Below are 56,029 nucleotides of genomic sequence, written 5' to 3'. Positions count from 1 at the left end.
GCGTGCGCGCGCAGACCTCCGCCGACTGGCGCCTGGTGATCGTCGACGATGTCTATCCCGACACGTCGGCGGGCGAGTGGGCGATAGGACTCGACGATCCCCGCATCACCTACCTGCGCAACGAGCACAATCTCGGTGTCAGCGGCAACTTCAACCGCTGCATCTCGCTCATCGAGAACGACTTCGCCGTGATCATGGGGTGCGACGACCTGATGCGGCCCGGCTATGCGGCACGTATCGCGCAGCTGCGCTCCCGCTATCCGGAGGCCGATCTCCTGCAGCCGGGTGTCGCGGTGATCGACCAGAACGGCGAACCCGCTCTCCCGCTCGCCGACCGGGTGAAGACGGCACTGCGCCCCCGCGGCCCCCGCCCGCGCGTTCTCGGAGGCGAGGAACTCGCCGCCAGCCTGCTGCGCGGAAACTGGTGCTACTTCCCCTCGCTCTGCTGGCGCAGCGACCGTCTGCGCGAGTTCGGCTTCAGGGAGGATCGCCGTGTGGTGCAGGACCTCACCCTGATCATGCAGATCGTCCTCTCGGGCGGCACCCTCGTGCTCGACGACGAGGTCGTCTTCGACTATCGCAGGCACGCGGCGAGCGTGTCGTCGCAGGGCGGCGTCGACGGATCGAAGTTCGCCGAGGAGCGGGACGTCTTCTACGAGACCGCCGACCGCTGCGATGACCTCGGCTGGCACCGCGCCGCCCGGGTCGCCCGACGACACGTGCCGTCGCGACTCAACGCACTGTCGGAGCTGCCCGCCGCCCTGCGATCGGGCGATTCGGATGGCCGTCGCGCGCTGCTGCGGCACGTTCTGGGCGGCCGCTAGCCGATCGGTTGCGGCGGCCTCAGGCGCACCCGCCGGCGGGCGATCAGCATGCCCCGGGCGAGCATCCGTCTCGCCGTGAGGATGGTGCCGAGCGGCCGCCATTTCAGCGGCGTGACGTTGTAGTCGTGCAGGCGACGCTCGACGACGACCTCGTCGAGATGCGAGATGGACCGGGTCGCATTTCCGAGGATCGCCAGCCAGAGGTCGTGCGACTCGATGAAGATCTCGGGGAAGGGCACCAGATCAGGCACGAGCTCCCGGCGGAAACCCATCGCGCAGCCGAAGTACGGCCGGTAGCCCACGAGGATCGCGAGCGTGTTCCAGCCGATCTGCCGGTCGTAACCCGGCCTCAGGGGCCGGCGGGCGGGCATCCGGCCGTGTTCGCCGAGCACCGAGTAGTTGCCGGCGACGACCAGGCTGCTGCCGAGGTGTCGGATCATCAGGTCGAGTCGGCCGGGCGTCCATACGTCGTCCTGGTCGGAGAGGAAGATGTAGGTTCCGCGAGCGCGACGGATCGCGTTCTCGAACGTTCGCACGTAGCCGCGGTTGACCGCCTCGGCGTGCAGGCGGATGCGGGGATCGTCGATCTGCTCGATGACCTGGACCGTGTCGTCGGGCGACGCGTCGTCGACGATCACGAGTTCGTCGTCGTCGTGCAGCTGCTCGAGGATCGAGAGGATCTGCTCCCTCACGAACGGTGCGCCTCGGTAGGTGGCCATGCACACGCTCGCCCGGATCATGCCACCATAGTATTCGCCCGCCGCAGCTGTTCCCTGATCCTGTCGCTCCCTGAGCCTGTCGAAGGGCGGCCGCCCGACGAGAAGGAGGCTTCGCGTGCATCGCACAGACAGACCGGCCCCGTCGACGCGGGTCGTCGCCGTGATCTCGGCCTTCAATCCCGGCCCGGCGCTTCTCGACGCGTGCACCTCTCTTCTCTCGCAGACCATGTCGGTCACGATCGTCGACGACGGCAGCACCGCCGACGTGACAGAGATTCTGGATGCCTGTGCGGCGGCCGGCTGCCAGGTCGTTCTGCTCGGTCAGAACTCGGGCATTGCCGCCGCGCTCAACGCGGGCGTGGACACGGCGTTCGATAGCGAGCCCGGTGCGGAGTTCGTGCTGACACTCGACCAGGACTCCACGCTGCAGGGCGACTACGTCGAGCGCGCCGTCGCCGCATACGACGCCGCCACGACGGCGGGCGTGCGCGTCGGCCTCGTCGCCCCGCACTCGGTCGAGGGACTGCCCTCGCGCGTGGCCGAGGTGCGCAACGGCGTCGTGTTGGGGCTCGAGCCCATCCAGTCGGGCCTGGTCATTCCCCGCTCGGTGTGGCGCGACGCGGGCCCGTTCCGCGCTGGCCTCTTCATCGACTCCGTCGACACCGAGTACTTCATGCGTCTCACCGACGCCGGCTTCGAGACGGTGCTCGCGGCGGGCACCCACCTGGGCCACAGCCTCGGAGGCCGCTTCCATCCCACGATCTTCGGGCGGCGTCTCCGCCTCGGCGGCCGCGACGTCTCGCTCGTGCGCAGTGCTCCCTTCCGCTACTACTACCTGGCCCGCAACCGCGTTCTGATGAACCGGGCGTTCGGCGCCCGTCACCGGGCCTGGTCGGTGAGAGAGACCGCACTCGACGCTCGACACTTCGCCATCGTGCTCGCCCTCTCGCCGAACAGGCTCACGCTGGCCCGTCTCCTCGTCGCCGGCTGGCGCGACGGGGTGCGGGGGCGCCAGGGTCGCATGCCGGCGTCCGTCGAACAGATCACCCGGGCCTGATCGCGCCTCCACTCCCCCGTCTTCGCGGGCGCTTATGATGGTCGGATGCCCCGCCCCTTTGACGGCACACTCATTGTGATGCCCGCACTCAACGAAGAAGAGGCCGTCGGCAACGTCGTTCGCGAGGTCCTCTCCGCGTATCCCGGCATCGCCTGCCTCGTCGTCGACGACGGCTCGATGGATGCGACGGGTGCGGAGGCGGCTGCGGCCGGCGCGATCGTGGCAACGCTTCCGTTCAACCTCGGAGTCGGCGGCGCCATGCGCGTCGGCTTCAAGTACGCGCTCGAGCACGGCTACCGCAACGTCGTTCAGGTCGACTCCGACGGCCAGCACGATCCCGTCGGGTTGCCCGCCCTCATCGAGCAGCTGAACTCCAGCGACCTCGTGCTGGGCGCGCGCTTCGCCGGAACCGGGGACTACGAGGTGCGCGGCCCCCGCAAGTGGGCGATGCTGATGCTCTCGGGCATCCTGAGCCGTCTCGCCCGAACGCGACTCACCGACACGACCTCGGGCTTCCGCGCCAGCGGCCCCCGCGCCGTGCGCCTGTTCGCCGCGCACTACCCCGCCGAGTACCTCGGCGACACGGTGGAATCCCTCGTGATCGCCAGCCGGGCCAGCCTGCGGGTGAGCCAGGTGGCCGTCGCCATGCGGCCCCGTGCAGGCGGACGCCCCTCCCACAACCCGTTCAAAGCGGCGATCTATCTCGGCCGCGCGGTCATGGCGCTGTTCATCGCCCTGCTTCGCCCGCCCGTCATCCTGCCCTCGGAGGCTTCGACCCGATGACCATCGCCACATACCTGCTCGGCGTCTTCTCGGCCCTGCTCACGCTCGGTGTCGTCATCGAGATGCTGCGCCGCAGGCGCCTGCGCGAGCGCCATGCCGTCTGGTGGCTGCTCGCCGGATCGCTGGCGCTGCTCGTCGGACTGTTCCCCGACATCCTCGGCTGGGCAGCGGGCCTCGTGGGGGTCGCCGTTCCGACCAACCTCATCTTCTTCGTGAGCATGGCGGTGCTGTTCCTGGTGTCGATCCAGCACAGCGCAGAACTCACCGACCTCGAGACCAAGACCCGCGTTCTCGCCGAGACGGCCGCCCTGCAGCAGCTGCGCATCGACGAGCTCGAGAAGTCGATCAAGGAACAGTCGTGACCTCGGCAGCCCCCCGCCCGTCTCGAGCACGATGGGGCGTCTTCGCGGGTGCCTGGATCGCGCTGGCCCTCCTCGCGTCCGCCTGGGCGATCGCGTCGCCGATCAGCTCGGGTCCCGACGAGCCCGCCCACCTGATCAAGGCCGCCTCGGTCGCGCGGGGCGAACTGGTCGGGCCCCAGGGCAGCTACGGCAACGAGGTGTCGGTGCCGAACTACGTCTCGTGGAGCAATGCCCAGACGTGCTTCGTGTTCAACCCGGAGGTGCCCGCGAACTGTGCGCCGCCACTCGTCGGCGACCCGGGCGAACTGGTCACGGGAACGACCACGGCGGGCTACTACAACCCGATCTACTACGCGATGGTCGGATGGCCGACCCTCATCTTCTCGAACGAGGTCGGCATCTACGCGATGCGCATCGTCAGCGCGGTCCTGTCGTCCGGCATCCTCGCCCTGGCGTTCATGCTCGTGTCGACCTGGCGCAGGCCGACCATTCCCCTCATCGGGCTCACCGTCGCGCTGACTCCCATGGTGATCTACGTCAATGGGCTGGTGAATCCGAGCTCGTTCGAGATCTCCGGAACCATCGCGGCGTTCGTGGCGATGCTCACGATCGTCACCCAGGCCGACGAACGGCTGCTTCGTGAACGGGCGATCATTCTCGTGATCGTCTCGGTGCTCGCCGCGAACACGCGCACGATCTCGCCGCTCTGGATCGCGCTGGCGATTCTGCTCCCCCTGCTGCTGCTGAGCTGGCGTGAGCTCGGCCGACTCCTGCGCCGCCGGGTGGTGCTGGTATCCGCGGCGATCATCGCGGTGGGCGCGGCGTTCGCGCTGGCGTGGACGCCGATCAGCTCGAGGCTCGCCACCGAGGCGACCGGCGGGGCGCCCGCCACCCCGGTCATCACGACGGTCTTCCCCGACGTGGGCCAGAGCCCGTTCTTCGGATTCGTGAAGATGATCACCCTCACCTTCACGAACGGCGCCGACATGATCGGCAACTTCGGGTGGATGGACACACCAGTGCCCGCAACCACGATCGTGATCTGGACGATCCTCGTCGGGGCCATCCTGCTCGCGGGCTTCACCCTCCTGCGGGGGCGTCGGGCCCTGGTCGGCTCGATGCTGCTCATGCTGGCCCTTTTTCTGCCCGCAATCATCCAGGCGGCGTTCATCACCTCGGGCGGCTTCATCTGGCAGGGACGATACGGCCTGCCGATCTTCGTGATGCTGATCATCGGCGTCGCCGCACTCGTCGGCCTGAGCATCGAGGAGCAGCCCCTGCGGGCCGCAGGCCTGACCCGTCTCGTGCTCGCCGTGCTGCTCGGCTTCGTCGCCGGGCAGGGCTACGCATTCCTCAAGGCGCTCCGCCGCAATGTGATCGGCAGCGACACATCGTGGAAGCAGCTGATCACCGATCCCGCCTGGATTCCGCCCGGCGGCATCGCGGTTCCGCTGGCGCTGTTCGCCGCCGGGCTCGTCGTTCTCGCCGTCGTCGCCCTGCGCATCCATTCGGCCGATCGCCGCGCGTTGGTCGTCAGGCAGGAGGAGCACCATGGCTCAGCCGCGCGTACTGTTTGACGCCACGTCGATTCCGCCCAGTCACGGCGGCGTCGCCCGCTTCATCTCCGGACTGCTCTCGGGACTCGAGCAGAACGGCGAGCTCGTCGAGGTCGTCGCGAAGCGCCACGACATCCCTGCGCTGCACGCGGTCGCGCCCGGCCACACCTATCTCGTCGCTCCGGCTCTCGTGTCTCTCCGGGGCGGCCGCTTCCTGTGGGAGCAGACCGGTCTCCCGGCCCTCGCCCGCCGCCGCCATGCCGACGTGATCTACTCGCCGCACTACACGTTCCCCCTCATCGCGCGGGCTCGGCGGGTGGTCACCCTGCACGACGCCACCTTCTTCAGCTCGCCCGAGGCGCACTCCCGCCTCAAGGGCCTCTTCTTCCGCACCTGGATTCGCTGGGCGAACGCGCGGGCCGACCGGCTCGTGGCGGCGAGCCGCGCCACGGCCGACGAGGTGCAGCGCTACGTCGCGCACGCCCAGGACTCGATCGATGTGGGCTACCTCGGTGTCGACCCGACCGTCTTCGCGCCGCCCACCCCCGAGGCCGTCGACAAGGCTCGGCGCGAGATCGGCCTGCGACCCGACCAGCCATGGATCGCCTTCCTCGGCACGATCGAGCCTCGCAAGAACATCCCCGCCCTGATCGAGGCCCACGCGACCCTCCGCGCAGCGGATCCCACGACGCCCGTGCTCGTGCTGTCGGGGGCGCGCGGGTGGGACGAGTCGGCGAACGACGCACTCGACCGCAACGCGCGTCTGCCTCAGGGCGAGCGACCCGTCATTGAGGCCGGCTACCTGCCGCTCGAGCTTCTGTCCGCCTTCCTCGGCGGTTCGGAGCTCGTCGTCTACCCGAGCCTCGGCGAAGGCTTCGGGCTGCCCGTGCTCGAGGCCATGTCGAGCGGCGCGGCCGTGCTCACGACGAAGCGCCTCTCGATCCCCGAGGTCGGCGGCGACGCCGTCGAGTACACCGAGACCGACGCCGCGTCGATCGCCACGCGGCTGCGCGAACTGCTCGACGACCCCGAGCACAGGGCCGCGCTGGCCGATGCAGGGCTCGCCCGCAGCGCGCGGTTCACCTGGAGCGAATGCGCGGCCGTCTACTCCCGCGCCTTCGCCGAGGCCGGAGCCTCCTCGTGAGCGCCGCCGCGGCCGGCGTCGTCACGGTGAGCTACGGTTCGGAGGGCGTGCTCGACGGCTTCCTCGCGTCGCTCGAGCACGCGAGCGTCTCCGAGCTGCAGGTCGTCGTGGCCGACAACCGTCCGGATGCCGGCGGGCCCGTGCGCGAGCTCGCCGAACACTACGGCGTCGCCTACCTTCCCATGAGTGCGAACCTCGGCTACGGCGGCGCCATGAACGCGGCCGTTCGCAGCCTGCCGGCCGACATTGCCTGGGTTCTCGTGAGCAATCCCGACATCGAGATCCGCCCCGGGGCGATCGACGAGCTCGTGCGGATCGGCGAATCGGATGCCCGCATCGGCGCTGTCGGACCCCTGGTCGAGACCGACGGCGAGATCTACCCGTCGGCGCGCGCGATCCCATCGCTGCGCATGGGCCTCGGCCACGCGCTCTTCGCCAACATCTGGCCCTCGAACCCGTGGAGCCGCAAGTACCACAGCGACAACGAGCGTCCTCCCCGCGAGCGCGACGCCGGCTGGCTCTCGGGTTCCTGCCTGCTCATCCGCCGTGAGGCCTTCGACGCCGTCGGCGGTTTCGACGATCGCTTCTTCATGTACTTCGAAGACGTCGACCTCGGCTACCGCCTCTCCAAGGCCGGCTGGCGCAACAGGTATGCCCCGTCGGCCACGGTCATGCACTCGGGCGCGCACTCCACAGACGAGCACTCCACGAAGATGGTTCTCGTGCACCACGAGAGCGCCTACCGCTTCCTGTCGAGCAAGTACCGCGGCTGGTACCTCGCGCCGGTGCGTCTGGCGGTGCGGGTGGGACTGTCGACCCGCGCCTATCTCGTCACGCGGGTCTTCAACCGCCGCTGACGACCGCGTTCAACGCAGTCGCCGGGCCAGCGTCGCCGGGATCACGCCGGTGCGCCCCCGGAAGGAATCGCGATACCCCGCGATCATGGCCACGGCGATCGCACGCCGATTCGGGCTGAAGGCGAGCCGAAGCAGGTGCGCCTTCGTCTCCTCCCCGAGCCTGCGCAGCACCCACGACGGGTCCTTCCGCAGGTAATGCCGGGTGAGCGTCGTGCCGTTGCGCGCGATGTAGTACACCCGCTGCGGAGAGTGGTAGTTGTAGCTCAGCTCACGACCGAGCACCCGCAGGGGCCTGCCGAACAGCCGCGCGGGGTCGCGCCGACCGAGCTGGTGCCGGATGTCGCATCCGGCCCCCACGAGCACGTCGAGGCCCGCCGCACGCGCCCGCGCCGTGTACTCGCTGTCGACGCCGTCGATCACAAGGCCCTCGTCGAACCGGCCGATCGATTCGAGGGTCTCGCGGGGAATCACGAAACCGGACTGCATGGGGTCGAACGCCACGGTGAAGCCCGCGACGTCTCCGCGGGTGTGCACCGCGTGCCCGCTGTATGACGAGGCGACGACGAAACCGACCCGTCGCCCCGCCGCGCGGGCATCGTCGTAGGTGGCCAACGCCCGCTCGGCGTAGTCGTCGACCGGCACCGAATCCTGGTCGAAGGTCACGACGAAGTCGGGCCGCCCGTTCTCGTCGGCCGCCTGGATTCCGGCGTTGAGGCTCGCGGCGATGCCGGCGTTCTGCGGCCGGCGGATCACCGTGACGCCCGTCGCCTCGATCTCGTCGAGACGCCCGGAGAACTCCGCCGGCGATCCGTCGTCGACGACGATCACGTGGTCGAGCTGCTGCGTCAGCTTCGCCGCGGTCGTCACCAGATCGGCGTCGGGGCGGTACGAGGCGACGATCGCGACGACACTGCGCGAGGAGCGGGGCTCAACCGACATGGGGCTCCTCCTTCTGGCGACGCAGCTCGCGGAACGCGGGCACGGCCAGGGCCGCGCAGAGCACCGCCTCGCTGAGCGCCATGCCCAGAGCGATCAGAGCCGCGTGCCCGGAGAGACCGGCGGCGAGCATCGCACCGATTCCGAGCACGGCCGAGACGAGAGTCCACCGCAGGATGAGCCGCTGTCGGCCGGCGGGGATCAGCACGTTGCGCATGAGCGGTGTGCCGACCGAGAGGAAGAAGAAGGCGATGCCGTAGTAGAGGCACACCTCGACGGTGGCCCGCGCCTCGCCCGCGAACAGGATCTCGCTCACCCAGGGGCCGGCCAGCACGAGGATCACCAGACCCGCGCCGCCGAGGCCGATGTGCGACCACAGGGCGAACGCGTGCCGTTGCCTTCTGTTCGCGATGCCCGGCTCGATGGTCCAGCTCTGCAGCGCGTTGCCCAGGGCCACGACGGTGAAGAGACCGAACCGGTAGAGCGTGTCCGCCGTCGACAGACTTCCGGATGCGACGGGGCTGGTCGTCGCCGTCGCGATCGGCGCCGGGGTGGATGCGTAGGCGCTGCCGGCCATGCTGATGCCGGCGGTGTGACCCTGCGACCGCAGGTCGCGGAGCGCTGCGCCGAGCGGAGTCGGCAGCCAGACGCCCCCGCGCGAGAACCTGCGGTGGAAGAGCACGAGACTCACCCCCGTCGCGGCGGCCAGCACGAGCGTGTAGCTCCAGACCTGCTGGGTGGCGAGGAGCAGGGGAACGGAGACGAGGGTCGCGAGGAAGCGCGGGACGGTGTCGTAGAGGGCGAGCAGCCTGGGCTGCCCGAGGCCGATGCAGAACCAGGCCGGCGACATGCCGACGAGGGCCGTGGCGAGCGCCATCGACACGGCCTCGACGCGGAACTCGGGCACGGCGACGAACGCGGCGATAACAGAGGCGATGGGGAGAGCGAAGACCAGCAGCACGATCCGCGTGCGCACGCTGCGCAGGTAGACCGTGGCCCTCTCCTCGGCAGTGGCGGCGCGCGCGATCAGCACGGGACCGTCGACGTTCCAGCCCCACATCAACGCCGTCGCGGCGAACGTGCCGATCGCCTGGCCCGAGATCACACTCGAGACCCCGTCGCCTCCCACGATCGCCGCGACGATGGGAAGGAGGAGGAACGGCGTGATGAGCGACAGCAGAGGCAGCACCGTGAAGCCGGAGAGGCGCAGCAGAACGGTCTTCATGGGTGTTTCTTCGTCCTCGGGCGTCGGCGGAAAGCTCCCCCGATCTTAGCCATGCAATCCCGGGCCCCGGGTGGGGACTCCCCGCGGTGCACGAGGCCTCACCTGTGGAAGGAGGACACCGCTTCGATCACACGGTCGATCTGGCCCTGCCTCATGCCGGCCCACAGAGGCAGGCGCACGAGGCGGTCGGAGAAGCTCTGGCTCTGTGTGAGCTCGCGCAGGCGACGGCCGTGCTTCAGGCCCGCCGGGGCGGAGTCGAGCGGAATGTAGTGGAAGGTCGCGAAGACCCCCAGCGAACGCAGGTACGCGAGCAGCGCCACCTGGTAGTCGTGGTCCGGAGTCTGCAGGAAGAAGAGGTGTGCCGGATGACGACGGTCGGCCGGCACATCCATCAGCCGCACGTTCTCGTCGGCCGCCCACGAGGGCAGCCGGGTCGCGTAGCTGTTCCAGATCGCGTGCCTCTTCTGCTGGATGCGCGTGAACGATTCGAGCTGCGAGTCGAGGACTGCGGCGTTGTACTCGCTCAGCAGGTAGCTCGACCCGATGTCGACCCACGTGTACTTGTCGATCTGCCCGCGCAGGAAACGGGCTCGATTCGTGCCCTTCTCGCGCATGATCTCGGCACGATCGAGGAGTGTCACGTCGTTGATCAGAATCGCGCCGCCCTCGCCGCAGTGCACGTTCTTGGTGTCGTGAAAGCTCTGCACGCCGACCACGCCGAAGGTGCCCAGCGCCTGCCCCCGGTAGGCGCCACCCAGGCCGTGCGCGTTGTCTTCGATGATGGCGAGCCCGTGCTCGTCGGCGATCGCCGTGATGGCCTCGAAGTCGACGGCGACCCCGCCGTAGCTGACGACGGAGATCGCCTTGGTTCTGGGGGTGATGGCCTCGGCCACCTGCTGCGGATCGATGTTTCCGTTCCGCATGTCGACGTCGACGAACACACAGGTGGCGCCGGTGAGGGCGATGGCGTTGGCCGCCGAGGGGAAGGTGAAGCTCGGAAGGATCACCTCGTCGCCGGGGCCCAGGTCGAGGAGCCGGCTGGCGAGTTCGAGCGCGTGCGAACCGGAGGTCGTCAGAAGCGCGGCCGCGGCACCGGTGATCTCGGTGAGCCGCTGGGTGGCGGAGCGGGTGAAGTCGCCGTCGCCGTGAGCGTGGTCGCCTCGCACGACCTGTCGAAGATTGGCCATCTCACGCGGTGCGTGAAACGGCTTCGAGAACAGGATGGCTGCATCGTCGTTCGGTTTTGTGGGCGACGACAACAACTCGCTGTGGTTCTGGTGCATGGTCTGCGAATCATCTCAGAGCAAACACATAGAAAGCCACATTCGACGCGTGTCGAAGCTGAAGATCATCCCCGAGTACTACTGCCGATCAGCGGGCGTCGAGAAGCGTGTTGAGGTAGGCCCCGTATCCGCTCTTCACGAGGGGAGCCGCGAGCGCGCGCAGCTGCTCGTCCGAGATCCATCCGGCGCGCCAGGCGATCTCCTCGATGCAACCGATCTTGAAGCCCTGGCGGTCTTCGACGACGCGCACGAACTCGGTGGCCTGAACCATCGACTCGAATGTGCCGGTGTCGAGCCAGGCCGTTCCACGGTCGAGAACCTGCACCCGCAGGTTGCCCTGCTTGAGGTAGCGCTCGTTGACCGTCGAGATCTCGAGCTCGCCGCGGGCGCTGGGCTCGATCGTCTTGGCGATCGCGACCACGGAGTTGTCGTAGAAGTAGAGGCCGGGAACGGCGTAGTTGCTCTTCGGCTCGAGCGGCTTCTCCTCGATCGACACGGCCACGTTGGCGTCGTCGAACTCGACCACGCCGTAGGCGCGCGGATTGGCCACGTGGTAGGCGAAGATCAGGGCGCCATCGAATGAGGTGTTGTTGCGCAGGCTGGAGCCGAGGCCCGTTCCGTGGAAGATGTTGTCACCGAGCACGAGGGCCACGCTCTCGTCACCGATGAACTCCTCGCCGATGATGAAAGCCTGGGCGAGTCCGTCGGGCGACGGCTGTACCGCGTACTCGAGGCGGATGCCGAGCTCGCTGCCGTCGCCGAGCAGAGACTTGAACTGCTCGTTGTACTCGGGAGTCGTGATGATGAGGATCTCATTGATGCCCGCCATCATCAGCGTCGACAGGGGGTAATAGATCATGGGCTTGTCGTAGATGGGCATCAACTGCTTGCTGATGCCCTTCGTGATGGGCCAGAGCCGGGTGCCGGAGCCGCCGGCGAGAATGATTCCACGCATGGTGGAGAAGTCTACCGGGCGGCCTCTCAGGAAGCCTCATTGGACACTGATAGGGTCGGAGCCACGGACAGTTCGTCGTTTTGTTCGTTCCGCCCCGCGGCTTGTCCACCCGGTTTTTTTGAGACCTGTCGCAGGTCCCGAGCGGAATTCGAACCCGTGCGACGGTGTCCGGTGGGCTGCACTCTGCAGCGCACTCGGGAAGTATTTGGAGACTGATGACAACCCTCAGGGTGATCATTGATCAGATGGTGGCGACCGTACCGGGGGGAATCGGTCGCTATACGGAAGAACTGACACGTGAGTTGATCGCCACGGCACCTCGTGGGTGCGACGTCGAAGGCATCATCTCGAAGGTGCCCGACGAGACGTACGACGAGACCCTGGCCCGGCTGCCCGGTCTCGGCGGTCTCACACGCCTGTCTCTGCCGCGACGCGAGCTCGCACGCGCCTGGCAGCACGGATTCTCGACCGGGGCCAAGGGCCGCGGCATGATCCATGCCACCAGCCTGCTCGCCCCTCTCCGCAAGATCGACCGCGTCAACTCCATCGGCGAGCAGGTGGCCGTCACGATCCATGACGTCGTTCCGTGGACCCACCCCGAGACGCTCACCAAGCACGGCGTCGCCTGGCACAAGGGGCTGGCCAAGCGGGCGCGTCGCTACGCCGACGCCATCGTCGTTCCGACCCACGCGGTCGCCGCTGAGCTGCGCGAGTTCGTCGACTTCGGCGACCGGGTGCGTGTCATCGGCGGCGCCGTCAGCTCCAAGCTCGTCGTGCCCGAGAATGCAGACGAGCGCGCGTCGGAGCTCGATCTGCCTGCCGAGTACATCCTCACCGTCGGCACCCTGGAACCCCGCAAAGGTCTCGCGCCCCTGATCGCGGCGCTCGCACGCCCCGGCGTGCCCGATCTGCCGCTGCTCATCGCGGGCCCCGACGGCTGGGGCGATCTCGATGTCGCCCGCGTCGTCACCGAGGCGGGTCTGCCCGCCGAACGCGTACGCACCCTGGGATTCGTCTCCGACTCCGATCTGGCTCTGCTGCTCGACCGTGCCTCGCTCTTCGTCTACCCCAGCCTCGCCGAGGGGTTCGGGCTCCCCGTGATCGAGGCCATGAACTTCGGCACCCCGGTGATCCACTCCGACGTGCCCGCGCTGCTCGAGGTCACGGCCGGAGCGAGTGTCCCGGTGGAGCGCGACGACCCGGCCGGATATCCGGAGCGCATCGCCGCGGCCATCACCCGCGTGCTCGGAGACACCCAGCTCTTCGAACGTCTCTCCGTGGGCGGATACGACCGCGCCCGAGCATTCAGCTGGCGCGATTCCGCCGAGAAGGTCTGGCAGCTGCACGCCGACCTGTAACAGGTCGCTCCGGTTCGCGCACGACGATCCGTTTCGGCACCTCGAACCGTTCGACCCGCGCATCCAGCCATGACCGGAGCTCGTCCGGCGAGGGAGCATCGGATGGTTCGAGGCCGGCCCGCAGTGTGACGGCGGCGCAGACCACCCGTCCGAACTCGGGGTCGTCCTCACCTTCGGCGCTCGCGCTGCCCACCGACGGATGCTCCGCCAGCGCCTCCTCGACCCGGCTGAGCGACACGTTCTCGCCACCCGAGACGACGATCCGATCGCTCCGTGAGGTGACGTGCAGCCGCCCGGCCGGCGACATCCACCCGACGTCGTGGGTGCGGCGACTCCCGCCCGCACCCGCGATCACGACTCGGATCTCGCCCGTCGCTCCCCGCGACACCGGGCGACCCGCGGCATCCGTCACCGCGATCGAGATGCCGGGAAGCGGACGACCGGCCGTTCCCGGCTCGCGCGACGACTGCCGGGGCGTCGAGCGCGTCAGGGTGCCCGTCTCGGTCGAGCCGTAGGCGTTCACGATCACGCCGCCCCAGGCGTCGATGGCTGCGGCAGCGTGCTGCGGTGCAAGCGGGGCAGATCCGCTCAGGATGCGCCTCACCGATGCGGGCGGCACGACGCCGTCCGCGAGCATCCGCACCAGCTGGGTCGGCACGAGCGTGAGGGCGACCGGTGAGTGGCGGTCGAGAATGCGCTGGAGCGCGGCGCCGCGGAGTCCGTGGCCGAGCACGACGGCACCTCCCACGAGGATGCCGGCGACGGCGGCACTCAACCCGTGGCCGTGGTGCAGGGGGGTGAGCACCAGGAGGGCTCGCCGGCTCCGGACTCCCGACGCGAGCAGCAGGGCGGCCAGTCCGCCGGCGCGCGCGAGCGTCGCATCGGGTGATCCGATCGCGCGCGGCGCACCCGTCGTGCCGGAGGTGAGGAGGCCAAGGCGCCCGCGTCGAGCGGGGCGCGGCGACCGCACCCCCATACAGCGAGGAGGGCGATCCTGATCGATGACGGGGCCAGAGAATCCGGCCTCGCGCACGGCGCGCAGACCGTCTGCGTCAGCGATCACGACGAGCGGCTTCTGGGCACGCAGCGTGCGGGTCAACGACGACGCACCTCCGAAGGAGTCGACCGGAATCACCTCGAATCCGGCGCGCAGGGCTCCGGCGATGGCCGCGAGCGGGCTCACCCGGGATCGCACGAGTACACACGCGCGTGGATGCGCATGCTTCTCATGATCGGAGGCCGCCTCGGCGCCCGGAACGACCGACACGAGTCCCCGCGCGATCAGCATCGCCCGTCTCCACAGCTCGTCGTAGCTTGTCGAGCCCAGGTCGTCGATCACCGCGGTGCTCCCACCGGAGCGACGCGCCGACACCTGAACGACCGTGTCGAGGCCGGCGCCGTGCCGCAGAACCAGCGGCACGAGCACGGTCACCACCTGCCACGGACGCAACAGAAATCCGCTCCGAGCCGCGACCATCAGCAGCGGCCCGACGCCCGAGAGAATCGACGCACGCGAGACCGAGCCGCGCGAGCGCCGGTCAGGCCGCATCGGCCCGACGTGCGAGACGGCGATGGGCACGGCCCGCGAAGGGAGTGAGCAGCAGATCGCTGAGCGCCGGAGAGACCACGGCAATCACCCCTCCTACCCGGGCGAAGACGGGGGCGACGAGGCGCGGCCGACGCACGACGGCCGACGCGACCACGCGGGCGGCCGCGGCCGTCGACAGTCCGGGCAGAAAGCGATAGAGAGGCGTCGCGTGGCTCATGCTCGAGTGCACCAAAGGCAGGTGAATGCTCGTGGTGCTGATTCCCTGCGCCTTCAGCTCGGGCGCCACAGCCCGCAGCCAGGCCTCGAAGGCGGTCTTCGTCGCCGTGTAGACGCTCCATCCCGGAGCGGGCAGGTCGACACCGACCGTCGCGATCGACACGAGATGCCCACCGCCCCGCGCGGCCATCGCCGGGAGCAACCCGAGACACAGCGCGACAGGGCCGAGAAAATTCGTTCCTGTGCTGCGCAGCACGTCGTGAAAACGGTGCGTGTACTCGGGCAGGAACCGTCTGATCGACAGCCCCGCGTTCGACACGATCACCTCGGGCACTCCGATCTCGTCGAGAATGCGGGCCGCCGCGGCCGTTGCCGCATCGGTATCGCGCAGGTCGAGCACCACCTCATGGGCCTCTCCCCCGTGGGAACGGATGCCGTGGGCCACCGCGGCGAGCGCCTCGGCGCCGCGAGCGATAAGCACGACCCGGGCACCGGCATCCGCCATCACCCGAGCTGTCGCCGCCCCGATGCCGCGCGACGCGCCCGTGACCACGACGATGCGCCCCTCGACCCGACCTCGAAGCGCCCGCTGCGCGGTGGCACGCCTCTTGGCAGTGACGCCCATCCCCCGCATGCGGTGCGCCCCGGCTACTGCGTCTTCGACGAACTGAGCACGAGGGCGTCTGTCACGGACTGCCTCACGGTGGCCCAGTCGGGATCTTCGGGATCGATCAGCGGCGGCACGAGTTCGACGTTGTCGATCGGGAGGTCTTTCGTCTTGAGCGCGAGGTCGAGGAAGTACGCCAGGGTCGACTGCGGCACGTCGGTCTTCACCACGTCGGCGCCGGCCTGGGCGATGCCCTGGAACTTCGACAGCACGTTGGCCGGCTGGAACTGCGTGAGGATGGCCGTCTGCAGCTCGCGCTGGCGACTCATGCGGTCGTAGTCGCTCGTGGAGTGGCGGGACCGGGCGTACCAGAGCGCCGTCGTTCCATCCATGTGCTGCAGGCCGGGCTCGATCCAGCCCTCGACCTGCTCGAGGTTCTCGTCGCCGCCGATGGGCAGGCGCTCGGTGACGTTGATGTCGACGCCGCCGAGGGCGTCGATGAGCTGAGCGAAGCCCTGCATGTCGATAAGCACGTAGTACTGGATGGTGATGCCGAGCGCCCCTTCGACCGCGTCTTTCGTGGCCTCGATACCCGGGCTCGACCCCTCTGCCTCCGCGTTCGGATAGAGCGCCCGGTATTCGTCGTAGGCCTCGACGCGGGGGTACAGGAAGCTGATCTGGCAATCGGAGCCGCAGTCGTAGACGCCCGTGCCGTTCTCATCGAAGTCGGAGCCGATGAGCGGCGATCCCTCGGGGAACGGCACCTGCTGCAGGTCGCGCGGAACACCGATCATCGTGGCCCGGCCCGTGTCGGCCTCGATGCTGACGACGGTGATGCTGTCGGGGCGCAGGCCGTCGCGATCGGCACCGGCGTCACCGCCGAGAAGAAGGATGTTGTAGCGGCCGTCGACGGGAGGCTCGGCATTCGCCTGGACCGCGAAGATCGAGGCCACGGTGTCGCGGGTCACGTTCACGAGGTAGGCGCCGTAGCCCGCGCCTCCGGCGAAGAGCACGAGCAGCACGGTGGTGAAGGCCGCGATCCAGCCGCGTGCCTTCGGCCGCGTACGCACAAGACGCACCAGGCGCAGGGTGTCGAGGGCGAGGATCACCCACAGCACGGCATAGGCGACGAGCAGGATCTGCACCGCCCACAAGCTCCACTCGTTCGTGAAGATCGAGAAGATGACCTGGGGCCAGATGAGATAGACCAGGCCCGCCACGATGGCGAGTCCCACCAGGCCGAGCGTGCAGGCCAGGCCGAAGCGGCCGAGGCGCCTGCTGCCGGCCAGCACCTGGGCGGAGCCGGGCAGCACGAAGTTCAACACGACCAGCACCCAGGCTCGGGCGGTCATGACTTTGGGAGAGGCCACATCCGGATAGCGGATGGGTGCGTTGACAGTGGTCATAGGCGCGCTTGCAGGTCCTGGTTCTTCTGTTCGACAACGGCGGTGAGCTCTTCGCGATAGTCGCCGAGCTTGCCCGCGAGCGTGTCGTCGAAGGTCGAGAGGATGCTCACGGCGATGAGGCCGGCATTCTTCGCACCGCCGATCGACACGGTGGCGACGGGGATGCCCGCGGGCATCTGCACGATGGACAGCAACGAATCGAGGCCGTCGAGACGGGAGAGAGGCACGGGCACGCCGACGACGGGGAGGGTCGTGACGGCGGCGAGCATTCCTGGAAGGTGGGCGGCGCCGCCGGCGCCGGCGATGATCACCTTGAGCCCGCGCTCACGGGCTGTGCGTCCGTAGTCGATCATCTTTTCGGGTGTGCGGTGGGCCGAGACGACCTGCACCTCGTGGGCAATACCGAAGTCGTTGAGCACGGCGACGGCGTCGGCCATCACGGAGAAGTCGGAATCCGACCCCATGACGACACCGACGAGAGGCATAAGAGCGGGCATTTGCCCATGGTAAAGGTCACTTCTGCAAGAAAGCCGCTGCGGCACGCACCAGCAGCGATGGAACCTTTTCCAGCCGACCGGACACTATGAGGTATGGGCACAGAACTAGTGAACGAGCCGGCCCTCTGGGAGCTGGCTCGTGGCGGCGATTCCGGGGCGTTCGCGATGCTCTATGACAGACACCGCGACCGCGTGTTCGGTCAGGCGTTGCGACTCATGCGTTCGCCGCATGATGCCGAGGACGTGACGGCGATGGTGTTTCTCGAGCTCTGGCGGCGACGCAAGATCGTGACGCTCGTCAACGAGACGCTGATCGGGTGGCTGCTCGTGACGACGAACAACGTGTCGCACAATTTCGTCCGGAGCATGCGACGGTACAAGGCGGTCATCGATCGCATTCCTCCGGCCGAGCCGGAGGGCGCCCACGATTTCGATCGGGTGGACGAGGAGATCGACTCCGCCGGCCGCGGCCGGAGTGTCGGCAGCGCATTCGCACAGCTGTCTGCGAACGACCAGAACATCATCACTCTGTGCGTGCTCGAAGAGTTCAGCCTGGCCGAGGCAGCGGCCGCGCTCCGGATTCCCGTCGGCACGGTCAAGTCGCGCTTGTCCCGCGCCAAACAGCGACTTTCCGCGCTCACGACCGAAGACATACAACGAACCGCAATCACCTCGGGAGGTGCGAAGTGACTGAGACACCGAAGTTCGATCCCCAGCGCAGTGCTGCGATCCGGCACCTTCTCATCGAGAACGTCGAGGCGGAGCCGAAGCGTCGCACGAGCCACCTCCGGGCCCTGCTCGCCGGCCTCATCATCACGGGCGTCGTCGCCTCCGGCTCGACCGCCCTGGCCCTCAACCGAGACTCGCTCTTCGGTGCGCCAGCACCGAGTACCGGTGTCGAGGTCTCGACACCGCCCACCCCTACCGCGTCTGTCACGACGCCACCTGCGCAGGAGACGGAGAGTCCGGCGCGGATATCAGTGGCGACCGCACCGATCGTCCCCCAGGACATCGCCACCCAGCCGACTGGCCCGACTTGGTCGCTGCAGCCTCCCGGTCTGGGAGAACCGGGAAAGCTCGTCGGATCCATCGACATCTCGGAGGATTATGCCCTGATCTCGGTCGCCCCGGAACACGGAGCCGACTTGACGTCCGAGTCCTTGCCCGCGTCGACCTCGAGCCTCTCTGTGACACTCGTCAATACACGAACCGGTGACCAGGTCTGGAGTCGTGAATGGCACTGGGATCTCGAGGCCGGCGTCTCGTCCGCGGACGCCCGCGCACTCGTCCTCGGGACGTCCGGACGAGTGCTCGTCGTCACGACCGGTAGCGAGAACGGGCCCCGCGAGGTTCTCGACCTGTCGACAGGCACAGCCGTAGCGGCATTTCAACCCGCCGAACCCGGCGAAACCCTGAAGAAGGTCTCCGTCGTTCCCGGCGATTCGGGCGACGTCTACGCCACCCTCGCACAGCGTGACGACCAGGGCGACGTCCTCCCGTACTCCTTAGTCAAGAGGTTCGACCCGGCTAACACGACCGATGCGCAGTGGGTCACCCGGATCGATGCTGCAGGCGTGAACGTCGGTGACTCCGGCAACGACATCGGCTACGCGAAGGTGACCTATTACGCCGGCGATCCACAACAGTCCGGGAACGGGGTGCTCGACCTGGCCACAGGCGCCTTCGTCGCTCGACCGGAACCATTCGAGTACTATCCGTTCACCGGCTACACGATTCGATCGAACCCGGACGAGGCCGGTGGGTCATCGACGCTGACAGGCTTGGACGATGATGGCAACACCCTCTGGACGCGGACGGAAACCGGCCTGGCCCAGGTGGACGAGGTGCTGACCTCGGCAGCAATACCCGGAAGTCCGCGATGGTCCACGGTCGGTACTGGTCAATTCGTCGTCGTCTCCGCCAACGGCGTAGCGCTGGTCGATGGCCTGACGGGCTCCACGATCTGGCAGGCGGCACTAGCCGACTGGAAGCTCGAGTACCCCTCGGTCCCACTTCGGTTCGAGGCGCAGGGAGATGTGCTGACGGTGACGAACTTCGGTGGCAGCCCCTCGTCACTGGTGGACCTGACAACGGGAGCATGGATGGGGTTCTCCCCGTGGGATATCAGCTACGAGACATCCGGCGCCGAATACGCCTATCGGTCGATTGATGGACAGGTCTCGGCGATCGACAAGATCAGCGGAGAAGTCATCTGGACAACAGACTTGGCTGCCGATTCATTGTTCTTCGCAGGAGGACGGCTCGTCGCAACCGAGGGGAATACGCTTCGTTCGGTCGGCTGATCTGAGCTCAGTTCTGGAAGAAAGCCGCTGCGGCACGCGCCTCGAACACGACCTGGTCGAGGTCGTCGCCGCCGGCGGTGACGTGTCCGACCTTGCGGCCGGGTCGAGGCGCCTTGCCGTAGTTGTGGAATTTGACCGTGGGCTGGTCTGCGAAGGCCACCGGATAGCGGTCTGCCAGGGTGCCTTCGGCCGGCCCGCCGAGCACGTTCACCATGACCGACCAGGTGTCGCGGCATCCGGTGGAGCCGAGCGGCAGGTCGAGGACCGCGCGCAGGTGCTGTTCGAACTGGCTCGTGGTCGATCCGTCGATCGACCAGTGGCCCGTGTTGTGCGGGCGCATGGCCAGCTCGTTCACGAGCAGGCGCTCGTCGGTGGTCTCGAAGAGCTCGACCGCGAAGACGCCGGTCACCCCGAGGCCCTCGGCGATGCTGGTGGCGATGTCGGCGGCCACGTCGGCCACCCGGCCCGCGCTGCGCGGCGCCGGTGCGATGACCTCGGCGCACACGCCGTCGCGCTGGATGGACTCGACGACCGGCCAGAGCTGCATGTCCCCCGACGGTCGGCGCGCCACCATCTGCGCCAGTTCGCGGCTGAAGTCGACCCGCTCCTCGGCGAGTAGCGCTCCCCCGTTGCCGTCTTCGGCGAGGGCGACGAACCAGTCGGCCACCTCGTCGGCGTGCGTCACGACACGCACCCCCTTGCCGTCGTAGCCGCCGCGAGGAGTCTTCACCACCGCGTGCCCGCCGTTGTCGGCGATGAACGCGGCCAGCTCGTCTGCGTCGGAGACGGCGGCCCAGATCGGAACCGGCACGCCCAGCTGCTCGAGCTTCTCGCGCATGAGGATCTTGTCCTGCGCGTAGAGCAGGGCGTCTGGTCCGGGGTGCACGGCATGGCCCGCCTCGACGAGCGCGCGCAGTATCGGCTGGGGAACGTGTTCGTGATCGAAGGTGACCACATCGACGGTCTCGGCGAATGCCAGCACGGTGTCGCGATCGAGGTAGTCTCCCACCTCGCTGGCGGCGAGTGCCGCCGACGACCCCTCGTTCTCGGCGAGCACTCTGAGGTCGAGACCGAGGTTCACCGCCGCGGGAATCATCATTCGAGCCAGCTGACCGCCACCGATAACACCTACGCGATAGTCCACCCGTACAGCTTAACGAATTCGCTGTTGATCCCTTCGACAGGCTCAGGGAACGGGCGGGTCGGTCCCTTCGACAGGCTCAGGGAACGGGCGGGTCGGTCCCTTCGACAGGCTCAGGGAACGGCCGGGTCGGGTCGGGCGTCAGGCTCAGTTCGGGCGGCCCAGGATGTCGTCGGAGTGCTGCGCCACCCAGAGCTCGGCGAGGTGCAGGTCTGCCGCCTGATGGATCTCGACCCCGTCGACCGTCTCGATGATGAACGGGCCCTCGCCGTGGCCCGAGGCCTCCCGGATGTTCGCCACGTGCTCGTTGCCGACCCAGACCTGTTCGAGCTTCTCGCCCTTGAATTCCAGCATGTCCCGAGGCTACTCCGATCGGGGCTGTGACTGCTCGTCCCACCAGGGATTGTCCTGATCCGGTCGGTGGAACCGCACGGCGTGGGAGGGAACGTGCTGCGACTCGAGCAGGTCGCCGATCACCTCGGACACCAGATCGGCACGGGGAACATCGCGGAGGACGGCGAACTCGCCCGGCCCGGTGCCGATGCGCACGTCGCCCGAGCGGAACATGGCCTGCAGCAGCGACTTGCGCACGGTGATGTCGCCGGCGCGCACGAGCATCAGCTCGCTCCGGGTGTTCACGAGGAGGCCCCGGCGCAGAATGATGCGCCTCGTGCTGATGACATAGCGGGTGCTCAGCCACCGCACCGTCGGAACGAGGAAGAAGAGCACCGCCAGGAGCGCACCGGCCGCGAGAACGGCCCAGTTCTGCCAGTCGACCGGGAACCAGCTCGAGAAGTACCCCGTCGCTCCCGCCACGGCGATCAGGAGGATCGTGGGAAAGAACAGACGCCGACCGTGCGCTCGGAACTTGGCGACCACCCGCTCCGGTTCGGCCGCCTCGTCGGCCGCACCCGCGGCATCCGGTGCGGCCTGGGGCCGAGGCCCCGCCGCCCGACGCGGGGGCCGGATGCGTTCGGTCGCGACCGTCTCGCCGTATGCCGACGGCGCGGGGGCCGGGGGCAGCGGCCCGGAACCTCCGGCCGCGATGAGCTCAGTGGGCGCGTCGGAGCCGTGGATGAGCGCGCCGAAGCTCGGACGCGGCTGCTTCGAGGCGGGCATGGGCCTATTAAACCTTCAGGTGGGTGATATCCCCTGCGGCCACGACGACTCTCCAGCCATCCGAGTCCCGATCGATACCGATGCGGCCCAGCTCGTCGATCTCGCGCGCGATGCCCGAGACCACCTCGCCGTCGGGCAGCTCGGCCAGCACGGGTGAGCCGAGCGTGCCGCAGAGGGCGGTGACCAGGGCGTGCAGCCCGCTCCGCACCGCGTCTCCCTCGAAGCGCACGAAGTCGCGGTAGAGGCGGGAGAGATTGATCAGGTAGCCCGCAAGCGCCGCGTCGAGGGATGCGTGGCTCACTCCGGCGAGCAGCAGGGAGGTGGCCGTCGGAACCGGGAGTTCGTTCTCGTCCAGAGAGATGTTGAGGCCGGCGCCGACGATGACTCCGGTCTCGGGGATGAGCTCGCTCAGGATTCCGCTGACCTTCGCACCGTCGATGAGAACGTCGTTGGGCCACTTGAGCGACGTGGCGGGATGGTGGTGCACGCGGGTCGCGTGGCCCACCTCTCCCTCGATGAGGGAGCGCACGACCTTCGTCATCGCGGCACCGGCCATGAGCGGCAGCCACCCCAGGCTGTCGGGCGGCAGTGCAGACCCGACGCCGATGGGCTGCCGCAGCAGAACCGACACCGCGAGGCACTTGCCGGCCGGCGCGGTCCACGTCCGCCCGAGGCGCCCGCGGCCCTGCGTCTGGGTGTCGGTCGCGACCACCGACAGATCGGGCCAGGCCGAGGCATCCGGGCCCGTCGCGTGCTCGCGCAACGCATCGTTCGTGGACCCCGTGCGGGGAAGCCACTCGAGGCGCTCGGCGACAGCGGAACTGAGGGGCAGTTTCATAGGCATCACCCTAGGCGCAGCGTCGCGGCGATTCGGCAGGACGCACGGGCGAGAACCAATGGATGCGCGGCAATTTTGTAGCAATCAACCAACGGTTGGCGGCGATGGCTGGCCGGTAGAGTGAACCGGTGAGCGAAGACGTAACTGCACAGGCGCCGGACATGTACACCACGGCGGGCAAGCTGGTCGACCTGAAGAACAGGTACCACGAGGCCGTGACCGCGAGCGGTGAGGCCGCGATCGCGAAGCAGCACGCCCGAGGCAAGAAGACCGCCCGCGAGCGCATCGAGGAGCTGCTCGACGCGGGCTCGTTCGTCGAGATCGACGAGTTCGTGCGCCACCGCACCGTGGCGTTCGGCATGGAGAAGTCCCGCCCCTACGGCGACGCGGTCGTCACCGGCACGGGCACCATCCACGGGCGCCAGGTCGCCGTCTACTCGCAGGACTTCACGATCTTCGGCGGCTCGCTCGGCGAGGTCGCTGGCGAGAAGATCATCAAGGTCATGGACCTCGCCCTGAAGACCGGCGTGCCGATCATCGGCATGCTCGACTCCGGCGGTGCACGCATCCAGGAGGGCGTCGTGGCCCTCGGCAAGTACGGCGAGATCTTCCGCCGCAACACGCAGGCCTCCGGCGTGATTCCGCAGATCTCGATCATCATGGGCCCTGCCGCAGGCGGCGCCGTGTACTCCCCCGCCCTCACCGACTTCGTGATCATGGTCGACAAGACCAGCCAGATGTTCGTGACCGGCCCCGACGTGATCAAGACGGTCACGGGCGAAGACGTGGGAATGGAGGAGCTCGGCGGTGCGCTCACCCACAACACCGTGTCGGGCGTCTCGCACTACCTGGCGAGCGACGAGGAGGATGCGCTCGACTTCGCGCGCGGCCTCATCAGCTACCTGCCCGACAACAACCTCTCGGATCCGCCCGTCTACGACAGCGAGGTCGAGCTCGAGATCACCGATGCCGACCGCCGGCTCAACACGCTCATCCCCGACTCGCCCAACCAGCCCTACGACGTGCACACCGTGATCGAGCACATCGTCGACAACGGCGAGTTCCTCGAGACGCAGCCGCTCTACGCGCCCAACATCGTCGTGGGCTTCGCCCGGGTCGAGGGTCGATCCGTGGGAATCGTCGCCAACCAGCCCAACGCGATGGCGGGAACGCTGAACATCGAGGCCGGCGAGAAGGCCGCGCGCTTCGTGCGCTTCTGCGACGCGTTCTCCATCCCGATCCTCACTCTGGTCGATGTCCCGGGGTACCTTCCCGGAACCGACCAGGAGTGGACGGGCGTCATCCGCCGCGGCGCGAAGCTGCTCTATGCCTACGCCGAGGCCACCGTTCCGCTCATCACCGTTATCACGCGCAAGGCCTACGGCGGCGCCTACATCGTGATGGGTTCCAAGCAGCTCGGAGCCGACATCAACCTCGCCTGGCCGACGGCCGAGATCGCCGTCATGGGCGGACAGGGCGCGGTCAACATCCTGTATCGCGGCGAGATCAAGCGGGCCGAGGAGGCCGGCGAAGACGTGGCCGCCGTGCGCACGAGGCTGGCGAACGAGTACACCTACAACGTGGCCTCGCCGTTCCTGGCGTCCGAGCGCGGCGAACTCGACGGAGTGATCGAGCCGGCCGCCACCCGCGTCGCCGTGGTGAAGGCGCTGCGTGCGCTTCGTACCAAGCGGGCGAGCCTGCCCACGAAGAAGCACGGCAACATCCCGCTGTAACGCGCTGTTCCCTGAGCCTGTCGAAGGGCTGCCCTTCGACGAGCTCAGGGAACGGGCACGTCACTCCGAGGCGGCGCCGCGCCAGTCGTCCGTCATGATGTGCGACCCGCCCTGCGGACCCATCTGCAGCATCCCGCCGTCGACGGCCCACGAGGCCCCGGTGACGTAGCTCGACGAGGGCGACGCGAGAAAGGCGATGACGGCGGCGATCTCGCCCGCGATTCCCGAGCGCCCCAGCGGGATGCCGGGCCGGTGGGTCTGGAACGCGTCCTCGTCGGTCATGTCGTTCATCGGTGTGGCGATCTCGCCCGGGGCGACGGCGTTCACCGTGATGTCGTGCTGGCCGAGCTCGAGCGCTGCGGTCTTGAGCAGACCGCCGAACCCGTGCTTCGCCGCGTCGTAGGCGCTGGACCCGACGCGAGGCTGGTGCTCGTGCACGCTGGTGACGCCGATGATGCGGCCGCCGGTTCCCTGGCCGACCATGGTCTGCGCGGCGGTCTGGATGCAGAGGAACGCGCCGTCGAGGTCGGCGGCGATCGTGTGACGCCAGGTCTCCAGCTCCATCTCGAGGAACGGTGCGACGTCCATGACCCCGGCGTTGTTGACGAAGACGTCGACGCCTCCGAGCTTCTCGATGAGCGAGGAGATCGTTCCGGGCACGGAATCGAGGTCGCCGGTGTCGAGCTGGGCGATGTGCGCGTCGCGACCGAGCGCGCGCACCATGTCGGCCGTCTCCTCGGCACCGTCGGAATCCGAATGGAAGGTGATGCCGACATCCATGCCCGCCTCGGCGAGGGCGAGGGCCGTGGCCCTGCCGATTCCCGAGTTCGATCCGGTGACGATGGCGCGGCGGGGCGAGAAGTTCGAAGTACTCATGCAGTCGACGCTACGGCGACCCCTCCTGTGCACGGGAGGGCTTGACGCGATCCGCCCGCTTCGCGAACCGCGCCGGCGCCCGGCAGCATCGCCCTCCCCCTGCCCGTGCTCCTCCTGTAGCCTCGAGTCCGTGACTGCATCGACACCCCGCCACGCCGCCGATCCCGAGCCGATCGACTTCACCATCACCACGCCGAACCTCGACGCCGAGGAGATCGCGGCCGTGACGGCCGTGCTTCAGGCGGCGCTGGCGAACGCGGGCGACGCGTCGCCCGCGGCGACCGCCGCACCGGCGAGCGGCTGGCAGAAGTCGCGCCGCGACCTGCGCACGCCCATCCACCCCGGGCCCGGCGAATGGCGTCGCGCGGGCTAGCGACGCATGTCCTCATTTATGCCGACTGGTGTGCTGCAGGCCTGACGGGTCATGATGATTCAGCTAGGTGCTCTCTTTCGGGATGAGCATCGCCAGTTCATCGCCATCTAGGGTAAGCGGGCATGAACTGGGGGCGAGTCAGGGCACTATTCGGGTTAGTGCTCTGACTCGGATTCGTAGCTGTGGGGCCGATGGATTACCGTCGGCCCCACTTCTGCGTCTGCGGTGTGCATCTGATCAGGGTCGACGGATCTCGTGCCACAGAGTGACCTCGTCTCCGCCGTCGTCGTCACCGAGCGCGGCCGCCGTTCCGTCGTCGCCCGTATCCTTCAGCCCGACGACAGAGACCGCGGTGTCCGACCCCTCGGTTCCCGTGCGGATGATCAGCCGATCGGCCTCGATGCCGTCGACCACGTCGACGAGTTCGGCGAGCGTCGTGAGCCTGTCCGTCTCCGACAGGGCGTCGAGGCCCCCGTCGTCGAGCATCGTCACATGCACTCCCCGGCGTCGGGCGGCCATCACCTCGGCGCGCACCTCATCGGTCAGCAGCAGCCTGCCGCGGATCTCGTCGCGGATGGCGGCCTCGAGATGCAGGCACTCACGCCGCTCCTGCTCGCCCAGCTCACCGCCCGAGGCGATGATCCGGCGGAGCATCGGGGCGGCGAGCTTGTCCATCTGCTCCAGACGACGCCGGCGCTCGAAGAGGAGCGCCTCCTGGTTGGCCTGCCACTCTGCCGCCTTGATGCCCGCGCGCGCATACTGGGCGGCATCCTGATCGGCCCGCACGAGCGCGACCGAGAGGGCGTGCGCGATGGCGACCCAGAGCGCGCCGCCGATGACACCGGTGGTCGTCAACGCCAGAGGTGTGGTCCAGACCGCGACCGAGATGACGGTGACGCCGACGCCGATCCATGCGAAGACGGGCTGCCCCCGCACCACGGTGATGACCAGCAGCGTGAACACGGCCGCCACGAACCAGGTGGCGTAGCCGTTCGCCGCGTGGGGGTCGAGCTGCGAGAGCACGAGCATGGTGATCACGAAGCCGACGGCCACGTTCAGGGCGGCGTTCCACCCGGGCATCGGCGCGGCCGTCGGCGCCCACAGGCTGATGACGGTGACCGACGCGTAGAGGACCATCGCGACGATGACGGGCCCCGGCTCGCGCGGCACGGAGATGGAGGAGAACGCGAGCACGAGGTGATACGCCGAGAACAGAGCAGCGAGGCCGATGAGGAGGAACCGGGGCGAGGAGATCATGCGCCCTCACCGCCCAGGTCGAACGAGCGCCGCAGATGCTCCGCCGTGGTCTCGCGGTTCGGGTCGGGCCACACGATGACGATCGACGCGCCACCTCCCGGAACCGACTGCACCTGAACCGCGCCGCCGACCGTGGCGACCCGCTCGCGGATGCTCACCCTGAGCCCCAGCCTCTCCTGGGGCACGGCGGCCGGATCGAAACCCACGCCCGTGTCCGAGACCTGAACGGTGAACCCCTCGTTCTGCAGCGGATGCATCGAGACCGTGCGCTCGATCGACCCAGGCACGGGCACGGTCTCATCGCCGTCGGCGTGCTGAAGGCTGTTCACCATCGCCTGCACGGCCGCAGAGAAGACCGCCTCAGCGACGTCGCTCGGCACCGACTGCCCCGGGATGGACTGCTGGGCGTAGTCGAAGCCCGGCGAGAGAACGCGCGCCGCATTCGCGAGGCGCTCGGCCAGCTCGCCCAGGGGCACCTCGAACCCGGGATCGCCCGCGTCGCCCGACGAGTGGAGCGCCCGCAATGCGTCTCGCGCCATCCCGACGACCAGGTCTCTCTCCATGGCGCTCGAACTCTTGGATGCCGACAGCAGGGTCGTGAGCACCCGATCGTGCACCAAGGCGTCGACGTGCAGGCGCTCCGCCTCCATCGCATCCTGCTTGACCGCGACGGAGTACCGCAGCATCGCGGCCTGCTGCGCCCTGTCGACCCGATCGGCGGCGGAGCGCAGGGTCGTGACCAGAACGAGGTTGACCGCTCCGAGGAGGAAGACGTACAGCGCGTCGAGGGCTGCGAGACCCGCGCTCGCCTCGCCTCCGGACGGGAGCGCGCGCAGGACCGCGTAGATGAGCGAGACCGCCACGATGTAGAAGCCGGCGAACCACATGTTGAACGACACCACGGCGCACGCCATGCAGACCACCACGAGGTACCAGAGCCAGGGCTGCGACGGCGCCACCTCGTTCGGCTGCAGCACGGACGCCGGCCAGAGCACGAGCGACAGCACGAACACACCGGCCGTCACACCGGCGGCGACGGTCACTCCCCGACCGATGATGCTGGTCACGACGACCCCGAGGATGCCGGCGAAGACCACCATGGGAAGAGCCACGGCCCAGGCGGGCGCGACGTAGCTCTGAGCGGCGATGACCGCGGGCAGGGACTGCAGCGCGAAGACGAACCCGAAGATTCCCGTGACCCTGCTCGCCACCGTCTCGATGCGCGATCTCGAGATGGAGCCGCGCATGCGGTTCAGAACGCCGGGCGGTCCGAATGCCGTTCTGGGGCGGGTCTGGCCCGACCGGGCCGTTGCGGACACGTCGTCACCTGCCGTCGGGGGTCTCGCCGAGAGCCAGGATGCCGTCTTCGACGGCTCGCTTCAGAAGGTCGACCTTCGTCGGCGCCGGACGGCCGACCTGAACGTACTTGGCCCGCACCCGGTCGAGATATTCGCGGGCCGTCGGGGTGGCGATGCCCAGTTGCACGGCGACGAGCTTGAGCGGCAGTCCTGCCGCGTAGAGATGCAGAACGTCGCGCTCCCTCGCGGTGAGCCGTGCCCGCGAGAACTCGGCGTCTGCATCGATCGCGCTCGCCCATTCGAGGTTGTTCAGCACACCGCCGCCGGCGACCGTCGCGATCGCGGCTATCACGGTGCTCGTCGCCGCGGACTTCGGGATGACCCCCGCCGCACCCGCCGCCAATGCCTCGCGCACGCTCGCGGTGCGGTCGGCGATGCTGTGCACCAGAACTGACGCCCCGGTCTGGAGCGCGGCCTCGACGTTGTGGGTGATGCTGAGCCCGTCGCCGATGCTGAGGTCGAGCACCACGACATCGGACGGCCTGCTGCCCAGCGCCCGGATGAGGTCCGGAACGGTCAGCCCGACCGCGACGACCTCGTATCCGGCCTCGAGGCATGCCGCCTTCAGACCCAGGAGAACCGACTCGTGGTCGTCGACGATCGCGACGCGCACGGGTGCGGCGGTGGACCGATCTGCCGGAGCTGCGGGATCTGGGGGAAACATGGCGACCTTCCCTGCGGGTGGTTCTGATCGTAACGGAAAGGGGTCGACTGGCCTCGGCGCCTCAGTCCTTCGTGAGAACCGCCACCGATTCGACGTGGTGGGTGTGGGGGAAGAGATCGAAGGCGCGCATCGAGCGCACGTGATAGCCGCCGCGCTCGAACTGGCCGGCGTCGCGGGCGAATGCGACGGGGTCGCACGCCACGTAGACGACCTGCGCGACGTCGAGGGCCATCAGGGAGTTGACGACCTGCTTGCCCGCTCCGGCGCGCGGGGGGTCGAGGATGACCGTGGCCCGCGACAGTCGCTCCCTCTCGGCCGCCTGCGCCGTCTTCTCGAGCTGGCGCAGATACCTGTCGACCCGGTTCGTCTCCGCATTCGCCCCGATCCACTCGCTGAGGTTCTCGGCGGCGTAGTCGGTCGCCAGTTCGTTGCCCTCGACGCTCGTGATGCGCAGGCCGGCGCCGACCTTCTCCCCCAGCGCCGCCGCGAGAAGCCCGACGCCTCCGTAGAGATCGAGGTTGAATGCGGCTGGATCGAGACGCTCGTCGAGTACCTCGCTGCGGATCGCGCGGGACAGGGTCGAGGCGGCTCCGCGGTGCACCTGCCAGAACCCCTGCTCGTCGAGGCGGAACTCGCGACCGTCGACGACCTCCGTGATGCTGCGTCCGCGGCGCGCCGGCGTGCGACCTCCGCGAGCCTTCTCCGGCGTCTCGCTCGAGGTGACGAAGCGGGGTGCGCCCTGCGAGGGCGCCACAAGATCGATCCAGCCGTCGGCGGGAAAGTCCGACCCGTCGATTCGATCGCCGAGCGGAGCCTCGCTCTCGAGGGCGGGCGTCGCCAGCGGCAGGTCGTCGACGGCGATGACCCGGTGCGAACGGGCCGCGAACGGGCCGACGCGACCATCGGCATCCACGTGCAGTCGCACGCGCGTTCGCCAGCCGAGCCCGCCCCGCTCATCGTCGCCGTCGACAGCCTCGACCTCGACGTCGCGCTCGAGACCGGCGAAGCGCTTCAGCGAGTCGACGATGACCTGGCGCTTCAGCTCCCGCTGCCAGGCGAGGTCGATGTGCCCGAACTCCGCGCCGCCGGCCCTGTCGTCGGGATCGCGATCGATCGACGCGGCCTGCCAGACGTGCGGCACCCGGTGCGGCGACGCCTCGAGCACGCGCACCGTCTCCGCGCGCCAGAACGAGGCGTGCTCGTCGTCGGTGATGCGGGCAAGCACGCGCTCGCCGGGCAGGGAGTCCGTGACGAACACCACGCGGCCGTCGAGTCGTGCGACCGAGATTCCTCCGTGGGCTACGTTGGTAATCTCCAGCTCGACCTGTGTTCCCTGCGCGTCAGCCATGCTTCGAGCATCCCACACGAAAGGCCGGTGCTCCTCGTGCGCCTCTACCTCGCATCCACCTCGCCTGCACGCCTCGCCCTGCTCAGGCAGGTCGGAATCGAGCCGGTCGTCGTCCCGTCGCACGTCGACGAGGAGGCCGCCGTGCGCCTCGCGACCGACTCCAACGGCGAACTGGATGCATCGGCGATGGTCACGCTGCTGGCCCGGTTGAAGGCCGAGGCGATTCTCGGGCAGCGACCGGATGGCGAGGAGATCGACGGCGTGATCCTCGGGGGCGATTCGGCCTTCGAACTCGACGGCGTCATCTACGGCAAGCCGCACGAGCCGCAGATCGCGCGCGAGCGATGGCTCGAGCAGCGCGGAAAGACAGGCACGCTGCACTCGGGTCACTGGATCATCGAGGTGAAGAACGGCACGCCCGCCCGGGCCCTCGGAGCGACGGCGCACGCCTCCGTCGAGTTCGCCTCGGACATCAGCGACTCCGAGATCGACGCGTACGTCGCCAGCGGAGAGCCCCTCCAGGTCGCCGGCGCGTTCACGGTCGACGGGCTCGCGGCGCCGTTCATCCGCTCGGTCACCGGCGCGCCCTCCACCGTGATCGGCATGTCGCTGCCGACGCTGCGCACCATGCTCGCCGAGCTCGACATCGACATGATGTCGCTGCGGGCGACCGCGCCGTAAGAGGTTCCCACAGGGACTCGGCGGGTTTTTTGTTCGCGTCTGCCAAAGGAGCACGCCGTCAGCCCAATAGGCTGGGTGGATTATGCCGCGCATCACCAAGGTACTCATAGCCAACAGAGGCGAGATCGCAGTCCGGGTCATCCGGGCCGCCAAAGACTCCGGAATCGGATCGGTCGCCGTCTACGCAGATCAAGACCGAGACGCCCTGCACGCGCAGCTCGCCGATGAGGCGTATGCGCTCGAGGGCACGACCAGCGCCGAGACCTACCTCGTCATTCCCAAGATCCTCTCCATCGCTCGCAGGAGCGGCGCCGACGCCGTTCACCCGGGCTACGGATTCCTCGCCGAGAACGCCGAGTTCGCCCAGGCCGTCATCGACGCCGGGCTCACCTGGATCGGGCCGTCGCCGGCCGCCATCGAGAAGCTCGGCGACAAGGTCTCAGCCCGCCACGTGGCGGAGAAGGTCGGCGCCCCGCTCGCTCCCGGCACCATCGACCCGGTCAACGGGGCCGACGAGGTTCTGGCCTTCGTCGCAGAGCACGGCCTCCCCGTGGCCATCAAGGCGGCCTTCGGCGGCGGCGGACGCGGACTCAAGATCGCGTACACCGAAGACGAGATCGTCGAGCAGTTCGAGTCGGCCACCCGCGAGGCGATCACCGCCTTCGGCCGGGGCGAGTGCTTCGTCGAGAAGTACCTCGACAAGCCGCGCCACGTCGAGACGCAGTGCCTCGCAGATGCGCACGGCAACGTCGTCGTGGTCTCCACCCGTGACTGCTCGCTGCAGCGCCGCCACCAGAAGCTCGTCGAAGAGGCCCCGGCCCCGTTCCTGACCGACGCCCAGAACGCCGAACTGTATCGCGCATCCAAGGCCATTCTCAAAGAGGTCGGCTATGTCGGCGCCGGCACCTGCGAGTTCCTCGTCGCCGCCGACGGAACGGTGTCGTTCCTCGAGGTGAACACCCGCCTGCAGGTCGAGCACCCCGTGTCCGAAGAGGTCACCGGCATCGACCTCGTGCGCGAGCAGTTCCGCCTGGCCGAGGGCGGCGTGCTCGACTACGACGACCCGGTGCCCCACGGTCACTCGTTCGAGTTCCGCATCAACGGAGAAGACGCGGGGCGCGGATTCCTCCCGAGCCCCGGACCGATTCACACGTTCACCGCCCCGGGCGGACCGGGCGTGCGCATCGACACGGGTATCCGGGCTGGCGACGTCATCTCGGGCTCGTTCGACTCGCTGCTCGCCAAGCTGATCGTCACGGGCAGCTCGCGCGAAGACGCGCTCGAGCGTTCGCGGCGCGCCCTCGACGAGTTCGAGGTGCTCGGCCTGCCCACGGTTCTGCCGTTCCACCGGTCGATCGTGCGCGACCCCGCGTTCGCTCCGGCCGACGGAGAGCCGTTCAGCATCTTCACGCGCTGGATCGAGACCGAGTACGTCAACGACATCGAGCCCTGGTCGGGCGAGATCGAAGAGACCGCTCCCGCGGCCGAGCGCACCACCGTGGTACTCGAGGTCGACGGCAAGCGCGTCTCCGTGGCCCTGCCCGCGCACTTCGGCGGCGGCTCGTCGCCCACCCGTTCCGCGACCTCCGGCTCCGCCCCGAAACGCCGCGGCGCCGCATCCGGTGTCTCGACGGCCACGGGCGACTCGGTCAAGGCGCCCATGCAGGCCACCATCGTGAAGATCGCGGTCGCCGAGGGCGACACGGTCGTCAAGGGCGACCTGGTGCTGGTGCTCGAGGCCATGAAGATGGAGCAGCCCATCACCGCCCACAAAGACGGAACCATCGGCTCGATCTCCGCGGCCGTCGGCGCCACGGTGTCGTCGGGCACGGTTCTGCTGGCGATCACCGGCTAGGTCTTCCCCGTTCCCTGAGCTCGTCGTTCCCTGAGCTCGTCGTTCCCTGAGATTGTCGAAGGGCCGTCGCAATCGGGTGCCTTTCGACAGGCTCAGGAACGGCGTCAGCGCTACAGAACGATGTGCATCGCGCGGGCCGCATCCGAGATGCTGCCCGACAGCGACGGGTACACGCTGAACGCGCGGGAGACCGCGTCGACCGTGAGCCGGTGCTCCACGGCCAGGGCGATCGGAAAGATGAGTTCCGACGCATTGGGGGCCACGACGACTCCGCCGATGACGGTTCCCGAACCCGTGCGGGCGAAGAGCTTCACGAAGCCCTCCTTGATGCCCATCATCTTGGCGCGAGGGTTCTCCGACAGTGGCAGCTTGTAGATGTCGCCCTGGGCGATGCCCTCTTCGATCTGGCGCTGGGTCCAGCCGACCGTGGCGATCTGCGGCTGGGTGAAGATGTTCGACGACACGTTGCGCAGCTCGGTGGGGTTCACCGCGTCGCCCATGGCGTGGAACACGGCCGTGCGGCCCTGCATCGAGGCGACGGATGCCAGGGGCAGGAAGGTCGTGCAGTCGCCGGCCGCGTAGATCGACGGCATCGACGTGCGGGCGACCCTGTTCACGCGGATGTGCCCGGACTCGGTGAGCTGCACTCCAGCCTCGGCGAGCCCGATGCCCTCGGTGTTGGGAATGGATCCGACGGCCATGAGGCAGTGGCTGCCCTCGACCGTTCGGCCGTCTGCGAGGGTGGCGACGACGCCCTTGTCGGTGCGCACGACAGAGTCGGCGCGCGACTTCGAGAGCACGGTCATGCCGTTGCGCTTGAAGACGTTCTCGATCACGGCCGCGGCGTCGGCGTCTTCTCCCGGCAGAACCTGGTCGCGACTCGAGATGAGCGTGACCTTCGAGCCGAGCGCCGTGTAGGCGGAGGCGAATTCGGCCCCGGTGACACCCGATCCGACCACGATGAGATGCTCGGGCACGGTCTTGAGGGTGTAGAGCTGGGTCCAGGTGAAGATACGCTCGCCGTCGGGTACGGCGGAGGCGAGGATGCGAGGGCTCGCTCCCACCGAGACGACGATGGTGTCGGCCTCGATCTCGTCGAAGTCGGTACCCTCCTCGCCCTTAGAGGTCGAGACGATCACCGAGTTGGCTCCGTCGAGGCGCCCCTCGCCGGTGACGATGCGCACGCCCGAGCGGATGAGGCTGGACTTCATGTCTTCGGACTGCTGGCGGGCGAGGCCGAGCAGACGCTTGTTCACGGCGGCCAGGTTGACCGCGATCTCGGGGCGAACCGGCTTGCCTGTGCCGCCGCGGGTGAAGAACTGCACGCCGAGGTCGGCCGCCTCGCCGATGGCATTGGTGGCCTCGGCCGTGGCGATGAGGGTCTTCGACGGAACGACGTCGGTGAGCACCGCCGAGCCGCCGACTCCGACACGCTCGATGAGGGTGACGTCGGCACCCAGCTGGGCGCCCGCGATGGCGGCGTCGTACCCGCCCGGTCCGCCGCCGAGGACGGCGATTCTCTGCTTGCGCTCGAACTCATAGACCATGACGGCCATTCTCCCGTGTCGCGCACGCGACCGCCAAACCCGGGCCCCGCGCATCCGCCGTCTGCCGGTGAACACCGCGTTAATCTAAGGTGGTTCAATGCTCACCACCACACCCAATCCCCTCGATTCCGCCGACGCCGATCCGTTCGAGATCGCCCGCGAGGCGGCCGCCCAGATCGCCGAGAAGACGGGTGTCGCCGGCCATGACATCGCGCTCACGCTGGGCAGCGGATGGGGCAAGGCCGCAGACCTGATCGGCGAGACGGTCGCCACGGTGGATGCGACGGAGATCGTCGGCTTCTCGGCCTCGGCCGTTCCGGGGCACGGCGGCACTCTCCGCTCGATCCGGCTGCCGAATGGAAAGCACGCGCTCGTGATCGGCGCGCGCACCCACTACTACGAGAACCACGGTGTGCGCAGGGTCGTGCACAGTGTGCGCACCGCCGCGGCCACGGGGGCCGCGACCATGATCCTCACGAACGGGGCCGGCGGCATCCGCGAGACCTGGGCGCCCGGAACCCCTGTTCTGATCAGCGACCACATCAACCTCACGGCCGATTCGCCTCTCGAGGGCGCCACGTTCATCGACCTCACCGATCTGTACTCCTCTCGTCTGCGTGACATCGCGCGCACGGTCGACGCCGACCTCGACGAGGGCGTCTACGTGCAGTTCCGCGGGCCGCACTACGAGACCCCGGCCGAGGTGCAGATGGCGAAGGCGATCGGCGGCCACATCGTGGGAATGTCGACGGCACTCGAGGCCATCGCCGCTCGCCAGGCCGGTATGGAGATCCTCGGCATGTCCTTGATCACCAACCTCGCCGCCGGCATTCAGAAGACTCCGCTGAGCCACGAAGAGGTCATCGAGGCCGGAAAGAACGCCGAGGGCAGGATCGGCTCGCTTCTCGCCCGCATCGTGGGCGAGCTGTGACCGAGGTCGAGCTGCTCGACGCGGCTCGGGCGTGGCTCGGGCAGGATCCCGATGACGAGACGCGCGCCGAGCTGTCGACGTTGATCGACTCCGCCGAAGCACAGGACGCAGCGGCCCTCGCCGAGCTGCACGATCGTTTCGACACGCGCCTCGCGTTCGGCACGGCCGGTCTTCGTGGCGAGATCGCGGCCGGACCGAACCGCATGAACCGGGTGCTGGTGTCGCAGGCCGCGGCGGGACTCGCCGCATTCCTGCTCGAGCGGGCGACCGACGGCGAGCAGCCCAGCATCGTGATCGGATACGACGGGCGCAAGAACTCCGCCGTCTTCGCAACCGACACGGCCGAGATCATGGCGGGCGCGGGCGTCCGGGCCATCCTGCTGCCCCGACTGCTGCCGACACCTCTCGTCGCGTTCGCCGTGCGGCACCTCGACGTGAGCGCCGGGGTCATGGTGACCGCGTCGCACAATCCGCCGAACGACAACGGCTACAAGGTCTACCTGGGCGGAGCAGACGAGGGATCGCAGATCGTCGCTCCGGTCGATGCGGAGATCGCGGCCCAGATCCTGCGCGTGGCCTCCGAGGCGCACGTGCTCGAGCTGCCTCGCTCCGATGGCTACGAGATCGCCGCGGAGTCCGTCGTCGAGGCCTACGTGGCCCAGACCGCCTCTCTCGCCTCCCGCCCGACCGCGCAGCCGAAGGTCGTCTACACGGCGATGCACGGCGTCGGCTGGCAGACGTTCCGGTCGGTGCTCCAGGCCGCCGGCTTCGACGAGCCCACGGTGGTGCGCCAGCAGATCGAGCCCGATTCCGCATTCCCCACGGTGACCTTTCCCAACCCCGAAGAACCGGGTGCGCTCGACCTGGCGTTCCAGACCGCGCGCGAGGTCGATGCAGACCTCGTGATCGCGAATGACCCCGACGCCGATCGGCTCGCCATCGCCATCCGCGATTCGTCGCGGCCGGCCGGGTTCCGCGCCCTCACCGGCAACGAGGTCGGCGCGCTGCTGGGCTGGCGCGCCGCAGACATTCTGGATGCGTCGGCGCGCGACGAGCAGGCCGCCTCGGGCACGCTCGCCTGCTCGATCGTGTCGTCGCCAGCCCTGCGCGCTGTCGCCACCGATTACGGTCTGGAGTTCGCCGAGACCCTCACCGGTTTCAAGTGGGTGTCGCGGGCTCCCGGACTCGTCTTCGGTTTCGAGGAGGCGCTCGGATATCTGGTGAACCCCTCGACCGTTCGTGACAAGGACGGCATCTCCGCAGCCGCGGCCCTGCTCGACCTGGCGGCCGGGCTGGCGGCTCGAGGCTTGACGCTCGACGATCAGCTCGACGCGTTCAGCATGCGGTTCGGCCAGTTCGCGTCGGGCCAGGTGTCGGTGCGCGTGACGGACCTGTCGCAGATCACCCGGGTCATGGCGAGGCTGCGGGCCGAGCCGCCCGCCGAGATCGGCGGCATCCGGGTGTCCTCGATCGACGACCTTCTGGGCGACGGCGGCGCACTTCCGCCGTCGGACGTGCTGCGCATCCATCTCGACGACGGATCGCGTGTGATGGTGCGCCCCAGCGGCACGGAACCGAAGCTGAAGGTCTACCTCGACACGCAGTCGAGCGACGGATCCCTCGAGGAGCGCAGATCGGCTGCCTCCGCCGCCCTCTCCCGGCTGGAGGAGGGCGTGCGGGCGCTGATCGCGGACTGATCGTTACGCCCAGTCGGCTGTAGAGGCGCGCCCTTATGACCCGCATGCGGAACGGGATCACCGAAGAATGCGGTCGACCAACTCGTCGATGGCTGCGTCGACGGATAGTCCGCTGTCGATCGGTGCGGTGAGATTGTCGAGCATCAGTCCGTCGATGGCGTAGTGGAACAGGGCGATCTCCGTTCGTCCCCCGGGCAAGTCTGACTCGTCGTTGAAAGCGACATCGTCCTCGAATGCTCGCTGCCTCCATGCACCGAGCGCCTTGGCGACGGCCGGACGCCGTGCGGCTTCCAGCCGCAGTTCGAAGAGAGCGAGCGGTACATGCGGGTCAGTACTGAGTCGCCGCACGACATCGCGCAGGTAGTCGGCGAAGAGGTCACGATCAGGAGTCCGAGCGGCATGCGACGACAGGCGCGTGGGATCAGGCGTGAGTCGCTCTCCTATGCGGCCGACCAATGCGGAGATGAGATCGTCGCGGGACGGGAAATAGTTCGACGCGGTACCGCGCGGAGTGCCGGCTGCAACGTCGACGGCGCGGTGCGTGAGACCGCGAGCTCCTTGCTCGGCCAGCACGCGGATGCCGGCGTCGGCGAGAGCGGAGCGCCGTTCTGTGTTGCGAGCCATGTCGATCATGCTAGCCAAACCACGACTCCTGTTGTACTTTAACCACGACAGTTGTCGTGATTGGAGACGCCATGCGAAAGCTCATCTACTATGTCGCCGTCAGCATCGATGGATATATTGCCGACGCGGCCGGCGGGTTCGACGCGTTCCTCGTTGAGGGCGACCATGCGTCGGTCGTATTCGGCGAGTATGCGGATGCGCTGCCGGCGCACGTGCACGCTGCTCTGGGAATCGAGCCGCCGAAGACGCGATTCGACACGGTCATCATGGGGTGGAACACACTCATTCCGGCACTCGATGCCGGAATCACCAGCCCCTACCCTCACCTGCGCCAGATCGTCGCGAGCCGCCGCCCGCGTGGCGTCGACCCGGACATTGTCCTGACCGACGATCCCCTCACCACTGTGCGCGAGCTGAAACGGAAAGACGGCCTGGATATCTGGCTGTGCGGTGGCGGACAGCTCGCAGGCGCCCTTCTGTCGGAGATCGACCACATCGTCCTGAAACGCAATCCCATCGTCTTCGGCTCCGGCATCTCCTTGTTCGGCGATGCCGCCGCCGCACCCCGCTCGTATGACTTGACCAGAACCCGTTCATTCGAGTCGGGTGTCGTGGTCGAGGAGTACGACTCCCACGGCGGAGCGTGACTTCTCGCGCCAGTGCCATCAGGATGAGTTCTGCCTCGAGCCTGCCCGGTGCGACGAAGGTGCTTGATCGGGATGTCACCATGGCCGACTCCGAGCTCACCGCGGTCACCAGGGTCTGCCCGTTCGTTGGTGCCCGGCGGGTCTTGGTGTTCGGTGCGGGTCTTGCCAGCTGGGTGGTTTGACATGTGGTCTGCCGTGGATCATGACGAGTTGCCATGCCGAGGTGTGGATGGTGGTGTGGTGGAACGGGCACAGTAAAGCCAAATTGTCGATGTCGGTCCGTCCGGGTGGATGGCTCTCACTCACCCACGGGGTGACGTGGTGCGCCTGACACCGTGAGGGTGGTGCGGTGCAGCCGGGGATGACGCATCCGCCGTCGCGGGCGGCGAGGGCTCTGCGTTGCCTTCGGGTGGCGAGGCGTTTCGTTTTGCCGTGGTGCAGGATCTCGCCGTGCTGGCCGAAGAGGGTGGTGATGGTGCTGCCGTGGCAGCGGAGCTGGTCGACGGTGCTGATGGGGATGGGTTCGGTGCTGCCGTCGATCCACGCGGCTCCTCGACCCGTTTGGAGGTCGTCGAGGGTGACGTGCACGTTCACGGTCGGCGCCGCCCCGTTCAGCAGCGACGCAGACGGCGACGTCGCGGCCATGTCGAGGAGGGTCATGACCGCGTCGAGGAGTTTCTGCTCCGCCGTGCGCGCATCGATCACGGTGTGGTCGTCTGAAGTGTCGCCCCGTTGTGCGGGTTCTTGTGGAGAGCGGTCATCGATCGTCAGGACGTCATTGGTCTGATCCCCGGCGATGCGGGTAGCGCCGCGGTCGGGGCCGGCCGCTGGTGGGTCTGCTGGGTTCGGTGCGTCGGGAGTGCGGGGGCTGAGGATCGAGCCGACCGCGGCCAGGAACACACCGAGTTGCAGGGGAGGAAGTGCGTAGCGGCCGCGGGCCATGCCGTCTGCGCCCACTTTCGGGTAGCTGAACCCGCGCAGCGACTGCTTCACGGCGTCGCGGGGTTCGGCACCGTCGGGATCGAGGCGCTCCCGGATGCGGATCGCGAGCCGGCCGATCTCCTCGACCGTGTACCGCCTCGGTGCCCTGGACCACGCATCCCCATCGCCCGTACCGCCGCCCTCGTCGACGCCCGCATCCGCATCCGCGTCGGCATCAGAATCGGGGTCGGGGTCGGGGTCGGGGCCGGGGCCGGCATCAAAGTCGGGGTCGGCGATGGTGGCCATCGCGGCGGCGACGAGGTGCCGTTCGGCCTGATCCGTGGCATCCGACCAGCCGGTGCGGTTCACGACCTCGGACAGGGTGCGGCAGATCACCGCCGCCGAATCCACGCCCACCCGACCGGCGAAGAACGCCGCCTCCACGACCGGGAAGAAACTCGGATTCGGCGTTCCCGACAAAGACACCGACGACCGCAACCGCTGGCCCAGGCTGATGCGGGTCGCCGCAGTGCGCTCAGAAGTGTTCGTGGTCGCGGCGAGGAGCTTTCTCGCCGACCCGAACCCGTGACGGTACGCGAGCCCCGCGGTGTCGAGTTCACGGCGGGACTCGTGCGCGACCTCCGCCGCCACCCAGGTACGGGCAGCGTCGCCGGTGCGACCGATGGCCTCCCACGCGTGGGCCGCCGCGAGCAGGGCATCACCGGGATCGGCGGCCGACCCGGAACCTGACGCGAGGGCCGCCCGGTTCTCGTCGAGGAGCTGCCGGAGACGCGCGGCGATATCGCCGAGGGATGCGTCGAGGAGGTCCATACGAGAAGTCAAACAGTAGCCACCGACATCGTGTCGATGGAGGCATTCGACGCTTGATCAGGGAATATGGCTGTGGATAACTGCGGCGCAATAGAGGTTGTGGAGGAGGAGAACGGGGCGGACTTGGGGGCCCTTCGACAAGCTCAGGGAACGAACCTTTCACAAGCTCAGCGAGCGCAGGGCCGTTCGACAGGCTCAGGGAACGGGACAGGCAGAATCGCGCACGCGATCAGCCGAGCGCGATCTCCAGCTTTCGGGTGAGCTCGTCGAGGTCGAAGTAGTTCTCGATGACGACCACGTCGGCATACGTCTTGCCGATGAACTTGACGAGCTCGGGAGAAGCCAGGATGACCTGCGCGTCTTCGGCGGCCACGGCGAGCCCGGCGATGTCGGTGGCCTCGATCTGAGCGTCGATTCCGAGTCGGGCGAGGGCCCGTTCGGCGTTCACCTTGAGAATGGCCGACGTGCCGATGCCTGCGCCACAGAAGGCGATGATCTTCATAGGGTCGATCTTAGCGTGGCCACTAGGACTCGGATTGAGTTCGAGTCAGGACGGCCCGCACCGCATCGGGAGTACTCGCCCTCGCGAGGGACCGAGTCGCAGTGGGATCGTTGAACGCGTTGGCCAGCTCCGCCAGAACGGTGACGTGGCCCTCGGTGCTCGTGACCGCGAGCGCCAGCACGACCTCGACGGGGTCGTTGTGCGGATGCCCGAACACGACGGGTTCGTCGAGCGTCACGACCGCGAGCCCGTCGTGCAGAACGTCGGGCCCGGGCCGCGCGTGCGCGAGCGCCAGACCGGGCGCGATCACGATGTACGCGCCGAACTCCTCGACGACCTGCACCATGCGCTCGGTGTAGGCATCCGTCACTACGCCGCCGGCGACGAGGGCATCGCCGGCGAGGCGCACCGCCTGCCGCCAATCCGTCGCACGGGCCCGCAGCTCGATGACGTCATCGGGCAGTTCGTCGAGGCGCATGTCTAGGCGTTCTGGAAGCCCGCGATGATCGTGTCGGCGAGGTCCTGACGCTCGTCGAGCGGCAGGAACGATGCATTCGCGGCGTTGAGCTGGAACACCTCGAAGTCTTCGAGGTCGTAACCGAAGGCGTCGGACAGCAGCGAGAGCTCCCGGCTGAGCGACGTGTTGCTCATCAGACGGTTGTCGGTGTTGACGGTGACCGTGAAACCCAGCTGGTAGAGCAGGTCGAACGGGTGGTCTTCGAGCTCGTCGCCCCATGCGGTGATGGCACCGGTCTGCAGGTTCGACGACGGCGAGAGCTCGAGCGCGATCTCCCTGTCTTTGACCCACTGCGCGAGGCCGCCGATCGTGACGAAGGTGTTCTCGTCGTCGCTCGATTCGATGCGGATGTCTTCGGCCAGGCGCACGCCGTGTCCGAGGCGGAGCGCGCGACCGTCGAAGAGGGCGCCTCGGATGCTGTCGAGGCCGTCGGCCTCGCCCGCGTGCACGGTGACGGGGAAGTAGTTCTGCGCGAGGTAGTCGAACGCCGCGCGGTGGTTGCCCGCGGGGAAACCGAGCTCGGCCCCGGCGATGTCGAATCCGACGACGCCGCGGTCGCGATGACGCACGGCGAGCTCGGCGATCTCGAGACCCCGGTCGGCGTGGCGCATCGCGGTGACCAGCTGGCCGACGCGCAGCGCCTTGCCGTCGTGGCGCGCGTCGTCGATGCCCTGCTCGATTCCTCGCTGCACGGCTTCGACGGTCTGGTCGAGGGTGAGACCCTTCGACACATGCTGCTCCGGGGCCCACCGCACCTCGCCGTAGACGACACCGTCTGCGGCAAGATCCTGAACGAATTCGCGGGCGACGCGACTGAGACCCTCTTCTGTCTGCATGACCCCGACCGTCACCTCGAACGTCGCCAAGTAGTCGACGAGCGATCCCGAGTCGGCCGAATCCTCGAACCATTCGCCGAGAGCAGCGGCATCGGAGGCCGGCACCTCGAAGCCGATCGAGTCGGCGAGCTCCAGGATCGTGGAGGGGCGGAGGCCGCCGTCGAGGTGGTCGTGGAGAGACACCTTGGGGAGAGCATTGATGCTCGTTCGGCCGTTGGCGAGCGTGTACTGCTCTCGTGAATCGTTCATGAGGATCAGCCTAGGGCGTCGATGCCGGGAAGAGGCTGGCGGCGATCTGCGAAGCGGTCTCGCGGGCGAGTCGCACCACCTCGTCGACACCGCTCACACTCACCCTCGTCGCGACGTAGGGAACCGTCAGCGCGGCGACGGCACTGCCATCGGGCCTCAGCACGGGGAAGACGACGTCGATCACGCCGGCGTGGAGCTCGTCGCCGCGCTCGACGTGACCCGCCGCGCGAACGGCACCGAGATCGGGCTCCCGCGCATCCGGAACCGAGTCTCGAAAAGCCCTGAGCACCTCGCCGGTCGCCGTCTCGTCGAGCGGGAAGAGTGCGCCCACCCGCACGCGGAATCCGAAGTCGCCGGGACTCTCGACCTGGGCGACGACCCGGGAGAGACCCGCGTCTTCGACGCTGAGGTTGCACGACTGCTCGGTCGCGTCGGCGAGAGCGCGCATCGGGCCGACGGATGCCTGCAGCAGGCCGCGCAGAGGATCGTGACGGTGGGCGAGATCGAACAGCCGCAACGACAGCACGTAGAGCCCCGACTGCGCGTCCCGGTGCACGTAGCCGCGACGCTCGAGGGTGCTGAGCACCCGGAAGATCTGGCTGACGCTGCGCCCGACGCCCGAGGCGACCTGGGCCTGACTGAGGCCTCCGCTCGTGGCGGCGAGGAGTTCGAGGATGTCGAGCCCCTTGTCGAGGGCGGGCGCCGCGTACTCTGGCTCGACTGGCACAGACGTGGCGGGAACAGCAGGCACGGCGGGCACGGCGGGCACGCCTAGAGGCTCGCGCCCATGGCGGCGACCATACGACGCGCGATCTCGCGCTCGAGGTCGTCGGGCACGGGCTGGGCGCCCGCGACCAGGGTGCTCGCGCCGGTCGCGACCCGCTCGAGTGACAGCACCTGCAGCAGGAAGCCGAGATCCATCGAGTCGAGCGAGTTGCCCTTCGGAGCGGTGCCCGCGAGGTTGAACATGCGCCCTCCGGCGATCAGAATGACGTGCCGGCCGTTCGGCAGGTCGATGCGCTCGATGGTGTCGTCGATCGCCCGGGCACCTGCCGCAGCGGTGCGCAGCGACGCCGTGTCGATCTCCCAGGGGAAGTGGCCGCAGTTCGCGAGGATCGCGCCGTCTGACATGCGTTCGATCGCCGACATCGTGAGCACGTTCGCGCGACCGGTCGCCGTGATGAACACCTCTCCCCACTCGGCCAGGCCGTCTGCCGTGTCGACCCGGAATCCGTCGAGGGCCGCCTCGAAGGCCTTCAGCTCGTCGACCTCGGCCACGGCGACTTTTCCGCCGAGTGCGCGCAGGTACTGGGCGACTCCCCGGCCGCACCAGCCGTAGCCGACGACCACGAAACGGCGTCCGGGAATCATGAGGTTCGTGATGCGCATGAAGCTCTCGACGACGGACTGGCCGACCGCGTGCTTGTTCTCGCCCAGTTGCTTCAGCAGGCTGTCGTTGATCACGATGACGGGGAACGGAACCCGCCCGAGAAGCTCGTCGCGCAGTCTGTCGCCACCCGAGGTCGTCTCCTCCGTGCCGCCGATCAGCGACGCTCCCGCGCCGCGGGCCACGATTCCCGCCGCCAGGTCGGCGCCGTTGTCGAGCAGGATGTCGGGGGTCGCGTCGAGCACGGCGGCCACGTTCGCGTGGTGCTGCTCGAGCGTGTCGTCGCGGCGGCCGAAGAGGGTCATGCCCTGATTGCGCAGGTAGGCGACCACGTCGTCCTGCGTTGATCCGTGGTTTCCGGTGCCGACGATCTCGGCGCCGCCGGCCGCGAGGGTCTCGAGAAGGACGGCCGTCTTCGGCTCGATGTGCAGGGACATGCCGATGCGGTGGCCCTCGAAGGGCCTCGACTCGGCGAACTGGCGACGCACTGCCGCGAGCAGGCGCATGCGCGAGCTGATCCACTCGACTCGGGAGGCCGCGGATTCGATGAGGTCTGTCATGACACCCAGTGTTGCATATATGAATGTGACTTTCATATATGCTTGGTAGATCGATTCAGAGGAGTTGTCCATGCCGCGCAAGATCATTCTCGACTGCGACCCCGGTCACGACGACGCGATCGCCATTCTGCTCGCGCACGGCAACCCCGAGATCGACCTTCTTGCCGTGACGACGGTCGTCGGCAACCAGACCCTCGAGAAGGTCACCCGCAACGCCTTGGCCGTCGCGGAGATCGCCGGCATCGTCGGCGTGCCGTTCGCCGCCGGATGCCCGCGGCCGCTCGTGCGCACGATCGAGGTGGCCGCCGACATCCACGGCGAATCCGGCATGGACGGGCCCGTGCTGCCCACCTCGAGTCGCGAACTCGACGGCCGCCACGCGGTCGACCTGATCATCGACACGATCATGGCGAGTGAGCCCGGCGAGATCACGCTGGTGCCGACCGGCGGCCTCACGAACATCGCCCTCGCCGCGCGCAAGGAGCCGCGCATCGTGCCCCGGGTTCGCGAGGTCGTTCTCATGGGCGGCGGCTTCCACGTCGGAAACTGGTCGGCGACGGCCGAGTTCAACATCATCATCGACCCCGAGGCGGCGCACATCGTGTTCAACGAGTCGTGGCCGCTCACCATGGTCGGCCTCGACCTCACCCACCAGGCACTGGCCACTCCCGAGGTCCGGGCGCGCATCGAGGCCATCGACACGACTCCGTCCCGCTTCGTGGGCGAGCTGCTCGACTTCTTCGCGACCACCTACCTCGAGGCGCAGGGCTTCGTCCATCCGCCGGTGCACGACCCGTGCGCGGTGGCGTATGTGATCGACCCGAGCGTCATGACCGTGCGCAAGACGCCCCTCGACGTGGAGCTCACTGGCACGCTGACGCTGGGCATGACCGTCGCCGACTTCCGCTCCCCCGCACCCGACGACTGCACCACCCAGGTGGCGGTCGACCTCGACACCGAGAAGTTCTGGGCTCTGATCGAAGACGCCCTGCGCCGAATCGGAGAACCCGCGCGCTGAGCTCAGGGCAGGCGCGCGATGAGAGCGAGCAAGCGGTCGTAGAACGCGTCCGCATCGACGTCACGCAGATAGGTGATGTTGCGCGGCAGCTCGGTGATCTGCCACCAGTCGGCCGCGAGCATGCCCATGGTGAGCTCGCTCGAGATCTCCACCCGGGCGTTGATGAGGCGGCCCGAGAAGAGCTCCGGATACAGGCAGTACAGGGGAACGACCGGCCCATGCAACGGCGCCCCCTCCCAGCCGTACTTGTCGAGGTCGAATCTCTCCGAGAACGTGAGCAGGCGCTCGATCGCCTGGCCGCAGCGGTTTCCGAGGACGGCGAATCGGTCGAGCCTCTCGCGGGTGTTGCGCAGCTGGTGCGTGACGTCGAGCGGCAGCATGGCGATGGGGATGCCCGACGAGAGCACGACGTCGGCCGCGTGCGGGTCGACGTAGATGTTGAACTCGGCAGTGGGGGTGATGTTGCCGACCTCGAAGTAGGCTCCCGCCATCATGACGATCTGCTTGATCGACGCGGCGATATCCGGGGCCTCGATCAACGCCACGGCCAGCGTCGTCATATTGCACATCTGCAGGACCGTCACCGATCCGAGCGGCGCGGCCCGCAGCATCCGGATGATCGCCGCGACACCCGCTTCGGCCTCGGCCTCGAGACGCGGCTCGGGCAGGTCGTAGCCGTCCATGCCTGTGGCCCCGTGCACGTGCGCCGCCGTGACGAGCTCGCGCACGAGGGGGCGCGGCGCCCCGCGATGGACCCGGATGTCCGTGCGCCCAGTGAGCTCGACCACCTGCAGGATGTTGCGCACAGTGTGGTCGAGCGTCGTGTTGCCCGCCCCCGCCACGATGCCGAGCACGTCGAACTCCTCGGGCGCCGCGAGGATCGCCATGAGGGCCGCGGCCTGTTCCTGGCCGGGATCGGTGATAATGATGGTCGGCCTCATGGGGCGGTCCTTTCGGTGAGGAGAAGCGGGGGTGGGTGAGGTTCCCTGAGCCTGCCCCTTCGGCAGGCTCAGGGAACGAGGGACAGGACTGCCCTTCGACAGGCTCAGGGAACGGACGCGCTACGGAACCGACGGGCTGTCGACGGTGATGTCTCCGTCGACGATCTGCACGCGGAGTGCCTCGATCTCGTCCGCGAGCGCCGGGTCGACCTTCGACTCGTAGTCGTGGAACGGGGAGATGGCCACTCCCCCGTTGGCGAGGGTTCCGATGTACGTCTCCTTCGAGAAGTCGCCGGCCTCGGCGTCCTCGATCACGGTCGCGATCGACAGCGGCATGTCACGGGCGATCGAGGTGAGGAACAGGTCGGAGTACTCGGGCGCGCTGGTGTACATGTCGGTGTCGACGCCCAGCAGAGCGACCGGCGCCGAAGAGTCGCGAATGGCCTCGGCCGTTCCCTGGTAGATGGGTCCGCCCACGGGCAGGATCACGTCGGCGCCCTGCTGGATGAGACCCTCCGAGAGCACCTTGGCCGCGTTGATGTCGGTGAAGTTGCCCGTGAACGAGCCCTCCTGCGTGTCGAAGTCCCAGCCGAGCACCTTAACGTCGGTGCCCTTGTCCTCGTTGTATCGGGCTACTCCCAGGGCGAAGCCGTCCATGTACAGCGTCACGGGCGGGATCTGGGCTCCCCCGAACGTGCCGACCATGCCCGACTTCGAGTAGCTCGCGGCCGCGTAGCCCACGAGGTAGCCCGACTGCGAGGTGTCGAAGAGGATTCCCTTGACGTTCGGCAGGTCGATCGAGTTGTCGTCGATGATGATGAACTCGACGTCGGGGTTGGCCTTCGCCGACTCCTCGGTGGCAGCGGCCAGCAGGTAGCCGGCCGCGACGACGACAGTGCAGCCCTGGTCGACCAGGTTCTGGATGTTCGGAGCGTAGTCGCCCTCGGACGCGGACTCGACCTTGATGTGGTCGGTGCCGAGCGCGTCGGCAGCGTCGGTCACGCCCTGCAGGCCGAGCGCGTTGAACGACTTGTCGTCGAACCCGCCCTCGTCGGAGACGATGCAGGGCAGGAAGTCGCCGGCCGCGGCATCCGTCGAATCGGACTCTGCGGGGGCGGACGAGCAGCTGACGAGAAGCAGCGAGCCGAGCGCGATGGCGGCTGCGCCGGCGGCGGCGCGGCCGCGACGGGTGGTGAATGAAGCCATGGGTGGATCCTCCAGGAGTGCGGTGTGTCGGGTGGTGCGGAAAGGGAGCCGGGTGCGGCAGGTGGGGCGGGTGGGGTTCGTGGATGCGACGGGTCGCGTCGCCGGGGTCAGGGGCGACGGAGGCCCGCGACCGTGGCCCCCATCGGACTGCCCGGTCATCGCGGAGTCTCCACCCAGGCATAGATCTCCCAGATGTACCCGTCGGCGTCGAGGAAATACGTCGATCGCGCACCCCACTCGAACACCGCCGGCGGGCCGCTCGCCTCGAGGCCGCGGTCGAGCAGCGTGCGGTAGAGCTCGTCGACCTGCTCTCCCGTGGGGAGTTCGATCGCGAGCATCAGGTGCCCGGTCGACGGCGCGAGGTCGAGCTCCGACGCCTGGGCGAGCGGCGACTGCAGGTGGGTCGCGCCCTCGTAGAGCGTGAGCGTGACCTCGCCCGCGGAGAGGACGCGGGCGCCCTCGACGGACTCGGTCACCTCGAAGCCGAGCAGCAGCAGGAACTCCGTGGTGGCGTCGAGGTCCGTCACGGTGAGGTCGATCTCGCTCAGGCGCCGGATGCCGTCGGCCGAGTCGCGCAGGCGCAGAACGAAGCCGTCGGGGTCGACGAGCACGCGTCGCCCGCCGGCCCGCTCCAGCGCCTCGGACTCGAGGTCGAGGGTGAGGGAGAACGGCTGACCGGCACCTGCGGGATAGCTCGGGCCGACGGTCTCGGCGATGCTCGGCCTCGTCCACATGGCGAGGCGCGGGCCGGTGCCGAGCACGAAGTCGGCGAAGCGCACGTTGCGCATGCGCCGCTCGAGACCGAGCGCGGAGTAGTAGGCGTCGCTCGCGTCGACATCGCTGATCACGAGGCAGGCGTCGTCGATTCTCATGGTGTGCTCCAGTCGCTGTGCTGAGTCGGAATGGGAGTGCGAAGGTCGGGCTGCTTCAGCGGCCACGGCGTCTGCGACGCCCGACGATGCACCTCTGAGACGAGCGGAACCAGCCGGGCGTTCGCCTCACGCATCCGCTCGCCCTCACTGCAGTAGTGCGCGGCCAGCGTGCGGAACTCTGCGAGGATCGCCGCCTCGTCGACCCGGGTCATCCGGCCGCCCTGCACCACGAGCTCGCCGTCGACCCAGACCTCGGCGATCGACGATCCGTTCTCCGAGAAGACGAGCTGCCGCGCGGTGTCGCCCGCGGGCGTGAAACTCGTGGTCGCCTCGAGGTCGAACACCACGAGGTCTGCGACGCGGCCGGGCTCGAGCGCGCCGACCGTGTCGGGAAGTCCCGTGGCCCGGGCACCTCCGCGCGTCGCTGCCCAGAGAACCTCGTCGCTCGACGGCCAGGTGGCGGGGTCGGGATCCGTGAGGGTGTGCAGCAGCGCGGCCTGCTTCACGACCTCGAGCATGCGCAGCGAGTCGTTGCTCGCGGTGCCGTCCGTTCCGAGGGCGACGGTCGCGTCCTCCTCGTGCAGGCGACGCCAGGGCAGCACGCCCGAGCCGAGTTTGAGGTTCGAGAGGGGATTGTGCACGATCGACGCCGACGACGATCCGAGCAGCTCGATGTCGTTGTCCGTGAGCCAGATGCCGTGCGCCAGGGTCAGGTTCGGGGTATCGAGGATGCCCAGCCCGGCCAGGTGCTCCACGATGGTGGCGTCGTAGCGCTGCTGCCCCACGATCGCCTGCAGCTTCGTCTCGAGGAGGTGCATGTGCAGGACGGCCCCGTACTCCTGTGCGAGCCGAGCGGCCCCGGTCATGAGTTCATCGGTGGAGCGCTGGGGTGCGCTGGGGGCGACCGCGAAGCGCAGGCGACCGTACTCCCGTCCGTGGTGCCGGTCGAAGGCGGCACGGCAGAATCGCAGGAACCTCTCGACCACGTACGGCCCCGTCGATGCGGCCTCGCGGGCCTCGGTCAGCTGGTCGGGCGTGAGCAGCCGATCCACGAAGGGAAGCCGGTCGACCGGCGCGACGTCGGCGATGCCGCCCGTGCAGGTCGCCCTGATGCCGAGCTCGGCGTATGCGTCGAAGACGGCGGCCAGGGACTCCGCTGACTGCGTGGGCAGTTCGCCGACGTCGTCGAGCAGGCTCGTCGTGCCGCCGCGCAGCGCATCCATGCCCGCCACCAGGGTGCGCAGGTAGACCAGCCTGTCGGGAACCGGCACCGCGTCGACCACCGGGTAGGTCTCGAGACTCCACAGCTCGAGCGGCAGGCGCTCGCTCGTGCCCCTGAAGAGCGACTCCCACGAGTGCATGTGGGCGTTCACGAATCCGGGCGTGATGAGAAGGGTCTGCGCGTCGACGACCCGGGCATCCGGCGGCACCTCGAGATCGGGGCCGACGGCAGCGATGATGGCGCCGTCGATCAGCAGGTCTCCGCGGAACGGTCGGGAACGGTTCGCGTCGTCCATCGCGATGAGGGTCGCATTGCGCCAGAGGGTCTTGGTCGCCGGGGGTTTCATGGGTCTCCTTCGGATTCCGGGCGCGCCGAAGGCCCCCATCACGGAGGTGCGTTCAGACGGCCCGGAGAGATCGGGTCGATGGTGTCGCCGGTGCGGCTGTCGCGCGGGCGACCGGATGCGAGGGGTGCGGCTGCGCAGGCCTCACACGGCGACAGACGGCCGGTGCGAGACGGAGCTCTCCCTCGAGACGGAGGCGGCTATGAGCCCAGGCAGTAGACGGAGACGTTGTGCGCACCGCTTCGGCGACGCAGGCAGAACCACGGCATGAAGCTGCGGCTCGCGGCGATCTCGGTCATGTTCTCGACGATAGTGCGCGCGTGTAACAGCGACGTTTCGCCGAGGCAACAAGTGCGTTGCCGCGCAGCTACTCGATCAGCGCGACTACTCGATGCGCTCGGCTACGAGCGGGCCGCGCGGCGTCCACTCGGCGGCTTCGCCGATGCTCCAGGCCCCCTCGACCGCCTCGAGCGCACGCTCGAAACGCTCCGGCTCGTCGGCCGAGAGCGTGAAGAGCGGCTGGCCCGCCTTCACCGTGTCGCCCGGCTTGGCGTGCAGATCGATTCCGGCGGCGTGCTGCACCGGATCCTGCGCACGGGCACGACCGGCTCCGAGCCTCCATGCGGCGATTCCGAAGGGAAGCGCCTCCTGCGTGAGGAGCACACCGTCGCGGTCGGCGGTCACGACGTGGGTCTCCCGCGCGACCGGCAGCGCCGCATCCGGGTCGCCGCCCTGGGCCTCGATCACGCGGCGCCAGGTGTCCATGGCGCGGCCGTCGGCCAGGGCCTTCTCGACGTCGGCGTCGGGCTGGCCGGCGAGGCGCAGCATCTCGCGGGCGAGCGCGATGGTGAGCTCGACCACGTCGGCCGGGCCGCCTCCGGCGAGCACCTCGACCGACTCGCGCACCTCGTTGGCGTTGCCGATGGCGAGCCCGAGGGGAACGTTCATATCGGTGAGCAGCGCCGTGGTCGCCACGCCGGCGTCGTTGCCGAGGTCGACCATGGTGCGGGCCAGCTCGCGCGACTTCTCGATGTCGACCATGAATGCGCCCGACCCGAACTTCACGTCGAGCACGAGCGAATCGGTTCCCTCGGCGATCTTCTTCGACATGATGCTCGAGGCGATCAGCGGAATCGCCTCGACCGTACCCGTGATGTCGCGCAGGGCGTAGAGCTTCTTGTCGGCGGGAGCCAGGCCGGAGCCCGCAGCGCAGATGACCCCTCCGACGTCGCGCAGCTGCGCGAACATCTCGTCGTTCGTGAGGTCGGCGCGCCAGCCAGGAATGCTCTCGAGCTTGTCGAGGGTTCCGCCCGTGTGGCCGAGGCCTCGGCCCGAGAGCTGGGGAACCGCCACGCCGAACGACGCGACCAGCGGCATGAGCGGAAGCGTGATCTTGTCGCCGACGCCACCCGTGGAGTGCTTGTCGACCGTGACCTTGCCGAGGCCTTCGAAGCTCATGCGCTCGCCCGAGGCGATCATGGCGAGGGTGAGGTCGCGGATCTCCTGGCGCTCCATGCCGTTGAGCACGATGGCCATGGCCATGGCGGCCATCTGCTCGTTGCCCACGAATCCGCGGGTGTAGGCGTCGACGAGCCAGTCGATCTCTGCGGTGCTGAGCGTTCCGTGATCGCGCTTGGTGCGGATCAGGTCGACGACGTCGAAGGATTCTGACACGGGGTGGAGCCTTTCGTTGGAGCTAGTGGGTCTCGACGTAGGCCTGCAGCGTGCGCGGGCCGAAGGCATCCGGCAGCACCTCGTCGATCGTGCGGATGCCCGAGACGGTCTGCAGAAGCATGCCGGGAGCCGAGTGCTCGTAGAGCAGCTGGCGGCAGCGGCCGCAGGGCATCAGCGCGTTGCCGTCGCCGTCGACGCAGGTGAAGGCCACGAGGTGTCCGCCGCCCGTCATGTGCAGCGCCGACACGAGGGCGCACTCGGCGCAGAGCGTGAGGCCGTAGCTGGCGTTCTCGACGTTGCAGCCGGAGATGACGCGGCCGTCGTCGACGAGAGCGGCGACCCCGACGGGGAACTTCGAATAGGGCACGTAGGCCTTGGCCATCGCCACGAGCGCCTCGGCCCGCAGCACGCCCCAGTCGATAACCGACTCCTGTTCGATGCCGGATGCCTGCTCGGTGTCGGTCATGTCGGTTCTCCTAAGACTTTATGTACGGTTTTCCGGATGCGGCAGGCCCTCGGACACGGCCGACCACCCCCGCGACCGCGAAGATCGTGACCAGATACGGCAGCATCAGCATGAACTCGCTGGGAACGGGCGATCCGATGATCGAGAGCACACTCTGCAGGTTCGAGGCGAAGCCGAACAGCAGGGCGGCGAGCGTCGCGCGGATCGGATCCCAGCGGCCGAAGATGACGGCCGCCAGGGCGATGAATCCGGCACCGGCCGTCATCTCCTTGTTGAACGATCCGACCGAGCCCATGGTGAAGTACGCACCACCCAGGCCCGCGATCGCTCCGGCGAGCGAGACGTTCCAGAAGCGCGTGCGCGCCACGTTGATGCCCACGGTGTCGGCTGCCTGCGGGTGCTCGCCCACGGCACGGAGGCGGAGGCCCCAGCGCGTCTTGAACAGGGCGAAGAACACCACGGCGACGGCGACGTAGAGGATGTAGACGATGATCGTCTGTCGGAACAGCACGGGGCCGAGAATCGGGATCTCGCTGAGACCGGGGATGGGAAGCCGCGGCAGGCGGATGGTGCCGCTGTTGTTGAGCAGCTCGGTGTTCTTCGACAGCACCTGCGAGTAGAGGAAGCTCGTGAGGCCGGTGACGAGCACGTTGAGCACGACGCCCACGATCACCTGGTCGACGAAGTACTTGATCGAGAAGGCGGCGAGCACGAACGACACGAGCACTCCGGCCGCCATCGCGGAGAGGAGGCCGAGAACGGGCTGGCCCGTGACCGAGGCGACGATGGCCGAGACGAACGCGCCCGCGAGCAGCTGGCCCTCGATCGCCACGTTCACCACTCCGACGCGCTCGGAGATGACGCCTCCGAGAGCACCGAACACGAGCGGCACGCTCAGGCCGACCGCACCGACCAGCAGGCCGGGAACCGGGATCGTGGCGCCCGCCGATGCCCAGGTGAGGAAGCCCACGAGGAACAGCACGGCGAAGACGACGGTGACCCAGAGGCGCACAGGGCGGCTGCGCGACACCAGGAACGCGCTGTAGGCGGCGAGGGCCACGAGCAGAACCGTCAGCACGATGTCCGTGGCGCGGGTGGGCGCCTGGATCGTGGGGATCTGGAAGAAGTCGGAGTCGGTCGAGAGACGGAATCCGCTCGTGCCCTCACGGCCGAAGACCACGAAGAGCAGGATGGCGATGATCGAGAAGATGCCGAACGCGATCGGGGCCTTCCAGCTCTTCACGACGGTCGTCTCGAGTGCCGCCGGCAGCGAATCCGGGTGGTTGTGCTGCAGGGGCGCGTCGGCGACGGCCGTCTTCAGCTCGGTGCGGCTGACGTTCTCGTCGACGATGGGGCGTTCTGCGTTCACGGCGTCTCGTCCTTCGCGGGGGTCGTCGATGCTCACTTGGTCACCGCCGCGGTGGAGGTGCGCGGGCGTCTGAGGCTGACGCCGCTGGGCTTCGGAAGCCGGAACACCGCACGCACGAGCGGCGGCGCGGCGATGAACAGCACGATGAGCGACTGGATGACGACCACGATGTCGATGGGGATGCCCTCCGACGCCTGCATCGCGAATCCGCCGGCCTTGAACGCGCCGAACAGGATGCCCGCGAAGAAGATGCCCCAGGGCTTCGAACGACCGAGCAGAGCGACGGTGATCGCGTCGAATCCGATGCCCGCGTCGATGCCCGAGCTGAATCCGGTGGTGACCGTGCCGAGCACCTGCGCCACGCCGGCGAGGCCGACGAGGCCGCCCGAGAACAGCATCGCGTAGATGTACATCTTGTTCACGCTGATGCCGGCGACGCGGGCGGCGTTCGGGTTCTCGCCCACCGCTCGGAACTGGAATCCGAGGTTCGATCGGTTGAGCAGGTACCAGACGTAGACGGTGGCCGCGATCACGAAGATGAAGCCCCAGTGCAGGTTGAACTGCGGGCCGAGCAGGTCGGGGAAGACCGCCGTCGGCAGCGCCGCCGGCGTCTTGGGGTTGTTCGAGCCGGGAGCCTGGAGCAGGCCGGGCGTCTTGAGCATGAACGAGATGAGGTAGAGGGCCACGAAGTTGAGCATGATCGTGACGATCACCTCGTGCGCGCCCGTGCGAGCCTTGAGCAGACCGACGATTCCACCCCAGACGGCGCCGCCGATGATTCCGGCCGCGACGGCCAGGATCAGGTGCAGTCCGTAGGGCAGCTCGAACGACCAGCTCACCCATCCGGCGCACGCGGCCGCGATGAGCATCTGGCCGCGGCCGCCGATGTTGAAGAGACCGACGCGGAAGGCGAGGCCCACACCGAGACCGGCCGCGATCAGCGGCGTGGCGAAGGTGAGCGTCTCGGTCAGGGGCTTGATCCCCGCGATGAAGCCGGGGCGGCGGAAGTTGTAGACGGCGCCCTGGAACAGCGCCGTGTAGGCACCCGAGACCGAATCCCAGACGGCCTTGACGAGGTCGCCGGGACGGGCGAAGAAGTACCCCGCGGCGGCCGACACCTTGTCGTCGGTGAGGGCGATCAGGATTCCACCGGCCAGCATGGCCAGCACGACCGCAAGCACGGAGATCATGGCGCTGCCGCCGACGATCTCGCGCATCACACCGTGCCAGCGCGGCTCCTCGACGGATGCGTCGGGCTTGGCGGGCGGGGAGGCGACGGGCGGGCCGGATTCGCCGGGTGGGACTGTGGGCTGGCTCACGCTGCCGCTCCTTCGGGTGGGGAGGTGACGGAATCGGGGACTTCGCCGGCCATCATGAGGCCGAGCACATCGCGGGGCGTGTCGCCCGGAACGATGCCCACGATGGTGCCGCGGTACATCACGGCGATGCGGTCGGCGAGCGCGACGACCTCGTCGAGCTCGGTCGAGACGACGATCACGGGGATTCCGGCGTCGCGGGTGGCGACGATGCGCTTGTGCACGAACTCGATCGAGCCGACGTCGATGCCTCGGGTGGGCTGCGCAGCCATGAAGAGGCGCAGATCGCGGCTGAGCTCTCGGGCCAGCACGACCTTCTGCTGGTTTCCGCCGGAGAGGCGGCCGACGGGCGTGGTGATGCCCTGGCTTCGCACGTCGAACTCCTTCGACTTCTGCTCGGCGAATTCGTTGAGGTAGTTGAGCTGCAGGGTGCCCGCCTTGACGAACGGGGGGCCGTCGCTGCGGTCGAGCATGAGGTTCTCCGCGATGGTGAACTCTCCGACGAGTCCGTCCTCCTTGCGGTCCTCCGGCACGAAGCCGATGCCGGATGCGAGCACCTGCTTCACCGAGAGCCCGCGGATCGACCTGCCATCGAGGGTGATGTCTCCGCGCACGCGCGGCTGGAGGCCCATGATCGCCTCGGTGAGCTCGGTCTGGCCGTTGCCCTGCACTCCGGCGATCGCGAGGATCTCGCCCGCGCGCACGTCGAAGCTGACGTTGTTGACGACGAGCTGGCCGTGGGGGTCGATGACCGAGAGGTTGGAGACGACGAAGGCGTCGGCCCCGGGCTGCGCGGGATCTTTGTGCACGGTGAGCTCGACGGCCCGGCCGACCATGAGGGAGGCCAGCTCGGCGTTCGTCGCCGTGGGCGACGCCTCGCCGACGACCTTGCCGAGTCGGATGACCGTGATGCGGTCGGCGACTTCGCGCACCTCTCGCAGTTTGTGGGTGATGAAGACGATGGATGTGCCGGCGGCCTTGAGCTGCCTCATGATCGTCATGAGCTCGTCGGTCTCCTGCGGGGTGAGCACGGCTGTGGGCTCGTCGAACACGAGGACCTTCGCGTCACGCGACAGGGCCTTGATGATCTCGACCCGCTGCTGCACACCGACCGGGAGATCGTCGACCAGCGCATCCGGATCGACATGGAAGCCGAACCTCTCGCTGATCTCGCGAACCTTCTCGCGCGCGGCCCCGAGGTCGAGCACGCCGGCGGCATTCGTCTTCTCGTGGCCGAGCATCACGTTCTCTGCCACCGTGAACACGGGGATGAGCATGAAGTGCTGGTGCACCATGCCGATGCCCGCGGCCATGGCGTCGCCGGGGCCGGCGAAGTGCTGCACGACGTCGTCGAGCAGGATCTCGCCCTCTTCTGCCTTGTAGAGGCCGTAGAGCACGTTCATCAGGGTGGACTTGCCCGCGCCGTTCTCGCCGAGGAGACAGTGGATCTCCCCCGGTTCGATCGTGAGGTCG

General features: G+C 68.4%; 53 protein-coding genes (2 of these 53 cut by a window edge). 18 read left to right on the top strand and 35 right to left on the bottom strand.

The window, feature by feature from the left end; genetic code table 11:
- Positions 1-824, top strand: partial view of a glycosyltransferase family 2 protein gene (locus QCD70_RS03420; protein ID WP_301213759.1) — the 3' portion only. Its footprint begins 64 nt before the window's first position; 824 of the gene's 888 nt are visible here — the last part of the coding sequence; its start codon lies beyond the left edge, outside the window; its stop codon occupies positions 822-824.
- On the opposite strand, the gene QCD70_RS03415 is transcribed toward QCD70_RS03420, so the two are convergent.
- Entirely contained in the window at positions 821-1,564 is a 744-nt protein-coding gene (locus tag QCD70_RS03415; protein ID WP_301213758.1) for a glycosyltransferase, read from the bottom strand. The two genes, QCD70_RS03420 and QCD70_RS03415, sit on opposite strands and share 4 nt — an antisense overlap.
- Before the next feature lie 94 nt (positions 1,565-1,658).
- Between QCD70_RS03415 and QCD70_RS03410 the strand changes: the two genes are divergently transcribed.
- The 6 genes from QCD70_RS03410 to QCD70_RS03385 all read left to right on the top strand — a co-directional run bounded on the left by QCD70_RS03410 (position 1,659) and on the right by QCD70_RS03385 (position 7,302).
- Entirely contained in the window at positions 1,659-2,600 is a 942-nt protein-coding gene (locus QCD70_RS03410) for a glycosyltransferase (RefSeq protein WP_301213757.1), read from the top strand.
- 78 nt (positions 2,601-2,678) lie between these two features.
- Positions 2,679-3,383 (top strand): glycosyltransferase family 2 protein, encoded by a 705-nt coding sequence (locus QCD70_RS03405; protein ID WP_301213755.1) that lies wholly within the window; start codon positions 2,679-2,681, stop codon positions 3,381-3,383.
- Positions 3,380-3,745 (top strand): DUF2304 domain-containing protein, encoded by a 366-nt coding sequence (locus QCD70_RS03400; protein ID WP_301213754.1) that lies wholly within the window; start codon positions 3,380-3,382, stop codon positions 3,743-3,745. The genes QCD70_RS03405 and QCD70_RS03400 overlap by 4 nt, the downstream gene beginning before the upstream one ends.
- On the top strand, positions 3,742-5,322 hold the full coding sequence (locus tag QCD70_RS03395) for a DUF2142 domain-containing protein (protein WP_301213752.1): 1,581 nt from the start codon (positions 3,742-3,744) through the stop codon (positions 5,320-5,322). Before QCD70_RS03400 ends, QCD70_RS03395 begins: the two co-directional genes overlap by 4 nt.
- The gene (locus tag QCD70_RS03390; RefSeq protein ID WP_301213751.1) at positions 5,297-6,445 is read left to right on the top strand and encodes a glycosyltransferase family 4 protein; all 1,149 of its coding nucleotides are present in this window, start codon (positions 5,297-5,299) and stop codon (positions 6,443-6,445) included. Before QCD70_RS03395 ends, QCD70_RS03390 begins: the two co-directional genes overlap by 26 nt.
- Positions 6,442-7,302, top strand: coding sequence for a glycosyltransferase family 2 protein (locus QCD70_RS03385; protein WP_301213750.1), 861 nt, complete (start codon positions 6,442-6,444; stop codon positions 7,300-7,302). The genes QCD70_RS03390 and QCD70_RS03385 overlap by 4 nt, the downstream gene beginning before the upstream one ends.
- 9 nt (positions 7,303-7,311) lie before the next feature.
- Here the strand turns inward: QCD70_RS03385 and QCD70_RS03380 are convergent, their stop codons facing one another.
- The 4 genes from QCD70_RS03380 to rfbA form a co-directional block, all read right to left on the bottom strand.
- Positions 7,312-8,241 carry a glycosyltransferase gene (locus tag QCD70_RS03380; RefSeq protein ID WP_301213749.1) on the bottom strand — a complete coding sequence of 310 codons (930 nt, stop codon included), beginning with the start codon at positions 8,239-8,241 and terminating at the stop codon, positions 7,312-7,314.
- Positions 8,231-9,463: a polysaccharide biosynthesis protein gene (locus QCD70_RS03375; RefSeq protein WP_301213748.1), complete on the bottom strand. Its 1,233-nt coding sequence runs from the start codon at positions 9,461-9,463 to the stop codon at positions 8,231-8,233. The genes QCD70_RS03380 and QCD70_RS03375 overlap by 11 nt, the downstream gene beginning before the upstream one ends.
- A gap of 98 nt (positions 9,464-9,561) precedes the next feature.
- Entirely contained in the window at positions 9,562-10,746 is a 1,185-nt protein-coding gene (rffA, locus tag QCD70_RS03370; RefSeq protein ID WP_301213747.1) for a dTDP-4-amino-4,6-dideoxygalactose transaminase, read from the bottom strand.
- 88 nt (positions 10,747-10,834) lie between these two features.
- A complete protein-coding gene (gene rfbA / locus QCD70_RS03365) occupies positions 10,835-11,701 on the bottom strand; it encodes a glucose-1-phosphate thymidylyltransferase RfbA (RefSeq protein ID WP_301213746.1) in 867 nt (288 codons plus the stop codon).
- 215 nt (positions 11,702-11,916) lie between these two features.
- Here rfbA and QCD70_RS03360 point away from each other — a divergent pair, with 215 nt between their 5' ends.
- Positions 11,917-13,059, top strand: coding sequence for a glycosyltransferase family 4 protein (locus QCD70_RS03360; RefSeq protein ID WP_301213744.1), 1,143 nt, complete (start codon positions 11,917-11,919; stop codon positions 13,057-13,059).
- Here QCD70_RS03360 and QCD70_RS03355 read toward each other — a convergent pair.
- From QCD70_RS03355 to purE, 4 genes are read right to left on the bottom strand one after another with little or no spacing between them, the layout of a single operon-like run.
- Positions 13,007-14,638 carry a class I adenylate-forming enzyme family protein gene (locus QCD70_RS03355; protein WP_301213743.1) on the bottom strand — a complete coding sequence of 544 codons (1,632 nt, stop codon included), beginning with the start codon at positions 14,636-14,638 and terminating at the stop codon, positions 13,007-13,009. The two genes, QCD70_RS03360 and QCD70_RS03355, sit on opposite strands and share 53 nt — an antisense overlap.
- On the bottom strand, positions 14,598-15,449 hold the full coding sequence (locus QCD70_RS03350; RefSeq protein ID WP_301213742.1) for an SDR family NAD(P)-dependent oxidoreductase: 852 nt from the start codon (positions 15,447-15,449) through the stop codon (positions 14,598-14,600). The genes QCD70_RS03355 and QCD70_RS03350 overlap by 41 nt, the downstream gene beginning before the upstream one ends.
- 23 nt (positions 15,450-15,472) lie before the next feature.
- Positions 15,473-16,837 carry an LCP family protein gene (locus QCD70_RS03345; protein WP_301213740.1) on the bottom strand — a complete coding sequence of 455 codons (1,365 nt, stop codon included), beginning with the start codon at positions 16,835-16,837 and terminating at the stop codon, positions 15,473-15,475.
- On the bottom strand, positions 16,834-17,334 hold the full coding sequence (gene purE, locus QCD70_RS03340) for a 5-(carboxyamino)imidazole ribonucleotide mutase (protein WP_301213739.1): 501 nt from the start codon (positions 17,332-17,334) through the stop codon (positions 16,834-16,836). The genes QCD70_RS03345 and purE overlap by 4 nt, the downstream gene beginning before the upstream one ends.
- 93 nt (positions 17,335-17,427) lie before the next feature.
- Here purE and QCD70_RS03335 point away from each other — a divergent pair, with 93 nt between their 5' ends.
- Both QCD70_RS03335 and QCD70_RS03330 read left to right on the top strand, forming a co-directional pair.
- Complete coding sequence (locus QCD70_RS03335) at positions 17,428-18,024, top strand: RNA polymerase sigma factor (RefSeq protein WP_301213738.1); 597 nt, start codon at positions 17,428-17,430, stop codon at positions 18,022-18,024.
- Between the two features lie 290 nt (positions 18,025-18,314).
- Positions 18,315-19,637: a PQQ-binding-like beta-propeller repeat protein gene (locus QCD70_RS03330; RefSeq protein ID WP_301213737.1), complete on the top strand. Its 1,323-nt coding sequence runs from the start codon at positions 18,315-18,317 to the stop codon at positions 19,635-19,637.
- A 7-nt stretch (positions 19,638-19,644) separates the two neighbouring features.
- On the opposite strand, the gene QCD70_RS03325 is transcribed toward QCD70_RS03330, so the two are convergent.
- The 4 genes from QCD70_RS03325 to QCD70_RS03310 form a co-directional block, all read right to left on the bottom strand.
- Positions 19,645-20,781: a 5-(carboxyamino)imidazole ribonucleotide synthase gene (locus QCD70_RS03325; protein WP_301213736.1), complete on the bottom strand. Its 1,137-nt coding sequence runs from the start codon at positions 20,779-20,781 to the stop codon at positions 19,645-19,647.
- Positions 20,782-20,925: 144 nt separating this feature from the next.
- Positions 20,926-21,132 (bottom strand): hypothetical protein, encoded by a 207-nt coding sequence (locus QCD70_RS03320; RefSeq protein WP_301213735.1) that lies wholly within the window; start codon positions 21,130-21,132, stop codon positions 20,926-20,928.
- A 9-nt stretch (positions 21,133-21,141) separates the two neighbouring features.
- Positions 21,142-21,897, bottom strand: coding sequence for a PH domain-containing protein (locus QCD70_RS03315; protein ID WP_301213734.1), 756 nt, complete (start codon positions 21,895-21,897; stop codon positions 21,142-21,144).
- Positions 21,898-21,904: 7 nt separating this feature from the next.
- Positions 21,905-22,735, bottom strand: a complete 831-nt coding sequence (locus QCD70_RS03310) for a biotin--[acetyl-CoA-carboxylase] ligase (protein ID WP_301213733.1) — start codon at positions 22,733-22,735, stop codon at positions 21,905-21,907.
- Between the two features lie 161 nt (positions 22,736-22,896).
- Between QCD70_RS03310 and QCD70_RS03305 the strand changes: the two genes are divergently transcribed.
- Positions 22,897-24,468: an acyl-CoA carboxylase subunit beta gene (locus QCD70_RS03305; protein ID WP_301213896.1), complete on the top strand. Its 1,572-nt coding sequence runs from the start codon at positions 22,897-22,899 to the stop codon at positions 24,466-24,468.
- A gap of 60 nt (positions 24,469-24,528) precedes the next feature.
- On the opposite strand, the gene QCD70_RS03300 is transcribed toward QCD70_RS03305, so the two are convergent.
- Positions 24,529-25,344, bottom strand: coding sequence for an SDR family oxidoreductase (locus QCD70_RS03300; protein ID WP_301213732.1), 816 nt, complete (start codon positions 25,342-25,344; stop codon positions 24,529-24,531).
- Between the two features lie 130 nt (positions 25,345-25,474).
- On the opposite strand from QCD70_RS03300, the gene QCD70_RS03295 reads away from it, so the two are divergent.
- A complete protein-coding gene (locus QCD70_RS03295; protein WP_301213731.1) occupies positions 25,475-25,717 on the top strand; it encodes an acyl-CoA carboxylase subunit epsilon in 243 nt (80 codons plus the stop codon).
- 237 nt (positions 25,718-25,954) lie between these two features.
- Here the strand turns inward: QCD70_RS03295 and QCD70_RS03290 are convergent, their stop codons facing one another.
- From QCD70_RS03290 to QCD70_RS03275, 4 genes are all read right to left on the bottom strand, one after another.
- The gene (locus QCD70_RS03290; RefSeq protein ID WP_301213728.1) at positions 25,955-26,974 is read right to left on the bottom strand and encodes a hypothetical protein; all 1,020 of its coding nucleotides are present in this window, start codon (positions 26,972-26,974) and stop codon (positions 25,955-25,957) included.
- A complete protein-coding gene (locus QCD70_RS03285; protein ID WP_301213727.1) occupies positions 26,971-28,293 on the bottom strand; it encodes a sensor histidine kinase in 1,323 nt (440 codons plus the stop codon). Before QCD70_RS03285 ends, QCD70_RS03290 begins: the two co-directional genes overlap by 4 nt.
- A gap of 4 nt (positions 28,294-28,297) precedes the next feature.
- Complete coding sequence (locus tag QCD70_RS03280; protein WP_301213726.1) at positions 28,298-28,996, bottom strand: response regulator transcription factor; 699 nt, start codon at positions 28,994-28,996, stop codon at positions 28,298-28,300.
- Between the two features lie 61 nt (positions 28,997-29,057).
- A complete protein-coding gene (locus QCD70_RS03275; RefSeq protein ID WP_301213725.1) occupies positions 29,058-30,344 on the bottom strand; it encodes a class I SAM-dependent RNA methyltransferase in 1,287 nt (428 codons plus the stop codon).
- A gap of 36 nt (positions 30,345-30,380) precedes the next feature.
- On the opposite strand from QCD70_RS03275, the gene QCD70_RS03270 reads away from it, so the two are divergent.
- Both QCD70_RS03270 and QCD70_RS03265 read left to right on the top strand, forming a co-directional pair.
- Positions 30,381-31,025, top strand: a complete 645-nt coding sequence (locus QCD70_RS03270; RefSeq protein WP_301213895.1) for a Maf family protein — start codon at positions 30,381-30,383, stop codon at positions 31,023-31,025.
- Positions 31,026-31,107: 82 nt separating this feature from the next.
- Positions 31,108-32,880: an acetyl/propionyl/methylcrotonyl-CoA carboxylase subunit alpha gene (locus QCD70_RS03265; RefSeq protein WP_301213724.1), complete on the top strand. Its 1,773-nt coding sequence runs from the start codon at positions 31,108-31,110 to the stop codon at positions 32,878-32,880.
- Between the two features lie 110 nt (positions 32,881-32,990).
- Here QCD70_RS03265 and QCD70_RS03260 read toward each other — a convergent pair whose 3' ends face one another.
- The gene (locus QCD70_RS03260; protein WP_301213722.1) at positions 32,991-34,427 is read right to left on the bottom strand and encodes an NAD(P)H-quinone dehydrogenase; all 1,437 of its coding nucleotides are present in this window, start codon (positions 34,425-34,427) and stop codon (positions 32,991-32,993) included.
- A 97-nt stretch (positions 34,428-34,524) separates the two neighbouring features.
- Here QCD70_RS03260 and QCD70_RS03255 point away from each other — a divergent pair, with 97 nt between their 5' ends.
- Both QCD70_RS03255 and QCD70_RS03250 read left to right on the top strand, forming a co-directional pair.
- Positions 34,525-35,358, top strand: a complete 834-nt coding sequence (locus QCD70_RS03255) for a purine-nucleoside phosphorylase (RefSeq protein WP_301213720.1) — start codon at positions 34,525-34,527, stop codon at positions 35,356-35,358.
- Positions 35,355-37,055, top strand: coding sequence for a phospho-sugar mutase (locus QCD70_RS03250; protein ID WP_301213719.1), 1,701 nt, complete (start codon positions 35,355-35,357; stop codon positions 37,053-37,055). The genes QCD70_RS03255 and QCD70_RS03250 overlap by 4 nt, the downstream gene beginning before the upstream one ends.
- A gap of 57 nt (positions 37,056-37,112) precedes the next feature.
- Here the strand turns inward: QCD70_RS03250 and QCD70_RS03245 are convergent, their stop codons facing one another.
- Positions 37,113-37,679, bottom strand: coding sequence for a TetR/AcrR family transcriptional regulator (locus QCD70_RS03245; protein WP_301213717.1), 567 nt, complete (start codon positions 37,677-37,679; stop codon positions 37,113-37,115).
- Between the two features lie 71 nt (positions 37,680-37,750).
- On the opposite strand from QCD70_RS03245, the gene QCD70_RS03240 reads away from it, so the two are divergent.
- The gene (locus tag QCD70_RS03240) at positions 37,751-38,326 is read left to right on the top strand and encodes a dihydrofolate reductase family protein (RefSeq protein WP_301213716.1); all 576 of its coding nucleotides are present in this window, start codon (positions 37,751-37,753) and stop codon (positions 38,324-38,326) included.
- Between the two features lie 105 nt (positions 38,327-38,431).
- Here the strand turns inward: QCD70_RS03240 and QCD70_RS03235 are convergent, their stop codons facing one another.
- From QCD70_RS03235 to QCD70_RS03210, 6 genes are all read right to left on the bottom strand, one after another.
- Complete coding sequence (locus QCD70_RS03235) at positions 38,432-40,078, bottom strand: HNH endonuclease signature motif containing protein (RefSeq protein WP_301213715.1); 1,647 nt, start codon at positions 40,076-40,078, stop codon at positions 38,432-38,434.
- Positions 40,079-40,307: 229 nt separating this feature from the next.
- Positions 40,308-40,580 (bottom strand): PTS sugar transporter subunit IIB, encoded by a 273-nt coding sequence (locus QCD70_RS03230; protein ID WP_055923621.1) that lies wholly within the window; start codon positions 40,578-40,580, stop codon positions 40,308-40,310.
- A 22-nt stretch (positions 40,581-40,602) separates the two neighbouring features.
- Positions 40,603-41,058: a PTS sugar transporter subunit IIA gene (locus QCD70_RS03225; protein WP_301213714.1), complete on the bottom strand. Its 456-nt coding sequence runs from the start codon at positions 41,056-41,058 to the stop codon at positions 40,603-40,605.
- 2 nt (positions 41,059-41,060) lie between these two features.
- Entirely contained in the window at positions 41,061-42,182 is a 1,122-nt protein-coding gene (locus QCD70_RS03220; RefSeq protein ID WP_301213713.1) for an adenosine deaminase, read from the bottom strand.
- Positions 42,183-42,192: 10 nt separating this feature from the next.
- Complete coding sequence (locus QCD70_RS03215) at positions 42,193-42,951, bottom strand: IclR family transcriptional regulator (RefSeq protein WP_301213712.1); 759 nt, start codon at positions 42,949-42,951, stop codon at positions 42,193-42,195.
- A gap of 2 nt (positions 42,952-42,953) precedes the next feature.
- Entirely contained in the window at positions 42,954-44,129 is a 1,176-nt protein-coding gene (locus QCD70_RS03210) for an adenosylhomocysteinase (RefSeq protein WP_301213711.1), read from the bottom strand.
- Between the two features lie 70 nt (positions 44,130-44,199).
- Here QCD70_RS03210 and uriH point away from each other — a divergent pair, with 70 nt between their 5' ends.
- A complete protein-coding gene (gene uriH, locus QCD70_RS03205) occupies positions 44,200-45,147 on the top strand; it encodes a uridine-preferring nucleoside hydrolase UriH (protein WP_301213710.1) in 948 nt (315 codons plus the stop codon).
- Between the two features lie 2 nt (positions 45,148-45,149).
- On the opposite strand, the gene QCD70_RS03200 is transcribed toward uriH, so the two are convergent.
- From QCD70_RS03200 to QCD70_RS03160, 9 genes are all read right to left on the bottom strand, one after another.
- Positions 45,150-46,088 carry a nucleoside hydrolase gene (locus QCD70_RS03200; RefSeq protein WP_301213709.1) on the bottom strand — a complete coding sequence of 313 codons (939 nt, stop codon included), beginning with the start codon at positions 46,086-46,088 and terminating at the stop codon, positions 45,150-45,152.
- Between the two features lie 120 nt (positions 46,089-46,208).
- Positions 46,209-47,294 carry a BMP family lipoprotein gene (locus QCD70_RS03195; protein WP_301213708.1) on the bottom strand — a complete coding sequence of 362 codons (1,086 nt, stop codon included), beginning with the start codon at positions 47,292-47,294 and terminating at the stop codon, positions 46,209-46,211.
- Between the two features lie 155 nt (positions 47,295-47,449).
- On the bottom strand, positions 47,450-48,166 hold the full coding sequence (locus tag QCD70_RS03190; RefSeq protein WP_301213707.1) for a VOC family protein: 717 nt from the start codon (positions 48,164-48,166) through the stop codon (positions 47,450-47,452).
- The gene (locus QCD70_RS03185) at positions 48,163-49,734 is read right to left on the bottom strand and encodes an amidohydrolase family protein (RefSeq protein ID WP_301213706.1); all 1,572 of its coding nucleotides are present in this window, start codon (positions 49,732-49,734) and stop codon (positions 48,163-48,165) included. The genes QCD70_RS03190 and QCD70_RS03185 overlap by 4 nt, the downstream gene beginning before the upstream one ends.
- 381 nt (positions 49,735-50,115) lie before the next feature.
- Positions 50,116-51,405 carry a thymidine phosphorylase gene (locus tag QCD70_RS03180; RefSeq protein WP_301213705.1) on the bottom strand — a complete coding sequence of 430 codons (1,290 nt, stop codon included), beginning with the start codon at positions 51,403-51,405 and terminating at the stop codon, positions 50,116-50,118.
- Positions 51,406-51,427: 22 nt separating this feature from the next.
- The gene (locus tag QCD70_RS03175) at positions 51,428-51,871 is read right to left on the bottom strand and encodes a cytidine deaminase (protein ID WP_301213704.1); all 444 of its coding nucleotides are present in this window, start codon (positions 51,869-51,871) and stop codon (positions 51,428-51,430) included.
- 10 nt (positions 51,872-51,881) lie between these two features.
- Positions 51,882-53,165 carry an ABC transporter permease gene (locus QCD70_RS03170; RefSeq protein WP_301213894.1) on the bottom strand — a complete coding sequence of 428 codons (1,284 nt, stop codon included), beginning with the start codon at positions 53,163-53,165 and terminating at the stop codon, positions 51,882-51,884.
- 107 nt (positions 53,166-53,272) lie between these two features.
- A complete protein-coding gene (locus QCD70_RS03165) occupies positions 53,273-54,559 on the bottom strand; it encodes an ABC transporter permease (RefSeq protein ID WP_301213703.1) in 1,287 nt (428 codons plus the stop codon).
- Positions 54,556-56,029, bottom strand: partial view of an ABC transporter ATP-binding protein gene (locus QCD70_RS03160; RefSeq protein WP_301213702.1) — the 3' portion only. Its footprint extends 62 nt past the window's final position; the window shows 1,474 of its 1,536 coding nt (coding positions 63-1,536); its start codon lies off the right edge, out of view — the gene reads right to left on this strand; the stop codon is at positions 54,556-54,558. Before QCD70_RS03160 ends, QCD70_RS03165 begins: the two co-directional genes overlap by 4 nt.

The organism is Agreia sp. PsM10 (assembly GCF_030433855.1).
Lineage (GTDB): Bacteria > Actinomycetota > Actinomycetes > Actinomycetales > Microbacteriaceae > Agreia.
Note: the sequence above shows the minus strand (reverse complement) of the source record. Positions and strands in the feature narration are given on the sequence as shown.

What these genes read in the sequence shown, in the direction of transcription:
- QCD70_RS03415 (WP_301213758.1), bottom strand. Translation starts at nt 1,564, where the DNA reads ATGATCCGGGCGAGCGTGTGCATGGCCACCTACCGAGGCGCACCGTTC.
- QCD70_RS03405 (WP_301213755.1), top strand. Translation starts at nt 2,679, where the DNA reads ATGCCCGCACTCAACGAAGAAGAGGCCGTCGGCAACGTCGTTCGCGAG.
- QCD70_RS03400 (WP_301213754.1), top strand. Translation starts at nt 3,380, where the DNA reads ATGACCATCGCCACATACCTGCTCGGCGTCTTCTCGGCCCTGCTCACG.
- QCD70_RS03390 (WP_301213751.1), top strand. Translation starts at nt 5,297, where the DNA reads ATGGCTCAGCCGCGCGTACTGTTTGACGCCACGTCGATTCCGCCCAGT.
- QCD70_RS03380 (WP_301213749.1), bottom strand. Translation starts at nt 8,241, where the DNA reads ATGTCGGTTGAGCCCCGCTCCTCGCGCAGTGTCGTCGCGATCGTCGCC.
- QCD70_RS03375 (WP_301213748.1), bottom strand. Translation starts at nt 9,463, where the DNA reads ATGAAGACCGTTCTGCTGCGCCTCTCCGGCTTCACGGTGCTGCCTCTG.
- rffA (WP_301213747.1), bottom strand. Translation starts at nt 10,746, where the DNA reads ATGCACCAGAACCACAGCGAGTTGTTGTCGTCGCCCACAAAACCGAAC.
- rfbA (WP_301213746.1), bottom strand. Translation starts at nt 11,701, where the DNA reads ATGCGTGGAATCATTCTCGCCGGCGGCTCCGGCACCCGGCTCTGGCCC.
- QCD70_RS03360 (WP_301213744.1), top strand. Translation starts at nt 11,917, where the DNA reads ATGACAACCCTCAGGGTGATCATTGATCAGATGGTGGCGACCGTACCG.
- QCD70_RS03350 (WP_301213742.1), bottom strand. Translation starts at nt 15,449, where the DNA reads ATGGGCGTCACTGCCAAGAGGCGTGCCACCGCGCAGCGGGCGCTTCGA.
- QCD70_RS03345 (WP_301213740.1), bottom strand. Translation starts at nt 16,837, where the DNA reads ATGACCACTGTCAACGCACCCATCCGCTATCCGGATGTGGCCTCTCCC.
- purE (WP_301213739.1), bottom strand. Translation starts at nt 17,334, where the DNA reads ATGCCCGCTCTTATGCCTCTCGTCGGTGTCGTCATGGGGTCGGATTCC.
- QCD70_RS03335 (WP_301213738.1), top strand. Translation starts at nt 17,428, where the DNA reads ATGGGCACAGAACTAGTGAACGAGCCGGCCCTCTGGGAGCTGGCTCGT.
- QCD70_RS03320 (WP_301213735.1), bottom strand. Translation starts at nt 21,132, where the DNA reads ATGCTGGAATTCAAGGGCGAGAAGCTCGAACAGGTCTGGGTCGGCAAC.
- QCD70_RS03315 (WP_301213734.1), bottom strand. Translation starts at nt 21,897, where the DNA reads ATGCCCGCCTCGAAGCAGCCGCGTCCGAGCTTCGGCGCGCTCATCCAC.
- QCD70_RS03310 (WP_301213733.1), bottom strand. Translation starts at nt 22,735, where the DNA reads ATGAAACTGCCCCTCAGTTCCGCTGTCGCCGAGCGCCTCGAGTGGCTT.
- QCD70_RS03305 (WP_301213896.1), top strand. Translation starts at nt 22,897, where the DNA reads ATGTACACCACGGCGGGCAAGCTGGTCGACCTGAAGAACAGGTACCAC.
- QCD70_RS03300 (WP_301213732.1), bottom strand. Translation starts at nt 25,344, where the DNA reads ATGAGTACTTCGAACTTCTCGCCCCGCCGCGCCATCGTCACCGGATCG.
- QCD70_RS03290 (WP_301213728.1), bottom strand. Translation starts at nt 26,974, where the DNA reads ATGATCTCCTCGCCCCGGTTCCTCCTCATCGGCCTCGCTGCTCTGTTC.
- QCD70_RS03280 (WP_301213726.1), bottom strand. Translation starts at nt 28,996, where the DNA reads ATGTTTCCCCCAGATCCCGCAGCTCCGGCAGATCGGTCCACCGCCGCA.
- QCD70_RS03275 (WP_301213725.1), bottom strand. Translation starts at nt 30,344, where the DNA reads ATGGCTGACGCGCAGGGAACACAGGTCGAGCTGGAGATTACCAACGTA.
- QCD70_RS03265 (WP_301213724.1), top strand. Translation starts at nt 31,108, where the DNA reads ATGCCGCGCATCACCAAGGTACTCATAGCCAACAGAGGCGAGATCGCA.
- QCD70_RS03260 (WP_301213722.1), bottom strand. Translation starts at nt 34,427, where the DNA reads ATGGTCTATGAGTTCGAGCGCAAGCAGAGAATCGCCGTCCTCGGCGGC.
- QCD70_RS03255 (WP_301213720.1), top strand. Translation starts at nt 34,525, where the DNA reads ATGCTCACCACCACACCCAATCCCCTCGATTCCGCCGACGCCGATCCG.
- QCD70_RS03245 (WP_301213717.1), bottom strand. Translation starts at nt 37,679, where the DNA reads ATGGCTCGCAACACAGAACGGCGCTCCGCTCTCGCCGACGCCGGCATC.
- QCD70_RS03240 (WP_301213716.1), top strand. Translation starts at nt 37,751, where the DNA reads ATGCGAAAGCTCATCTACTATGTCGCCGTCAGCATCGATGGATATATT.
- QCD70_RS03235 (WP_301213715.1), bottom strand. Translation starts at nt 40,078, where the DNA reads ATGGACCTCCTCGACGCATCCCTCGGCGATATCGCCGCGCGTCTCCGG.
- QCD70_RS03230 (WP_055923621.1), bottom strand. Translation starts at nt 40,580, where the DNA reads ATGAAGATCATCGCCTTCTGTGGCGCAGGCATCGGCACGTCGGCCATT.
- QCD70_RS03225 (WP_301213714.1), bottom strand. Translation starts at nt 41,058, where the DNA reads ATGCGCCTCGACGAACTGCCCGATGACGTCATCGAGCTGCGGGCCCGT.
- QCD70_RS03220 (WP_301213713.1), bottom strand. Translation starts at nt 42,182, where the DNA reads ATGAACGATTCACGAGAGCAGTACACGCTCGCCAACGGCCGAACGAGC.
- QCD70_RS03210 (WP_301213711.1), bottom strand. Translation starts at nt 44,129, where the DNA reads ATGACAGACCTCATCGAATCCGCGGCCTCCCGAGTCGAGTGGATCAGC.
- uriH (WP_301213710.1), top strand. Translation starts at nt 44,200, where the DNA reads ATGCCGCGCAAGATCATTCTCGACTGCGACCCCGGTCACGACGACGCG.
- QCD70_RS03200 (WP_301213709.1), bottom strand. Translation starts at nt 46,088, where the DNA reads ATGAGGCCGACCATCATTATCACCGATCCCGGCCAGGAACAGGCCGCG.
- QCD70_RS03195 (WP_301213708.1), bottom strand. Translation starts at nt 47,294, where the DNA reads ATGGCTTCATTCACCACCCGTCGCGGCCGCGCCGCCGCCGGCGCAGCC.
- QCD70_RS03190 (WP_301213707.1), bottom strand. Translation starts at nt 48,166, where the DNA reads ATGAGAATCGACGACGCCTGCCTCGTGATCAGCGATGTCGACGCGAGC.
- QCD70_RS03185 (WP_301213706.1), bottom strand. Translation starts at nt 49,734, where the DNA reads ATGAAACCCCCGGCGACCAAGACCCTCTGGCGCAATGCGACCCTCATC.
- QCD70_RS03175 (WP_301213704.1), bottom strand. Translation starts at nt 51,871, where the DNA reads ATGACCGACACCGAGCAGGCATCCGGCATCGAACAGGAGTCGGTTATC.